57 protein-coding genes and 1 pseudogene are annotated in these 51,795 nt (G+C 57.6%); 42 read left to right on the top strand and 16 right to left on the bottom strand.

From position 1 onward, the window contains the following. Positions 1 to 162 (bottom strand): annotated as a pseudogene (locus ACTG4M_RS06700) (cyclic pyranopterin phosphate synthase); the annotation flags it as partial. A 146-nt stretch (positions 163 to 308) separates the two neighbouring features. On the opposite strand from ACTG4M_RS06700, the gene ACTG4M_RS06705 reads away from it, so the two are divergent. Continuing rightward, on the top strand, positions 309 to 728 hold the full coding sequence (locus ACTG4M_RS06705; protein ID WP_439122875.1) for a D-galactarate dehydratase: 420 nt from the start codon (positions 309 to 311) through the stop codon (positions 726 to 728). On the opposite strand, the gene ACTG4M_RS06710 is transcribed toward ACTG4M_RS06705, so the two are convergent. From ACTG4M_RS06710 to glmU, 3 genes are read right to left on the bottom strand one after another with little or no spacing between them, the layout of a single operon-like run. Continuing rightward, positions 717 to 1,400, bottom strand: a complete 684-nt coding sequence (locus ACTG4M_RS06710) for a DNA alkylation repair protein (RefSeq protein WP_439122876.1) — start codon at positions 1,398 to 1,400, stop codon at positions 717 to 719. The genes ACTG4M_RS06705 and ACTG4M_RS06710 overlap by 12 nt on opposite strands. Continuing rightward, positions 1,397 to 3,214 carry a glutamine--fructose-6-phosphate transaminase (isomerizing) gene (gene glmS, locus ACTG4M_RS06715; protein WP_439122877.1) on the bottom strand — a complete coding sequence of 606 codons (1,818 nt, stop codon included), beginning with the start codon at positions 3,212 to 3,214 and terminating at the stop codon, positions 1,397 to 1,399. Before glmS ends, ACTG4M_RS06710 begins: the two co-directional genes overlap by 4 nt. 4 nt (positions 3,215 to 3,218) lie before the next feature. Further along, the gene (gene glmU / locus ACTG4M_RS06720) at positions 3,219 to 4,568 is read right to left on the bottom strand and encodes a bifunctional UDP-N-acetylglucosamine diphosphorylase/glucosamine-1-phosphate N-acetyltransferase GlmU (RefSeq protein ID WP_439122878.1); all 1,350 of its coding nucleotides are present in this window, start codon (positions 4,566 to 4,568) and stop codon (positions 3,219 to 3,221) included. A 105-nt stretch (positions 4,569 to 4,673) separates the two neighbouring features. Between glmU and ACTG4M_RS06725 the strand changes: the two genes are divergently transcribed. Further along, entirely contained in the window at positions 4,674 to 5,336 is a 663-nt protein-coding gene (locus tag ACTG4M_RS06725; protein ID WP_439122879.1) for an HAD-IA family hydrolase, read from the top strand. Here the strand turns inward: ACTG4M_RS06725 and ACTG4M_RS06730 are convergent. Further along, on the bottom strand, positions 5,333 to 5,788 hold the full coding sequence (locus ACTG4M_RS06730) for a CreA family protein (RefSeq protein WP_439122880.1): 456 nt from the start codon (positions 5,786 to 5,788) through the stop codon (positions 5,333 to 5,335). The genes ACTG4M_RS06725 and ACTG4M_RS06730 overlap by 4 nt on opposite strands. A 9-nt stretch (positions 5,789 to 5,797) precedes the next feature. Next, a complete protein-coding gene (locus ACTG4M_RS06735; protein WP_439122881.1) occupies positions 5,798 to 6,268 on the bottom strand; it encodes a pyridoxamine 5'-phosphate oxidase family protein in 471 nt (156 codons plus the stop codon). A gap of 139 nt (positions 6,269 to 6,407) precedes the next feature. On the opposite strand from ACTG4M_RS06735, the gene ACTG4M_RS06740 reads away from it, so the two are divergent. The 38 genes from ACTG4M_RS06740 to gph all read left to right on the top strand — a co-directional run bounded on the left by ACTG4M_RS06740 (position 6,408) and on the right by gph (position 39,998). Further along, positions 6,408 to 7,571: an isovaleryl-CoA dehydrogenase gene (locus ACTG4M_RS06740; RefSeq protein ID WP_439122882.1), complete on the top strand. Its 1,164-nt coding sequence runs from the start codon at positions 6,408 to 6,410 to the stop codon at positions 7,569 to 7,571. 4 nt (positions 7,572 to 7,575) lie between these two features. Next, on the top strand, positions 7,576 to 7,881 hold the full coding sequence (locus ACTG4M_RS06745) for a hypothetical protein (RefSeq protein WP_439122883.1): 306 nt from the start codon (positions 7,576 to 7,578) through the stop codon (positions 7,879 to 7,881). Further along, positions 7,878 to 9,440 (top strand): AMP-binding protein, encoded by a 1,563-nt coding sequence (locus ACTG4M_RS06750; RefSeq protein WP_439122884.1) that lies wholly within the window; start codon positions 7,878 to 7,880, stop codon positions 9,438 to 9,440. The genes ACTG4M_RS06745 and ACTG4M_RS06750 overlap by 4 nt, the downstream gene beginning before the upstream one ends. Next, positions 9,437 to 9,925 carry a lysozyme inhibitor LprI family protein gene (locus ACTG4M_RS06755; RefSeq protein ID WP_439122885.1) on the top strand — a complete coding sequence of 163 codons (489 nt, stop codon included), beginning with the start codon at positions 9,437 to 9,439 and terminating at the stop codon, positions 9,923 to 9,925. Before ACTG4M_RS06750 ends, ACTG4M_RS06755 begins: the two co-directional genes overlap by 4 nt. Positions 9,926 to 9,927: 2 nt before the next feature. Then, positions 9,928 to 11,532: a carboxyl transferase domain-containing protein gene (locus ACTG4M_RS06760; protein WP_439122886.1), complete on the top strand. Its 1,605-nt coding sequence runs from the start codon at positions 9,928 to 9,930 to the stop codon at positions 11,530 to 11,532. A 92-nt stretch (positions 11,533 to 11,624) separates the two neighbouring features. Further along, positions 11,625 to 13,568 carry an acetyl/propionyl/methylcrotonyl-CoA carboxylase subunit alpha gene (locus ACTG4M_RS06765; RefSeq protein WP_439122887.1) on the top strand — a complete coding sequence of 648 codons (1,944 nt, stop codon included), beginning with the start codon at positions 11,625 to 11,627 and terminating at the stop codon, positions 13,566 to 13,568. Then, entirely contained in the window at positions 13,565 to 14,239 is a 675-nt protein-coding gene (locus tag ACTG4M_RS06770) for a glutathione S-transferase family protein (RefSeq protein ID WP_439122888.1), read from the top strand. The genes ACTG4M_RS06765 and ACTG4M_RS06770 overlap by 4 nt, the downstream gene beginning before the upstream one ends. 48 nt (positions 14,240 to 14,287) lie before the next feature. Then, positions 14,288 to 15,139, top strand: a complete 852-nt coding sequence (locus ACTG4M_RS06775; protein ID WP_439122927.1) for a hydroxymethylglutaryl-CoA lyase — start codon at positions 14,288 to 14,290, stop codon at positions 15,137 to 15,139. Beyond that, positions 15,136 to 15,912: a crotonase/enoyl-CoA hydratase family protein gene (locus tag ACTG4M_RS06780; protein ID WP_439122889.1), complete on the top strand. Its 777-nt coding sequence runs from the start codon at positions 15,136 to 15,138 to the stop codon at positions 15,910 to 15,912. The genes ACTG4M_RS06775 and ACTG4M_RS06780 overlap by 4 nt, the downstream gene beginning before the upstream one ends. Beyond that, positions 15,909 to 16,280 carry a hypothetical protein gene (locus ACTG4M_RS06785; protein WP_439122890.1) on the top strand — a complete coding sequence of 124 codons (372 nt, stop codon included), beginning with the start codon at positions 15,909 to 15,911 and terminating at the stop codon, positions 16,278 to 16,280. Before ACTG4M_RS06780 ends, ACTG4M_RS06785 begins: the two co-directional genes overlap by 4 nt. Before the next feature lie 286 nt (positions 16,281 to 16,566). Further along, entirely contained in the window at positions 16,567 to 16,932 is a 366-nt protein-coding gene (locus ACTG4M_RS06790) for an NADH-quinone oxidoreductase subunit A (protein ID WP_439122891.1), read from the top strand. After that, positions 16,932 to 17,456: a NuoB/complex I 20 kDa subunit family protein gene (locus ACTG4M_RS06795; protein WP_439122928.1), complete on the top strand. Its 525-nt coding sequence runs from the start codon at positions 16,932 to 16,934 to the stop codon at positions 17,454 to 17,456. Before ACTG4M_RS06790 ends, ACTG4M_RS06795 begins: the two co-directional genes overlap by 1 nt. Beyond that, positions 17,453 to 18,064 (top strand): NADH-quinone oxidoreductase subunit C, encoded by a 612-nt coding sequence (locus ACTG4M_RS06800; RefSeq protein ID WP_439122892.1) that lies wholly within the window; start codon positions 17,453 to 17,455, stop codon positions 18,062 to 18,064. The genes ACTG4M_RS06795 and ACTG4M_RS06800 overlap by 4 nt, the downstream gene beginning before the upstream one ends. Beyond that, positions 18,064 to 18,492, top strand: a complete 429-nt coding sequence (locus tag ACTG4M_RS06805; RefSeq protein ID WP_439122893.1) for a GFA family protein — start codon at positions 18,064 to 18,066, stop codon at positions 18,490 to 18,492. The genes ACTG4M_RS06800 and ACTG4M_RS06805 overlap by 1 nt, the downstream gene beginning before the upstream one ends. Further along, positions 18,492 to 19,721 carry an NADH-quinone oxidoreductase subunit D gene (locus ACTG4M_RS06810; protein ID WP_439122929.1) on the top strand — a complete coding sequence of 410 codons (1,230 nt, stop codon included), beginning with the start codon at positions 18,492 to 18,494 and terminating at the stop codon, positions 19,719 to 19,721. Before ACTG4M_RS06805 ends, ACTG4M_RS06810 begins: the two co-directional genes overlap by 1 nt. Then, positions 19,718 to 20,005 (top strand): hypothetical protein, encoded by a 288-nt coding sequence (locus ACTG4M_RS06815; protein WP_439122894.1) that lies wholly within the window; start codon positions 19,718 to 19,720, stop codon positions 20,003 to 20,005. The genes ACTG4M_RS06810 and ACTG4M_RS06815 overlap by 4 nt, the downstream gene beginning before the upstream one ends. Further along, on the top strand, positions 20,002 to 20,310 hold the full coding sequence (locus tag ACTG4M_RS06820) for a hypothetical protein (protein WP_439122895.1): 309 nt from the start codon (positions 20,002 to 20,004) through the stop codon (positions 20,308 to 20,310). The genes ACTG4M_RS06815 and ACTG4M_RS06820 overlap by 4 nt, the downstream gene beginning before the upstream one ends. Before the next feature lie 8 nt (positions 20,311 to 20,318). Beyond that, complete coding sequence (locus tag ACTG4M_RS06825; RefSeq protein ID WP_439122896.1) at positions 20,319 to 21,563, top strand: NADH-quinone oxidoreductase subunit E; 1,245 nt, start codon at positions 20,319 to 20,321, stop codon at positions 21,561 to 21,563. A gap of 34 nt (positions 21,564 to 21,597) precedes the next feature. Then, positions 21,598 to 22,455 carry an endonuclease gene (locus ACTG4M_RS06830; protein ID WP_439122897.1) on the top strand — a complete coding sequence of 286 codons (858 nt, stop codon included), beginning with the start codon at positions 21,598 to 21,600 and terminating at the stop codon, positions 22,453 to 22,455. Between the two features lie 19 nt (positions 22,456 to 22,474). Next, the gene (locus ACTG4M_RS06835) at positions 22,475 to 22,693 is read left to right on the top strand and encodes a DUF5337 domain-containing protein (protein WP_439122898.1); all 219 of its coding nucleotides are present in this window, start codon (positions 22,475 to 22,477) and stop codon (positions 22,691 to 22,693) included. A 3-nt stretch (positions 22,694 to 22,696) separates the two neighbouring features. Continuing rightward, positions 22,697 to 23,995, top strand: a complete 1,299-nt coding sequence (gene nuoF, locus ACTG4M_RS06840) for an NADH-quinone oxidoreductase subunit NuoF (protein WP_439122899.1) — start codon at positions 22,697 to 22,699, stop codon at positions 23,993 to 23,995. Positions 23,996 to 24,072: 77 nt separating this feature from the next. Continuing rightward, positions 24,073 to 24,393, top strand: coding sequence for a hypothetical protein (locus ACTG4M_RS06845; protein ID WP_439122900.1), 321 nt, complete (start codon positions 24,073 to 24,075; stop codon positions 24,391 to 24,393). A 150-nt stretch (positions 24,394 to 24,543) separates the two neighbouring features. Then, positions 24,544 to 24,876, top strand: coding sequence for a hypothetical protein (locus ACTG4M_RS06850; protein WP_439122901.1), 333 nt, complete (start codon positions 24,544 to 24,546; stop codon positions 24,874 to 24,876). An 89-nt stretch (positions 24,877 to 24,965) separates the two neighbouring features. After that, positions 24,966 to 25,361, top strand: a complete 396-nt coding sequence (locus ACTG4M_RS06855) for a DUF5333 family protein (protein WP_439122902.1) — start codon at positions 24,966 to 24,968, stop codon at positions 25,359 to 25,361. Between the two features lie 197 nt (positions 25,362 to 25,558). Further along, the gene (gene nuoG, locus ACTG4M_RS06860; protein WP_439122903.1) at positions 25,559 to 27,580 is read left to right on the top strand and encodes an NADH-quinone oxidoreductase subunit NuoG; all 2,022 of its coding nucleotides are present in this window, start codon (positions 25,559 to 25,561) and stop codon (positions 27,578 to 27,580) included. Positions 27,581 to 27,624: 44 nt separating this feature from the next. Further along, positions 27,625 to 27,987, top strand: coding sequence for a hypothetical protein (locus tag ACTG4M_RS06865; protein WP_439122930.1), 363 nt, complete (start codon positions 27,625 to 27,627; stop codon positions 27,985 to 27,987). A gap of 7 nt (positions 27,988 to 27,994) precedes the next feature. Then, positions 27,995 to 29,023: an NADH-quinone oxidoreductase subunit NuoH gene (gene nuoH, locus ACTG4M_RS06870; protein ID WP_439122904.1), complete on the top strand. Its 1,029-nt coding sequence runs from the start codon at positions 27,995 to 27,997 to the stop codon at positions 29,021 to 29,023. Positions 29,024 to 29,035: 12 nt separating this feature from the next. Further along, the gene (gene nuoI, locus ACTG4M_RS06875) at positions 29,036 to 29,530 is read left to right on the top strand and encodes an NADH-quinone oxidoreductase subunit NuoI (RefSeq protein WP_439122905.1); all 495 of its coding nucleotides are present in this window, start codon (positions 29,036 to 29,038) and stop codon (positions 29,528 to 29,530) included. Then, entirely contained in the window at positions 29,527 to 29,937 is a 411-nt protein-coding gene (locus tag ACTG4M_RS06880) for a carboxymuconolactone decarboxylase family protein (protein WP_439122906.1), read from the top strand. The genes nuoI and ACTG4M_RS06880 overlap by 4 nt, the downstream gene beginning before the upstream one ends. Further along, complete coding sequence (locus tag ACTG4M_RS06885; protein ID WP_439122907.1) at positions 29,934 to 30,536, top strand: NADH-quinone oxidoreductase subunit J; 603 nt, start codon at positions 29,934 to 29,936, stop codon at positions 30,534 to 30,536. Before ACTG4M_RS06880 ends, ACTG4M_RS06885 begins: the two co-directional genes overlap by 4 nt. A gap of 71 nt (positions 30,537 to 30,607) precedes the next feature. Further along, positions 30,608 to 30,913 carry an NADH-quinone oxidoreductase subunit NuoK gene (gene nuoK, locus ACTG4M_RS06890; protein ID WP_072777106.1) on the top strand — a complete coding sequence of 102 codons (306 nt, stop codon included), beginning with the start codon at positions 30,608 to 30,610 and terminating at the stop codon, positions 30,911 to 30,913. A gap of 5 nt (positions 30,914 to 30,918) precedes the next feature. After that, positions 30,919 to 33,030, top strand: a complete 2,112-nt coding sequence (nuoL, locus tag ACTG4M_RS06895) for an NADH-quinone oxidoreductase subunit L (RefSeq protein WP_439122908.1) — start codon at positions 30,919 to 30,921, stop codon at positions 33,028 to 33,030. Beyond that, positions 33,030 to 34,574 carry an NADH-quinone oxidoreductase subunit M gene (locus ACTG4M_RS06900; RefSeq protein WP_439122909.1) on the top strand — a complete coding sequence of 515 codons (1,545 nt, stop codon included), beginning with the start codon at positions 33,030 to 33,032 and terminating at the stop codon, positions 34,572 to 34,574. Before nuoL ends, ACTG4M_RS06900 begins: the two co-directional genes overlap by 1 nt. Before the next feature lie 12 nt (positions 34,575 to 34,586). Beyond that, positions 34,587 to 36,029: an NADH-quinone oxidoreductase subunit NuoN gene (gene nuoN / locus ACTG4M_RS06905; RefSeq protein WP_439122910.1), complete on the top strand. Its 1,443-nt coding sequence runs from the start codon at positions 34,587 to 34,589 to the stop codon at positions 36,027 to 36,029. A gap of 125 nt (positions 36,030 to 36,154) precedes the next feature. Beyond that, positions 36,155 to 36,889, top strand: a complete 735-nt coding sequence (locus ACTG4M_RS06910) for a biotin--[acetyl-CoA-carboxylase] ligase (protein ID WP_439122911.1) — start codon at positions 36,155 to 36,157, stop codon at positions 36,887 to 36,889. 11 nt (positions 36,890 to 36,900) lie between these two features. Beyond that, positions 36,901 to 37,674, top strand: a complete 774-nt coding sequence (locus ACTG4M_RS06915) for a type III pantothenate kinase (protein ID WP_439122912.1) — start codon at positions 36,901 to 36,903, stop codon at positions 37,672 to 37,674. A 3-nt stretch (positions 37,675 to 37,677) separates the two neighbouring features. Continuing rightward, positions 37,678 to 39,345, top strand: a complete 1,668-nt coding sequence (locus ACTG4M_RS06920; protein ID WP_439122913.1) for a ribonuclease J — start codon at positions 37,678 to 37,680, stop codon at positions 39,343 to 39,345. Then, the gene (gene gph / locus ACTG4M_RS06925; protein WP_439122914.1) at positions 39,342 to 39,998 is read left to right on the top strand and encodes a phosphoglycolate phosphatase; all 657 of its coding nucleotides are present in this window, start codon (positions 39,342 to 39,344) and stop codon (positions 39,996 to 39,998) included. The genes ACTG4M_RS06920 and gph overlap by 4 nt, the downstream gene beginning before the upstream one ends. A 51-nt stretch (positions 39,999 to 40,049) precedes the next feature. On the opposite strand, the gene ACTG4M_RS06930 is transcribed toward gph, so the two are convergent. The 4 genes from ACTG4M_RS06930 to ACTG4M_RS06945 form a co-directional block, all read right to left on the bottom strand. Next, positions 40,050 to 41,531: a DEAD/DEAH box helicase gene (locus tag ACTG4M_RS06930; protein ID WP_439122915.1), complete on the bottom strand. Its 1,482-nt coding sequence runs from the start codon at positions 41,529 to 41,531 to the stop codon at positions 40,050 to 40,052. A gap of 224 nt (positions 41,532 to 41,755) precedes the next feature. Continuing rightward, positions 41,756 to 43,513, bottom strand: coding sequence for a glycosyltransferase family 2 protein (locus ACTG4M_RS06935; RefSeq protein WP_439122916.1), 1,758 nt, complete (start codon positions 43,511 to 43,513; stop codon positions 41,756 to 41,758). A gap of 137 nt (positions 43,514 to 43,650) precedes the next feature. Next, positions 43,651 to 45,258: a peptide chain release factor 3 gene (locus ACTG4M_RS06940; protein ID WP_439122917.1), complete on the bottom strand. Its 1,608-nt coding sequence runs from the start codon at positions 45,256 to 45,258 to the stop codon at positions 43,651 to 43,653. A 63-nt stretch (positions 45,259 to 45,321) separates the two neighbouring features. Beyond that, positions 45,322 to 45,804 carry a hypothetical protein gene (locus ACTG4M_RS06945; protein WP_439122918.1) on the bottom strand — a complete coding sequence of 161 codons (483 nt, stop codon included), beginning with the start codon at positions 45,802 to 45,804 and terminating at the stop codon, positions 45,322 to 45,324. Positions 45,805 to 45,941: 137 nt separating this feature from the next. On the opposite strand from ACTG4M_RS06945, the gene ACTG4M_RS06950 reads away from it, so the two are divergent. Beyond that, positions 45,942 to 46,721: an SDR family oxidoreductase gene (locus ACTG4M_RS06950; RefSeq protein WP_439122919.1), complete on the top strand. Its 780-nt coding sequence runs from the start codon at positions 45,942 to 45,944 to the stop codon at positions 46,719 to 46,721. Between the two features lie 3 nt (positions 46,722 to 46,724). Continuing rightward, positions 46,725 to 47,867, top strand: a complete 1,143-nt coding sequence (locus tag ACTG4M_RS06955; RefSeq protein WP_439122920.1) for a hypothetical protein — start codon at positions 46,725 to 46,727, stop codon at positions 47,865 to 47,867. Between the two features lie 84 nt (positions 47,868 to 47,951). Here the strand turns inward: ACTG4M_RS06955 and ACTG4M_RS06960 are convergent, their stop codons facing one another. From ACTG4M_RS06960 to ACTG4M_RS06985, 6 genes are all read right to left on the bottom strand, one after another. Then, the gene (locus tag ACTG4M_RS06960; RefSeq protein ID WP_439122921.1) at positions 47,952 to 48,644 is read right to left on the bottom strand and encodes a M48 family metalloprotease; all 693 of its coding nucleotides are present in this window, start codon (positions 48,642 to 48,644) and stop codon (positions 47,952 to 47,954) included. Between the two features lie 78 nt (positions 48,645 to 48,722). Further along, positions 48,723 to 49,154, bottom strand: coding sequence for an OsmC family protein (locus tag ACTG4M_RS06965; RefSeq protein ID WP_439122922.1), 432 nt, complete (start codon positions 49,152 to 49,154; stop codon positions 48,723 to 48,725). Between the two features lie 65 nt (positions 49,155 to 49,219). Continuing rightward, positions 49,220 to 49,846 (bottom strand): DedA family protein, encoded by a 627-nt coding sequence (locus ACTG4M_RS06970; protein WP_439122923.1) that lies wholly within the window; start codon positions 49,844 to 49,846, stop codon positions 49,220 to 49,222. Then, complete coding sequence (locus ACTG4M_RS06975) at positions 49,843 to 50,202, bottom strand: hypothetical protein (protein ID WP_439122924.1); 360 nt, start codon at positions 50,200 to 50,202, stop codon at positions 49,843 to 49,845. Before ACTG4M_RS06975 ends, ACTG4M_RS06970 begins: the two co-directional genes overlap by 4 nt. Beyond that, on the bottom strand, positions 50,199 to 51,383 hold the full coding sequence (locus tag ACTG4M_RS06980; RefSeq protein ID WP_439122925.1) for a vWA domain-containing protein: 1,185 nt from the start codon (positions 51,381 to 51,383) through the stop codon (positions 50,199 to 50,201). Before ACTG4M_RS06980 ends, ACTG4M_RS06975 begins: the two co-directional genes overlap by 4 nt. A 157-nt stretch (positions 51,384 to 51,540) precedes the next feature. After that, positions 51,541 to 51,708, bottom strand: a complete 168-nt coding sequence (locus ACTG4M_RS06985; RefSeq protein WP_439122926.1) for an apolipoprotein acyltransferase — start codon at positions 51,706 to 51,708, stop codon at positions 51,541 to 51,543. Positions 51,709 to 51,795 lie beyond the last annotated feature (87 nt).

The raw sequence follows: 51,795 nt of genomic DNA on the forward strand, positions 1-51,795 counted from the left end.
TGAACACATGCGGTCAAGTTCTTCCAGCGTCAGAAGCTCTTTCTTAGGCAGGAAGGTCATGTTTTCCGACATGCAGTAGACGCAGCGGAAATCGCAGCGGTCTGTGACGGAGACGCGCAGATATGTGATTGCGCGTTGGAAAGGATCAATAAGCGGTGTCATGCCGGGGAGCCTAGCCTTTCCCTAGAGACTGGGCAAGTATGCCGATGTGATGATGTGCGGGACGAAAGTCGGAGACGATTGTGCAAAAGAAGCTTGGAATTTTGGGCATTTGCCTTTTTGCGGCGGGGTGTGGCCAGTTTGGGGCAATGCCCCAACCTATGCCGGGTGCGGAAGAGGGGCAGACGCGACCTCAATCGCGGCCCGGGGCGCTGGATACAGCCGAACGTCGGCCTCCTGAAACCGCGCGAACGGTCGACGAGTTCGACACGACAACTGCCGAGGAACGGCAGGTTGCGGCTGCGGTGCCCGCTGCTGTGAGCGCCGAAACCGCGCTCGGGACAACCATTGTGTCTTTAGGAGATCCGGTGCGTCCGGGGTTCTGGCTTGAGACACCTCTGGTATCGGCGGCGGGGACAGGGCGCGTCGTTTATCCGGAGACTGGGCAATCCGTGCAGGTTGACCTAAGCCCCAGCGACAGTGGCAGCCGTATGTCATTGCCCGCGATGCGTTTGATTGGCGTGCCATTGACTGGATTGGTCGAAGTGCAGGTCTTTTCAGGCGGGTAAATGCCGCGACGCCTCTTTGCGGGCGAAGGGTTTCAAGCCGAGGCCGTAATCGCGTAGGAACGCTCGGGTACGGTCTGGGTCGTGTTTCGACAGATCGCGCAGCCACCATGCGACCGATTTCTGGATGAACCATTCGGGATCGTTTACATAGGTTGCTGCCCAGCCAAGAACCCTGTCGCGGGCGGCGGTTTCTTGAGGTGTCGGATGATTTTGTTTCGTCCACGGTAGGGTAATGACCAAGGCCGCACGTCTGGTCCACATGTGGTCGCTGGTGATCCAGCCTTCGATGGTATCCAAGCGGGACGGGTCTGCGGTCAGGCGGCGTTGCCCTGCCATGCAAGCATGATCGGCGATGGCCCAGCTGTCGAAATCCGGCACCCAGCTTTGGATCAGGTCCCATGCAGGTGTGTCATCCGGTTTGATCCGTGCTTGCGTCAATAGTTTTGCGGCACCCACCCGTGCCTCGAAAATGTTTGTGTGCCAGAGATCGCGGGCCAAAGTTATGCGTGTGTCGAGGTCCAGTTGTTTGCGCCACGCGCGGACCAGGGCGTCGGTTTCTGGATTTGCAACGCCCAGGTACGGACGATCAGCCTTGTGATAGGCGGCCATCTGTTCGGAGCGGCCTGGTTCCGCTTTGGCTTTCAGCGCAGCGATGGCCTCATCAAGTGTCATTCCACGGTAACAGATTTGGCGAGGTTTCGGGGCTGGTCTACGTCTGTCCCTTTGGCAATGGCGGCATGATAGGCCAAAAGCTGCGCGGGTAGTGCATAGAGCAGAGGCGACAGTGTCGGGTTGACTGCGGGCAGGATGATCGTGCGCCAGACATCCGATCCAGCAGCCTCGGCCCCGGCGGCGTCAGTGATCAGGCAGACATTGCCGCCACGGGCCATAACCTCCTGCATGTTCGAGACAGTCTTTTCGAACAAGGCATCGCGGGGGGCCATGACGATAACGGGCACGTTCTTGTCGATTAGCGCAATGGGGCCGTGCTTGAGTTCGCCTGATGCATAAGCCTCGGCATGTATATAGCTGATTTCTTTGAGTTTAAGAGCGCCCTCAAGTGCAAGTGGATACATCAATCCACGTCCAAGGAACAGTACGTCGCGGGCTTCTGCAATCTTGTGTGCGGCATCTGCCATCGTCGGGTCGCGATCCAATGTGGCATTGAAAAGACCGGGCAAGGCGCGCAGATCGGTCAGCGTCTCGGCGAGGGTGTCGGCACTCATCGTGCCGCGTTGGGTCGCAGCGTGCAGTGCCAGCAACAGGAGCGTGTTTAGCTGGCAGGTGAACGCCTTAGTGGAGGCAACACCGACTTCGACACCCGCGTGGATTGGCAAGGCCACATCGCTTTCGCGGGCGATGGAGCTTTCGGCGACATTGACCACCGACAGGATGCTGTCGGCGCGACCCTTGCAGTACCGCAAGGCGGCAAGCGTGTCGGCGGTTTCGCCAGATTGTGACACGAAAAGTGCGACGGTTCCCGGTGTGACAGGCGGTTCGCGGTAGCGGAATTCGGAAGCAATATCGACTTCGACAGGAAGATGGGCCAACTGTTCGAACCAGTATTTCGCGGTCAAACAGGCATAGAACGCCGTGCCGCAGGCAACCATTGTGAGGCGTTGTACCTTGGTGAAATCAGGCAGGTCTTTGGGAAAATCGATAGTATTGCCATCAAGATAGGCGCGCAGAGCATCGGCAAGAACAGTTGGCTGCTCGGCTATTTCTTTGGCCATGAAATGCTTGTAGCCCGCCTTGTCGACCCGCGTGGCGGCGGTGTTGATCGTACGGCTTTCGCGAGCGACACGTGAACCGGTTTCATCAAAGATATCAAGCGTCTGCCGGGTGAGAACGGCGCAGTCGCCCTCTTCGAGATATGTGATGGTGTCGGTCATTGGCGAAAGCGCGATCGCGTCCGAGCCTACGAACATTTCGCCGTCACCGTGGCCAATGGCAAGCGGGCTTCCGCGACGGGCAGCCACGATCAGGTCGTCTTCGCCGTCGAACAGAAACGCCAGCGCAAACGCGCCTTCGAGCCGCGACAGGCAGGCACGGGCGGCATCCACGTGTGTCATGCCTTGGCGCATATAGTGATGGGTCAAAAGGGCGATGGTTTCCGTGTCGGTTTCGGTTTCCGGCACGATCTGATGCTTGGCCAGTTCGGCGCGCAGCTCTTTGTAGTTCTCGATAATGCCGTTGTGCACGACAGCGACGGGGCCGGATTGATGGGGGTGCGCGTTGGTGGTGTTGGGCTCACCGTGTGTGGCCCAACGAGTGTGGCCGATGCCGGATTTGCCGGGCAAGGGATCATGCACCAGCAGGTCAGAGAGGTTCACCAGCTTGCCCACAGCACGACGGCGGGCGAGCGTGCCGTCATTCACTGTAGCAATGCCAGCGCTGTCATACCCGCGATACTCAAGGCGTTTCAGTGCCTCGACCAACAGTGGGGCCGCCTCGTGTTGTCCCAGAACGCCGACAATTCCACACATTCTCTTACCCTTTTGCCATTTTGGCTTTTTTGGCGCGCAGCATGCTGAAGAGCTTGCGTGCAAAGCCTGCTTTGTTGGTCTGCTCGGTCCGGGCGATGGCCATTGCCCCGTCTGGCACGTCTTTGGTGACGGTGGTTGCTGTGGCGGTCATCGCCTCGTTGCCGACGGTGATGGGGGCGACCAGCATGGTGTTGGATCCAATGAACGTATCGCGCCCGATGGTGGTTTTGTGCTTCATCACGCCGTCATAGTTGCATGTGATGGTGCCTGCGCCGATATTGCTGCGTGCGCCGACCTCTGCATCGCCAATATAGGTCAGATGATTGACCTTAGCGCCTTCGTCTATTGTGGCATTCTTGATCTCGACAAAATTGCCGATGTGCACGTCTTCGGCCAGTTCGGCACCGGGACGCAGGCGCGCAAATGGGCCGACTGTGGCTCCGCGGCTGACATGCGCGCCTTCCAGATGGCTGAATGCGCGAATGCGTGCGCCAGATTCGACAGTCACTCCGGGGGCGAAAATGACGTTTGGTTCAATTTCAGCGTCACGACCGATGATGGTGTCAAAGGACAGATATACGGTGTCTGGCGCCTGCATCATCACGCCGTCGTCAATCAGGGCACGGCGGCGGTTTGACTGGAATGTTGCCTCGGCTCCGGCAAGTTCGGCGCGCGAATTGATGCCAAGCGTTTCCGCTTCGTCGCAGGTGACAGCTGTGGCTTTCAGCCCGCGCTCTTTGGCAATCCCGACAATATCTGTGACGTAGTATTCCCCGGCGGCATTGTCATTGCCGATAGCTGACACAAGGTTCATGAACGTTGCCGCATTGGCGCATATAACGCCGGAATTACAAAAGGTTACTGCGCGCTCTGCATCTGAGGCGTCTTTGTATTCCACGATCTGTGACAGACTTGAGCCGTCCATAATCAACCGCCCATAGCGCGCGGGATCCGCGGCCTCAAAGCCAAGCACCACAACATCATGTGTTGCGCGCGCGGCAATCATCGCTTCTAGAGTTTCGGTGGTGATGAAGGGCGTATCTCCATAAAGCATGATGAGGTCGCCGTCGAACCCGTCAATCGCGTCCTGCGCCTGCTTTACCGCGTGGCCGGTGCCAAGCTGTTCTTTCTGACGCACAGTGATTGCATCGGGGTCAAAGTCGCGTGCTGCCGCTTCGACCAGATCAGCCCCATGCCCGGTAACAACAATGGTGCGCTCAGGCTCCAGGGCTGAGGCCGAGAGCATCGCATGGTGCAGCAGGGGGGCACCACCGATCTTATGCAGGACTTTAGGAAGGTCCGAGTCCATGCGGGTGCCTTTGCCCGCAGCGAGTATGACCAAGGCTATGCTCATCAGGTTTCTCTTTGTATTTTGCCTTTGGTCCTTTTATCGGTCTGGTTCATTGCTGCAAGGCGGCTAATTTCACACAAGGTTGCGACTTGTGACAGGAGAGACCCGGTGCGGACAGTGATTTTCGACCTAGACGGTACTTTGGCCGACACCAGTGGCGATCTGATCGCGGCGGCTAACCATTGCTTTGACCTTATGGGGTTTGACGCCCGGCTGGACCCGGCGACCGACGCCGGAACCGCATTGCGCGGCGGCCGGGCAATGTTGACGCTTGGGCTGGAACGCTCTGGGCAGTATTCCGCCGAATTGGTGGATCAATGGTATCCAGAACTGTTGAGGGCGTACGGCGACGCGCTTGATGTCCATACTGTGATGTATCCTGGCGCAATGGACGCGGTCGAGGTGTTGAAGTCCAACGGGATGGCAGTGGGAATTTGCACGAACAAACCGGAAGGTCTGGCCGAAACGCTGATGACACGGTTGGGCGTGCGCGATGCGTTCGGGTCGTTGGTCGGGGCGGATACTCTGCCCACTCGCAAGCCTGACGCTGCCCCTTACGTCGCTGCAGTAGAGCGGGCAGGTGGTGTCGTAGCCCAAAGTTGCCTGATTGGAGATACAAAAACCGACCGCGACACAGCACGTGCCGTCGGCGTGGCCTGTGTGCTGGTCGGCTTCGGTCCATCGGGCGGTGACATGGCCGCGCTTGAGCCGGACGCAATTATCCAGCACTTTGACGAGTTGCCAGAGATTGCCGCGCGCCTGCTGGCTTAGTCTGAACCGTAAAGCGGGACTGTCGACATCGACACCTTGGCAGACCCATCGGTCAGTTCGGCTGCATGGGCGATGTATACGAGTGTCTGGTTTTTCTCGTCGAATATTCGCTTCACCCGCAGTGATTTCAACACAATTGACCGCGATGCACGGAACACGTCTTCGCCGTCTTCATCGCGGTCAATCTCGCCGATGGTTATCGGACCGGTCTGCCGACAGGAGATTGATGCGTTGGATGGGTCTTCGAACCAGTTGCCCTTGCTAAGCCGGTCGAACAGACCCCTTTCGAAATAGGCTATGTGGCAGGTCACGCCTGCCACATCAGGGTCTGCAATTGCTTCGATAATGATGTCGTTGCCGACCCAATCAACTCCGACTTCGCCGATTTGTTCGGCCTTCACAGGAGATACTGACAACAGACCAAGCAGGCCGACGAGTCCCAAAAGTTTCATGTGGTTTCCTTAAAAATGGATCATGCCGTATTCGCCGGCATCGGGCTTGGCATCGGTGATGTTCGCTTTGATCGTTTCGAACAGGTATTTGGTGGTGCCATCGGTCGCCCAAATCTCAGCTTCGGTCGGAGTGTATTTCATCAACCGAACCGAGTCATCCTCGCGCCCGTTGGCGAACCACGCTGCAGCCATAGGTGACCACAGGTCATCCAACTTGTCTTTGTCATCGGACACGGACAATGCGCCCTTTATCGTCCCGTACATGTGTCCAGCCGAATCGCAGAGGTAGATCTTGGACGCAGCGGCCGATTTGGCGGCGTTGAAGGTGTCGTGATCGGCAGATGTGATGAACCAGATTGCGTTGTCGTCTTGGCGCGCAAGCGGTGACATCGGAACCGGGTCGCCATCGCCTGCACCAAGCAGTACGACATGGATTTTGCTCATATTGTTCCAGAATTTTTCGGTCAGTGTCGCGGTCATCGGTGTGTCCTTTCGCTTTCGAATGCGGTTCAGGCATCCAACGTCCGATGCCTGCGTCAGTTCCTTAAGCTTGACCTGACGTGGAGGTTTCCTCTAGGATTTGAACAAGTGTTCAATAAATCCGCTTGGGGAGAGGCGAATGTTCAACGCGACCATGCAGTTCGATCTTGGAGAAGACGTAAATTCCCTGCGCGAGATGGTGCATCGCTGGGCGCAGGAGCGGGTCAAGCCGATGGCGGCTGAGATCGACAGCTCAAACACTTTCCCACCAGCGCTTTGGACCGAGATGGGCGAACTGGGCTTGCTGGGTATCACCGTAGATGAAGAGTATGGCGGGGCCGGCATGAGTTATCTGGCGCATACCGTGGCGGTGGAAGAAGTCGCGCGCGCGTCAGCGTCAGTGTCGCTATCGTATGGCGCGCATTCCAACCTTTGCGTGAACCAGATCAAGCTGAACGGCACCACCGACCAAAAGGCGAAATATTTGCCTGGGCTTATTTCAGGTGAGCATGTTGGCGCCCTTGCCATGTCAGAGCCGGGATCAGGGTCTGATGTCGTGTCGATGAAGCTGCGCGCGGAAAAGCGCAACGATCACTATAAACTGAATGGCAACAAGTATTGGATCACCAACGGGCCGGACGCCGATACATTGGTCGTCTATGCCAAGACAGATCCTGAGGCCGGGTCCAAAGGGATCACGGCCTTTCTGATCGAAAAGACCATGACGGGTTTCAGCACATCGCCGCATTTTGACAAGCTTGGCATGCGTGGGTCGAACACGGCAGAGCTGATCTTTGACGATGTCGTAGTGCCATTCGAGAACGTGCTTGGCGAAGAGGGGCGCGGTGTGCGGGTTCTTATGTCCGGTCTGGACTACGAACGGGTCGTGCTGGCAGGTATTGGCCTTGGGATCATGGCGGCCTGTCTGGATGAGATCATGCCGTATATGGCCGAGCGTAAACAGTTCGGCCAACCGATTGGCAGCTTCCAGCTGATGCAGGGCAAGATGGCCGATATGTATACCGCGATGAATTCCGCCCGCGCTTATGTCTACGAGGTCGCCAAGGCCTGTGATCGGGGCGATGTGACCCGTCAGGACGCCGCCGCCTGCTGTCTGTATGCCAGCGAACAGGCGATGGTTCAGGCGCATCAGGCGGTGCAGGCGATGGGGGGCGCGGGTTTCCTGGCAGACGCGCCGGTCGCGCGTATCTTCCGCGACGCCAAGCTGATGGAGATTGGGGCAGGTACCTCCGAAATTCGACGCATGCTTGTCGGTCGCGAAATGATGGCGGCGATGGGCTAGGGCTGTGCCGGGCTGGATCTGGTGGGTGCCCTTGGGGCTTGCCACGCTGATGGGCGCGCTTCTGGCATTCCGCTATGGCTGGATTGCGGCCACGATAACGGAGACCGATGTGATCAATGCAATGGCCAATCGTTACGTGACGCAGGATGGCGGAGCGGATGCAAAAGCCGGCGATTGCGTCGGGCTGGCCGGACAGGTCGATGGCGCATGGATTACAGTAAAATGTGGTGGCATCTTATATCACGTCACGCGCTTTGGCCGTGTTTTGTCGGTGGGTGACAAGGCTCAATCGGAAAGGTTGTCGATATGACCGCACGCCCCCTGCTGCGACCCGCGCCCTATGATGTGCTTTGCAAAAAGTTCGATTGGGATTTGCCCACATCGCTCAATATGGCGCATCAGGTCTGTGATGGCTGGGCGGCGACGGAGCCCGATCGTTTGGCATTGATCGAGGTGACCGAAGATCGTGTGCGTCCCGTCACCTATGGTGACCTTTGGTATCGGTCACGGCAGGTCGAAGTGGCGCTGATTGAACGGGGTGTCATGAAAGGCGACCGGGTCGGTGTTTTGCTGTCTCAGTCGCCGCTATGTGCTGCCGCACATATTGCAGCTTGGCGGTTAGGAGCAATTTCGGTCCCACTTTTCAAACTGTTCAAAGAGGACGCCTTACGCACCCGGATCAAAGACGCAGACTTGGGCGTTGTCGTCACAGACCTCGAAGGCGTGGTGCATCTGACTGGGCTTGGGGTGGCGACTGTCACCCGTAGTGATCTGGGCGCGTCCTCAGGAACCCGGGCGATGGTTGAAACCGGGCCGGATGACGCGGCGGTACTGATCTATACCAGCGGCACCACAGGTGCGCCGATGGGCGCGTTGCACGGGCATCGGGTGCTCACAGGGCATCTGCCGGGTGTCGAGATGAGCCATGACTTTCTGGGTCACGATGGCGATGTGATCTGGACCCCTGCCGACTGGGCATGGATCGGCGGGCTGTTCGATGTGCTGATGTCAGGCTTGGCCCTTGGTGTGCCAGTGGTCGCTGCGCGGATGCCGAAATTCTCGGTCGAAGAATGCCGCCGGATTTGCCGGGAAGGTACTGTGCGCAATGTATTTTTCCCGCCAACAGCATTGCGGATGCTCAAAGCTGAGGGTGCAAAGATCGACGGGTTGCGATCGGTTGCTAGCGGTGGCGAACCGCTTGGGACTGAAATGCTGGCTTGGGGGCGTGACGCGTTTGGGGTGACAATCAATGAATTCTACGGGCAGACCGAATGCAACATGATAGTGTCGTCGTGTGCGGCGTCATTTGACCCTGTGCCAGGAGCGATGGGACGTGCTGTGCCGGGGCATCCGGTGGCAGTGATCGGGCCGGACGGGCTGCCTTGCGAGGGTGAAGGCGATATCGCCGTGCGGCGCGGGTCGGCTTCGATGATGTTGGAATATTGGCGCAAGCCCGAGGCCACGGCGGAAAAGTTCCGTGGCGATTGGATGTTGACCGGCGATCGCGGGATCAAAAAAGGTGATATGATCACCTTTCTGGGCCGCGAGGATGATGTGATCACCTCGTCCGGCTACCGCATTGGCCCGGCCGAGATTGAGGATTGTCTGCTGACCCATCCTGACGTTGCAACCTGTGGCGTGGTCGGTAAGCCGGACGAACTGCGGACCGAAATCGTTAAGGCTTATGTGGTGCTGAAGAAGGGGGCTAACGTTTTGGAGGCTGATCTTCAGGATTGGGTGAAAGATCGACTTGCAAGTTATTCCTATCCCAGGGAAATCGAGTTTCTTAGCGAACTTCCAATGACCGTGACTGGGAAGGTGATCCGCAAGGAATTGAAGGCGCGGGCCAGCAAGGAGGGCCAGCCATGAGACTAGGTTTGATGATCGCTGCGGTCGCATGCGCTCCACAGATTGGTGCTGCGCAAGACCTGACGATAGATCCGCAAATTGTCCGCGATTGCTTTGAAAACACAGAGATCGGTGCTCTCTATCCGATGTGCCTGGGCCAAGCCGCAGGTCAGTGCCAGGACATGCCGGGCGGATCGACAACCATTGGGATTGCGGAATGTATTCAAGCGGAAACCGCCATGTGGGACGTGATCCTGAACGAGGAATACAAGTGGACCCAAATGGCCAATGAGACCGCTGATGAAGAGGGCCGGTCGCAGGTTATGGACCGCTCTGATGCGTTGCGCGACGCACAACGGGCTTGGATTGCCTTTCGGGATGCCGATTGCACGGCGCGGTATGCGATGTGGCAGGACGGCACGATCCGCAGCATTGTCGGCGCAAATTGCCATCTCACCATGACAGCTGGGCGCGCGATTGATCTGCGCGACATGCGGGGACAATAAGAATGAAACTCCAATCACAGGCGATTGCGTCGTCCGAGCAGTTCAAAACCAACATCGCCGCGCATGAAGACGCTTTGCGCGTGGTGCGCGAGGCCGCCGAACTGGCCGCTGCTGGCGGTGGAGAGCGGTCACGCGACCGTCATGTATCACGGGGAAAGATGCTGCCTCGGGACCGGGTGGCAAACCTGCTCGACCCAGGATCACCGTTTCTGGAGGTGGGTGCGACGGCGGCGCATTGGTTTTATGACGGTGCTGCGCCCTGTGCTGGGGTCATCGCCGGAGTGGGCCGGGTGATGGGCCGTCAGGTCATGGTAGTCTGCAACGATGCCACCGTGAAGGGCGGCACCTATTACCCTATGACGGTTAAGAAACACTTGCGCGCGCAAGAGATTGCCGAAGAAAACCATCTGCCCTGCATCTATCTGGTCGACAGCGGCGGCGCGAACCTTCCCCAGCAGGATGAGGTGTTCCCCGACCGCGACCATTTTGGCCGCATCTTCTACAATCAGGCACGGATGTCGGCCAAGGGCATCGCGCAGATCGCGGTGGTTATGGGGTCGTGTACGGCGGGTGGCGCCTATGTCCCTGCGATGTCGGATGTAACCATCATCGTCAAGGAACAGGGAACGATCTTCCTCGCCGGTCCGCCTTTGGTCAAAGCTGCAACAGGTGAGGTTGTGACTGCTGAGGATCTCGGCGGCGGTGATGTGCACACGCGGCTGTCCGGAGTGGCGGATTATCTGGCAGAGAACGATAGCCACGCACTTGCCTTGGCACGGCGAGCCGTTGGGTCTTTAGGCGGTGCGTGCGGCGCACCCATCTTTCGCCAATCGCCCGAAGCTCCGGCGTATGATCCAGACGAAATATTCGGCGTTGTTCCTGGCGACTTGCGCACGCCCTATGACATCCGCGAGGTGATCGCACGGGTTGTTGACGGGTCATATTTCGACGAATTCAAGCCTCGCTTTGGGGAGACCCTTGTGACTGGTTTCGCCCATGTCGATGGGTGGCCTGTGGGGATCGTTGCCAACAATGGCGTGCTGTTTTCCGAGGCTGCCCAGAAGGGTGCGCATTTTGTAGAGCTGTGTTCTCAGCGCAAGATTCCTCTGGTGTTCCTGCAGAACATCACGGGCTTCATGGTGGGCCGGAAATACGAGAACGAGGGCATTGCGCGCCATGGGGCCAAGATGGTCACGGCCGTGGCCTGCGCGAGCGTGCCCAAGATCACCATGCTGGTGGGAGGCTCTTTTGGCGCGGGCAATTACGGCATGGCTGGACGCGCCTATCAGCCGCGCTTTTTGTGGACATGGCCGAATTCGCGCATCTCGGTGATGGGCGGCGAACAGGCGGCGGGCGTTTTGGCGACCGTGAAGCGCGACGCGATGGAGAAGCGCGGCGAGTCGTGGTCGATCGAGGACGAAGCGGCGTTCAAAAAGCCGACCGTCGATATGTTCGAGGAACAGGCGCACCCGCTTTATGCCTCGGCGCGGCTTTGGGACGATGGGATTGTTGATCCGCGCAGAACGCGGGCCGTGTTGTCATTGTCGCTTGAGGCTGCACTGAATGCGCCGATTGAGGATACACGGTTTGGCGTGTTTCGCATGTAATTGGGGCCAGCCCCCAAACGCAGGTTGACTTGGGGGCCAGCCCCCAAACCCCCGGAGTTTACGGGCAAGATGAAGAGAAGCGGTGGTGCGAGATGTTTGACACGATCCTGATAGCCAACCGGGGCGAAATTGCTTGCCGGGTCATCGACACTTGCCGTCGTTTGGGCGTGCGCACCGTGGCGGTGCATTCGGATGTGGACGCGCAGGCGCGACATGTTGAGATGGCGGATGTGGCTGTGTCGCTGGGCGGGGCCGCGCCCGCGGAAAGCTATTTGCGGGGCGATGCAATTATTGCGGCGGCGCAGGCTACGGGCGCCCAGGCGATCCATCCGGGCTATGGGTTTTTGTCAGAGAACCCCGATTTCGTGGATGCGGTCGAGGCGGCGGGGCTTGTGTTCATCGGTCCTTCCGGCGAGGCGATCCGGGCGATGGGGCTCAAAGACGCGGCCAAGGCGTTGATGGCGGAGGCGGGGGTTCCCGTGGTGCCGGGGTATCAAGGTGTGGATCAATCGCCGGAGTTATTGGCGCGGGAGGCCGAAGCGATTGGCTATCCGGTGCTTATCAAGGCCGTAGCAGGTGGCGGCGGCAAGGGCATGCGTTTGGTCGAAACGCCGAAGGAGTTTGCCGATGCGTTGTCCTCGGCCCAATCCGAAGCCCAAACGGCCTTTGGCAACAGCCACGTGCTAATCGAGAAATTTATCACCAGCCCCCGCCATATCGAGGTGCAGGTCTTTGGGGATGGCAGCCGCGCAGTGCATCTGTTTGAGCGGGATTGCTCTTTGCAGCGCCGCCACCAGAAGGTGATCGAGGAAGCGCCCGCGCCGGGCATGACGTCTGAGATGCGCAATGCGATGGGTCAAGCCGCTGTGCGAGCCGCTGAGACCATCGGTTACAAGGGGGCAGGGACGGTCGAGTTCATCGTCGATGGCTCTGACGGTCTGCGCCCTGATGGGTTCTGGTTCATGGAGATGAACACGCGGTTGCAGGTGGAACACCCGGTGACTGAAGCGATCACTGACGTTGATTTGGTCGAGTGGCAATTGCGCGTTGCCTCAGGTGAGTCACTGCCTTGTGCGCAGGAGGACCTTGGCATCACCGGGCATAGTTTTGAAGCCCGGCTTTATGCCGAGGATGTGTCTGCCGGGTTTTTGCCTGCAACCGGCCAGCTGGCGCATTTGGCGTTTCCGGCAGATGCGCGGACGGACACTGGCGTGCGGACAGGTGACGTGATTTCCCCGCATTACGATCCGATGATTGCCAAGATGATCGTACACGGGTCCTCGCGCGCTGTGGCACTGCGCAAGCTGCGAGCGGCTTTGTCGGCGACCGAAGTGGCGGGTACCGTGACGAACCTTGCCTTTCTGGGCGCGCTGGCGCGGCATCCCGGGTTTTCGAACGGTGAGGTCGATACCGGATTGATCGGGCGCGATCTTGAGCCATTGACGGCGGTGCCGCCGCCTGCACCTGCCGCGATCGCTCGGGCGGTTTTGGCGCTGCTCGGTCTGGACCGCGCGCCGACGCTGCTGGATGGATTTGCGCTTTGGCAGCCGCTGGCGCAAGATATAACGGTTGCGGTTGGCGACGACGCGGTGCCCTGTTGCATCAAGGTCTTGGCGCCCGGCAAGATTGATCTGTCGGTGGGGAGCGCGTTGGTTTCTGCCCGGTTCGGAGCCAATGGGTGGCGTTTTGATGGGCAACCCGCTTGTGCGGTGCACGTCACGGGGAATTCCGCTACCGTCTTTGGCGAGGCGACTTGTGTGGTGACAAGGATTGACCCGCTTGATGTGGAGGCAGGGGCAGGGGCATCAAGCGACTTGGTAGAGGCCCCGATGCCAGGACTTGTACGACAGGTCTATGTGGCTGCAGGCGATACCGTAGCGAAGGGAGACCGTCTTGCCGTTCTAGAGGCCATGAAGATGGAGCATTCCTTGCTTGCGGCACGCGACGGCGTAGTGGCCGAAGTCATGGCGGCTGCCGGGGCGCAAGTCGAGGCTGGGGCTGCGCTGATCCGGCTTGAAGAAGAGGAGGCATCATGATCCGATTGCATCACTGCCCACAGACACGGTCCATGCGGACTCTATGGCTTTTGCATGAATTAGAAGTTGAATTTGAAGTTGTGCTGCACGCCTTTGATCGTAGCCTGCGCGACCCGGAATACCTGAGTCTGTCGCCCGCTGGCCGCGTTCCAGCGCTTGAGATCGACGGGGAGCGGATGTTCGAGACCGGGGCCATTACGGAATTTCTATGTGAACGGTTCCCTGCGGCCAATATGGGCCGGGGTCCGGATGATCCGGACCGGATGGCATGGTTGGTATGGGTGCATTTTGCTGAAACCATCAGCCAGCATGCTGCGGCGCTGACGCAGCAGCATATTATGCTGTATGAAGACGCAATGCGGTCGCCCATCGTAATGAAGCTTGAAGCTGCGCGATTGACAAAATGCTATGATGCGCTTGAGGCGCGGCTGTCAACGCCGGTTGAAAATCGGGACTACCTGCTGACCAGCGGGTTTTCGGCGGCGGATGTGTCGGTTGGGCAGGCAGTCTACATGGCGCGGCACTTTGCCAAGCTCGACGCTCATCCGGCGGTATCCGATTGGTACGAACGGATCACCGATCGGCCTGAATTTCGCAAGTCCTTGCCTGCCGAAGTCGGAGCGCGGTTATATACACAGGACTTTTATCCGGCTTGGGTGATGGGTGGCTGATGCTCGGCCGTGCATATTTTCAAAAAGAAGAAGCAGGAGCGTGGCGTTTTGGCTGAGCGTGTCGAGATTTTCGAAGTGGGGCCGCGCGATGGGTTGCAGAACGAGGCGCGGCAGATCCCGCTGACCGAGAAGGTGGCGCTGGTCGATTGCCTGTCACGCGCCGGGTTCCGACGGATCGAATGTGCGAGTTTTGTCAGTCCGAGATGGGTGCCGCAGATGGCGGATTCGGCGGCGGTTCTGGCGGGGATCACCCGCGTCGCCGGTGTTTCGTATGCGGCGCTGACGCCCAACATGCGCGGTTTCGAAGATGCGGTTGCTGCAGGGGCTGACGAGGTTGCGATTTTTGGCTCGGCCTCCGAAGGTTTTTCCAAGGCCAATATCAACGCGACGATCGCTGAAAGTCTCGACCGGTTTCGACCGGTGGCAGCCGCAGCACTGGATCGTGGCGTACCGGTCAGGGGATATGTTTCTTGCGTGGTCGAATGCCCGTATGACGGTCAGGTGGCCCCGGCGGCGGTGGCGCGGGTTGTGGCCGCTTTGCGCGACATGGGCTGTTACGAGGTGTCCTTGGGGGATACGATTGGCCGGGCGACCCCGGATGGCATCGTCGACATGCTGACGGCGGTTTTGGGCGAGATGCCTGCGGACCGGCTGGCCGGGCATTACCACGACACGGGCGGTCTGGCCTGCGACAATGTGGAGGCATCTCTGGGCCTTGGCTTGCGGGTGTTCGATGCTGCGGTCGGTGGTTTGGGCGGATGCCCCTATGCACCCGGAGCGGCGGGCAACGTGGCGACCGAAGCGGTGGCCGTGCGGGTTGCGGAACTTGGGTATGATCATGGGTTGGACATGGATGTGGTGGCCCAGGCCGCAGAGATGGCACGGAGGATGCGGGGATGAGCTTGATCTGGGTGGAAACCGATACGCAGGGTGTGACGACCCTCACGCTGGCACGGGCTGAGAAGCATAACGCGTTATCGGCGGATATGATGACAGAGCTGGAACGCGCCGCGCGCGCATTGGCACAAGACCGGTCCGTTCGTGTTGTGGTGCTCGCCGCTGAGGGCAAGACCTTTTGCGCAGGTGGTGATTTGGCGTGGATGCGCGAACAGTTTGACATGAATGCCGAGACGCGGCGGATTGAAAGCCGCCGGATCGCGACTGTTCTGGGTGCCTTGTACGACTTGCCGCAGCCGTTGATCGGACGGGTGCAGGGCAATGCCTTAGGGGGCGGAGTGGGTCTTGTATCGGTTTGTGATGTCGCGATTGGGGTGACTGGGGCAAAGCTTGGCCTGACAGAAACGCGTTTGGGGTTGCTGCCTGCGAATATCGGGCCTTATGTGCTGGCCCGGATGGGCGCGACGCGCGCCTCTGAGGTTTTCATGTCGGCGCGGGTGTTCGATGCGGAAGAGGCCGTCCGGTTAAACTTGTTGAGCCGTTCGGTGGCGCCAGACGAGCTGGACGCTGCTGTCGCGGCTGAGGTTCTGCCATACCTGTCCTGTGCGCCGGGAGCCGTGGCCGAAGCCAAAGCGCTGATGCGTGACCTTGCGGGGCGTGTGACGCCAGCACAGGTCGATATGGCCATCGATGCATTGGCGGCACGCTGGCAGTCGGATGAGGCTCGAGAAGGGGTTGGGGCATTCTTTGAAAAACGCACACCGAGTTGGCAATGACGGTCCAGATTGCACATCTTTACGCGACAGCAACAGTAGCTATTGCGTTTTTTCAGATCGCTCTGATCGCCGGAGCACCTTTGGGGCGATATACACAGGGCGGCCAACACGACGGCGCACTGCCTCTGAGTGGACGCATCATTGCAGCAGTTTCGATCCCGGTGGTTCTGTTTCAGGGGATCGCTATTCTGTCTGCTGCGGGATTTCCGGGCCTTGGTTGGCCAGCATGGACGGGTTGGGCCGCGTTTGGCGTGCAGGTGGTGAGCACAGTTCTCAACTGGATCACGCCATCAAAGCCCGAACGCGCGCTTTGGGGGCCGGTGATGTTGGTCATGTCTGCAATGGCGCTGGTGGTGCTTACGGCATGACCCGCCGGATCGGGCGGCTATGGGTCACCACTTTTGCGCAAAGGTTTGGCAGGTGCCGCGACGCAACGGCGCGGTTTGCGAAGACCATATGATCCGGCGGATTGCCGCATGCCTTTAAAATCAGGCACAAAAAAGCGACAGGTTGCGTGTTTTCATAGAGATATTCACTGCCCAGAAGATGTTGCCCTGCGGTTGACCCTTCCGGGTGACGGGAGTACATCAGCGCCAAGTCAACCTCGCCACTTGACGACGCGTCTAAGTGCGCGATGGGAAAAGGAGCCTCGTCTTGGAAGACATGCTGCGGGAATACCTGCCAATCCTCGTATTTTTGGCCATAGCCATCGGATTGGGCCTTGTCCTGATCCTTGCCGCTGTCGTGATTGCGGTGCGCAATCCGGATCCCGAAAAGGTGTCGGCGTACGAATGTGGGTTCAACGCGTTCGACGACGCGCGGATGAAGTTTGATGTACGGTTTTACCTCGTGTCGATTTTGTTCATCATTTTTGATCTCGAAATTGCATTCCTGTTCCCTTGGGCGGTGGCATTTCAGGACATCAGCATGACAGGCTTTTGGTCGATGATGGTGTTCCTCGCCGTTTTGACCATCGGCTTTGCTTATGAATGGAAAAAAGGAGCGCTGGAATGGGAGTGATGGCTGGCGCGAATACCGCAGGGGCGGACAAGGAAGTCACCACGCAGGCGCTGAATGCGGAACTAGCGGATAAGGGATTCCTGCTGACCTCGACCGAAGACATCATCAACTGGGCGCGCACCGGGTCGCTGCACTGGATGACGTTTGGCCTGGCCTGCTGTGCGGTTGAGATGATGCACACCTCGATGCCGCGTTATGATCTTGAGCGTTTTGGGACAGCACCGCGCGCATCCCCGCGCCAATCGGACCTGATGATCGTGGCGGGCACGCTGACCAACAAGATGGCCCCGGCGCTGCGCAAGGTTTACGACCAGATGCCGGAGCCGCGCTATGTGATTTCGATGGGGTCTTGCGCCAATGGCGGCGGCTATTATCACTATAGCTATTCCGTGGTGCGTGGCTGTGACCGGATCGTGCCGGTCGATGTCTATGTGCCGGGCTGCCCTCCGACAGCAGAAGCGTTGCTGTATGGGATCATGGCTCTGCAACGCAAGATTCGCCGGACTGGGACGATTGTACGATGAGTGAAGCCCTCAACGAACTTGGCCAGCATATTGAGTTGAAGCGCCCCGACTGCGTGATCGCATGGGACGTCACGCACAATGAGCTGAATGTGGATGTGGCACCGTCGAATATCGCGGGCTTTGTCGAGTTTCTGAAGACGGACAATACCTGCAAGTTTTCGTCGTTGGTGGACATTACCGCAGTTGATTATCCAGATCGGCCCAAGCGGTTCGACGTCGTGTACCATTTCCTGTCGATGTACCAGAACCACCGCATTCGCCTGCGCGTCAGTATTCGTGAAGACGAGATGGTCCCTTCGGTGACGGATGTGCACCCAAGTGCCAATTGGTTCGAACGCGAAGTCTTCGATATGTTCGGAATCCTGTTTTCGGGACATCCGGACTTGCGCCGCATTCTCACCGATTATGGTTTCCGCGGATATCCGTTGCGCAAGGATTTCCCGACCACGGGATATACCGAAGTGCGCTATGACGAAGAGAAAAAGCGCGTAGTGTACGAGCCGGTGAGCCTTGTTCAGGAATATCGGCAGTTCGATTTCATGTCCCCGTGGGAAGGCGCGCAATACGTGCTTCCGGGTGACGAGAAACAGGACGAAAAGGCGGGCTGATGCAGACAATGTCTGGTTCTTGTCTGTGTACGGCGTGTACTTTCACCGCGTCACCCGTGGAAATGGAAGCTGGGGCCTGTCACTGCGGGATTTGTCGCAAGTGGTCTGGTGGGATCAACATGGCGGTTCACTGCAAGGACGTTGTGTGGAACGATGATGCGCCTTTGCTGCGTTACGCCTCCAGCGATTGGGCGGAACGGCTGTCGTGCAGGACGTGTGGTAGCAATCTGTCGTATCATTCGCTTGATGCGCCGCAGTCTGAACATGTGATCTCTCTGGGGGCTTTTCACGAGCCAGAGAAATTTCCGGTGATGTCCGAGATATTCATTGACGAAAAACCGGAGACCTTTGCCTTGGCAGGGATCCAGAAGTCTATGACCGGGGCCGAGGTCTTCGCGATGTACGCCCCCGAAGGAGAAGCGACATGATGGACGGCTCCAAGTTCGACGATGGAAGCATCGATGCGGTTTCTGGCGAACAGAGCATCCGCAACTTTAACATCAACTTCGGTCCGCAACACCCTGCAGCGCATGGTGTTTTGAGGCTTGTGCTTGAGCTGGATGGCGAAATCGTAGAGCGCTGCGACCCGCATATCGGCCTGCTGCACCGTGGCACCGAGAAGCTGATGGAAAGCCGCACCTATCTGCAAAACCTGCCATATTTCGACCGGCTTGATTACGTGGCCCCGATGAACCAAGAACATGCTTGGTGTCTGGCGATTGAGCGTTTGACCGGCGTTGAAGTGCCGCGCCGGGCCTCTTTGATCCGTGTTCTGTATTCCGAGATCGGGCGCATCCTGTCGCATCTTCTGAACGTCACAACGCAGGCGATGGACGTTGGTGCGCTGACCCCGCCGCTGTGGGGGTTTGAAGAGCGCGAAAAGCTGATGATCTTTTACGAAAGGGCTTGCGGCGCACGTTTACACGCAGCCTACTTCCGCCCGGGCGGTGTTCATCAGGACCTGTCGTCAGATCTTATCGATGATATCGCGGAATGGTGCGAAACCTTCCCGGCGGTGCTGAACGATATCGATGGCCTGCTGACCGAAAACCGCATCTTTAAACAGCGGAACGCTGATATCGGTGTTGTCAGCGAAGAAGAAATTCAAGACTGGGGCTTTTCAGGCGTCATGGTGCGTGGATCGGGCCTTGCCTGGGATTTGCGCCGTGCACAGCCCTATGAATGCTATGACGAGTTCGACTTTCAGATCCCCGTGGGCAAGAATGGCGACTGCTATGATCGTTACCTCGTTCGACTGGCAGAAATGCGCGAAAGCGTGAAAATCATGAAGCAGGCCATCGAAAAGCTGCGTGCGCCTGAGGGACAGGGCGATATTCTGGCCCGTGGCAAAGTCACGCCGCCGAAACGGTCCGAGATGAAGACCTCGATGGAAGCTCTGATCCACCATTTCAAGCTCTATACCGAAGGGTTCCACGTGCCCGAGGGCGAGGTTTATGCCGCCGTCGAGGCGCCTAAAGGCGAATTCGGGGTTTATCTTGTCGCCGATGGTTCAAACAAACCATACCGCGCCAAGCTGCGTGCGCCGGGATACCTGCACCTGCAGGCGATGGACCATGTTGCCAGCGGACACCAACTGGCCGATGTGGCGGCCATCATCGGGACGATGGATGTTGTGTTTGGAGAGATTGACAGATGACCAGCCGTTTCCTTACCGCCTTTGCCGGTCTTGGCCTGCTGAGTGCTTGCGCTTTGCCACCCGAGGGTGTGACACCCGTCGACCTCGCGGCATTTGACGAGGCGGTTGCCTCGATTGGCTGTGATTTGGTGGATGAAGGCGATTATCTGCCGGTTGAGTTGCAGACTGGTCTGACGCGTCAACAGGTTTTGGAAACCGCGCAGTTCCGTCTTGCCTCTGAACAGGCCGTGTCGTTGTCGAATGGCGGTATTCGCCTGATCACCGGGGCCTGCGCGCCGGAATGATCCATTCCGCTGTCATAGCTGCCGCGGCGTTTGCCGGGTCTGCTGCGATGGCGTTTGCGCCGGGACAGTCGGATTACGTGTTCTCGTCTGATTTGCTGGTGCAAGGCTTTGAGCCTTTCGGAACCGGTGCCTCAGGCAATGTGTTGTACGGGATGACAAACGGCTCCGACATCTACCTGTGTTTTCTTTTCGACACACCCGAAGATCAGGCCACCCGCCAAACGGCGCTTTTGGACGAACTGGCCGGACAGGCCAAGGACCGCTCCGTACCGAACATTCCCGTTGTCTGCGTGATGACGCAATAGGATCCGATATGTTACGACGCCTTCATTCCGAACAACCTGCAAGTTTTGCCTTCACCCCGGATAATCAAGCCTGGGCCGATGCGCAGATCACCAAATATCCCGAGGGTCGTCAGGCCAGCGCGATCATTCCGCTGTTGTGGCGCGCCCAAGAGCAAGAGGGCTGGCTGACGCGCCCCGCGATCGAAGCAGTCGCGGATATGTTGGGAATGGCGTACATGCGAGCGCTCGAAGTGGCCTCGTTCTACTTTATGTTCCAGCTGCAACCTGTTGGCAGCGTTGCTAATATCCAAATCTGTGGAACCACGTCCTGCATGATTTGTGGGGCTGAGGATCTGGTAGCTGTCTGCAAAGACAAAATCGCATCCAAGCCGCACACTTTGTCTGCGGATGGCAAGCTGAGCTGGGAAGAGGTCGAGTGCCTTGGCGCCTGTGCAAACGCACCGATGGCGCAGATCGGCAAAGATTACTACGAAGACCTGACATCTGAGCGATTTGCTGAAATCTTGGATGAGTTGGTGGCTGGCAAGGTGCCAGTACCGGGCCCACAGAATGGCCGTTACGCGGCCGAGCCGAAGTCTGGACTGACCAGCCTCACTGATCATGAATCCGGGCGTCACCAGTACAATGCGTCGGTGCAATTGGCGACTGATATCGGTGACACGGTCAAGCGGATCGACGGGACCGAAGTGCCTTTGATCACGCCGTGGCAGGGAAAAGCGGCCAACGCGGGGTCTGCACCCAAACCTGGCCCTGACGCGATGATGCCACCGGCTGGTCCAGACGGTCCGCAGGGGGGGCGGGCAAAAGGCGATGCGCCGGCGCCGCGCGACGTGGGCGATGCATCGGACAAACGGTCTGAGGCACCTGGTCAAGCCCCGAATGTCGAAGCGAAAGCCAAGCCACCGGTCGATGCGCCAGCGGCGGGCTCCAACACTCCGGCTGCGTCTGGGAGCGATGCTGCACCGGGTCTGAAGCCCGCAACGCTCGACGCGCCGAAAGATGGCAAAGGTGACGATCTTAAGCAGATCAAAGGCATTGGTCCCAAATTGGCTGCGCTCTGCAACCGCTTGGGGTTTTACCACTTCGACCAAATCGCAAGCTGGACCGATGAAGAAGTGGCCTGGGTGGATCAGAACCTTGAAGGGTTCAAAGGCCGCGTTTCCCGCGATAATTGGGTCGAACAGGCCAAGACACTTGCCTCAGGCGGCGAGACAGAGTTTTCTGCACGTGTAAATAAAGGCGATGTTTACTAGTAGTGACATCTGAACACGGACAGGGAGAGTACGAATGCAACAACAGAATTCCGGCATAGGTTGCCAGCTGGGGTCATGGGCTTTGGCCGCAGGGGCGGGACTGCTTGTCTTTATCCTTCTGCTTGTTATCGGAGGCTGGGGCCTCATTGGAGCCATTTTCATGGCGGGGCTGGCATTTGTTGTTCTTGGCCTCGTGTTTAGTTGGATCTTCTGCCGTGACTTGCCCGCGGCGCGTGGGCCCGGCAACGTGGACGCATCTGGTAAAGCGGCGACACCAGCAACGGCTCCGACAGCCGCAGCGCCTGCTGCAAGCCCGGCCAAGGCTGCGTCTACAACGCCCGGCGCCACTGCAGCGCCTGCCGCAGCTGAAGCAAAGTCAGAAGTCGAAGCGGCCAGCGCCCAAGCTGATGCAGAGGCCGGTGCGCAGGTGAAACCGTCCGCGCGTCTGGCGGGTCAGGAAGACCTTGCTTCCCGCAAAGGCGACTGGAAATACGAAGGTGACGGCGACAAGCCTGCGGCAAAACCTGCCAAGAAAGCGGCACCCGCTGCAGCTACTGCGACGCCTGACTATGACGGTGATGGCAAAGCAGAAGGAACAGCAGAGGGGACAAAGCCCGTTACGCTGACCGAAGCCCGCGAAGGTGGAGCTGATAACCTCAAGGAAATCACAGGGGTTGGGCCAAAGCTTGAAAAGCTTCTCAACTCAATGGGTTTCTATCACTTCGACCAGATTGCCAATTGGACCGCTGACGAAGAGGCATGGGTGAACGCCAATCTCGAAGGGTTCAAGGGCCGCGTGTCACGCGACAACTGGATCGAACAAGCAAAAATCCTCACTTCTGGCGGGGAAACAGAATTCTCCAAGCGCGTTGACGATGGTGACGTGTACTGACGGGGGCTAAGACCACACCATGAGCCGGGATTCAGACGAGGCGCGAAAAGGACGGCGCATTGCGCTTTTCATCGCCGCAGTTGGCCTCTTCTGGATCCTGGTGACTGCTATCGGATCTCAATATGGCTGGAGCCAACGGGTCCGGGCGCTGTTCGACCTCGTCGTACTTGCGGGGTTTGGGGCAGGACTTTGGATGACATACCAACTCTGGCGTGCGCGCCAGGCTGACAAGGATTGAGCAATGCTGAGCGATCAGGACCGGATCTTTACCAATATCTACGGGATGCACGACCGGACCCTCAAGGGTGCGCAGGCGCGCGGCCATTGGGATGGCACGGCCAAGCTGATTGAGAAAGGGCGCGACTGGATCATCGACGAGATGAAAGCCTCTGGTCTGCGTGGCCGGGGCGGCGCAGGATTTCCTACGGGTCTTAAGTGGTCTTTCATGCCCAAGGAAAGCGATGGACGTCCCAGCTATCTGGTTGTGAACGCTGACGAATCCGAGCCGGGTACGTGCAAAGACCGCGAGATCATGCGCCATGATCCGCACACGTTGATCGAAGGCTGCCTGATTGCGTCTTTCGCGATGCAGGCGCATGCGTGCTACATCTACATTCGCGGTGAGTACATCCGCGAAAAAGAAGCGCTTCAGAATGCGATCGACGAAGCGTACGATGCCGGTTTGGTGGGCAAAAACGCGTCGGGCTCTGGCTGGGATTTTGACATCTACCTGCATCACGGTGCCGGTGCCTATATCTGCGGAGAAGAAACCGCGCTGCTGGAAAGCCTCGAAGGTAAGAAAGGCATGCCGCGCATGAAGCCGCCGTTCCCAGCGGGGGCAGGTCTTTACGGTTGTCCGACAACCGTGAACAACGTGGAGTCGATTGCTGTTGTGCCAACGATCTTGCGTCGTGGGGGTGAATGGTTCTCAAGCTTTGGCCGTCAGAACAACGCGGGTACCAAGTTGTTTGCGATTTCAGGCCATGTGAACAACCCGTGCGTCGTTGAAGAGGCGATGTCGATCTCGTTTGAAGAGCTGATCGAAAAGCATTGCGGCGGTATTCGTGGCGGTTGGGACAATCTCAAGGCGGTGATCCCCGGCGGTTCGTCCGTGCCCTGTGTGCGTGGCGAGAACATGAAAGACGCCATCATGGATTTCGACTACCTGCGCGGCGAACTTGGTTCCGGCCTTGGCACTGCAGCGGTGATCGTGATGGACCAATCCACTGACATCATCAAAGCAATCTGGCGCTTGTCGGCGTTCTACAAGCACGAAAGCTGTGGCCAGTGTACGCCCTGCCGCGAAGGCACCGGTTGGATGATGCGCGTCATGGATCGTCTGGTGCGCGGCGAGGCAGAGGTCGAAGAAATCGACATGCTGTTCGATGTAACCAAGCAGGTCGAAGGCCACACCATTTGTGCGCTTGGCGACGCGGCGGCCTGGCCGATCCAGGGTTTGATCAAGAACTTCCGCGATGAGATCGAAGACAGAATCAAGGCGCAGAAAACCGGTCGTGTCAGTGCGGTTGCGGCGGAATGATAAAAAGAAGCGTCGTGATTGCGGCGCTTTTTTCCTCTGCTTTGGAAGCAGACGAACTCCCAGAGATGCCATCTGCCTTGAAAGATCTGAAGTGGACGGCAGATTTTGCAGCGCTTATCGCATTGAGATGTGAAGGTTTCTCACTTTTACCAAGCGGTGAAACAGCGAACGTTCCTCATGTGCAAGCTTATCTGCGAAACTTAGAGCAGAGCGGTGTCGATCTTGAAAAATGGGGACGTCAATACCAAGAACCAGAGGCTCTAGGCGGCGAAATTGCGGTTATGCTGTTGGAGAAAGGTGGGGTTGAGCTCAACCCGGATTGGCATCTTTGTGAGATTGCTGAAGAAGTCATGTCGTCTGAAATGCTATTGAAACACTTCCTGACCCGAAATTTCTAGCTGTTATCGGTTGCCTGCAAAACCACGTCTCAGAGCCGAGGGGCCAGCGTTTAAGAAAGCCTTGTAGACGCGCCTTTTTCCACCTCGGGGCTTGCATGCGCGCCGCGTCTAAGCGCATGGTGCGGCCAAGTTTTTCCAAGGGGTGATATCATGAAAACAGGTTGGGTCTTGGTGCCTGTGTTGTGCGCTTTGACGGCATGCGGCCGGGGAGATCTGGACACTGTGACCTTTGAAGGTGCGCGGTTTGACGGTGATCTGCGTTCTGAACGGAGCGACCGCGCAGGGTTTGTCGCAACGGGCGGTCCTGCATCCGTCAGCCTCGAGGGATCCAAGCAGGCAGCGATGTACCAAGCCGTACAACATTGCATTGCCTATCTTGGCAGCTCGGATGTCGCGTGGACCAATGGCCCGGATGTGGATGATTCTGACTTGATCATAACCGACAATGAAGTGGTTCTCTCTGGGCGGTGTGTTGAGCCATAAATTGCTGGAATCTCCGAAGATTTAACCTCTGATATTGAATAGCCAACAGTGATGCCCCCATATTACAGGCGCATTAACCCGGGTGAATTATGCGTATTTTGACGGCAACACTGATATTGGCTCTAACCGTTGGCACATCGGCCATGGCCAAGCCGCCATTGCGCGACGTGGCTGAAATTGACGACGCGATCATGGCTATCGCGATTGCCGATGCGATCCGCAAATCCTGTGACAACATCAATGCGCGCCTGATCCGCGCCTATTCTGAATTGAATCGTCTAAAGTCATTGGCCCGAGAGCGGGGCTATACCGAGGATGAGGTCGAAGATTATGTAACCTCCAAGGCTGAGAAGGCGCGGATGAAAGACAAGGCGGAACGGTTCCTTGCGGAAAACGGTGTTCGACCTGATGACCGTCCTGCGTTGTGCCGGTTTGGACAGACGCAGATTCAATCGCAGACGCAGATCGGTCAATTGCTCAGATAAGCCCAAGAATCAGTCACTTGTTGGGTGCGCTGTGCAGTCGCAGCAATTTGAGCCCCGCGTCGATATTTCCCGTGATCTTTTTGCCTGAAGATCTGGCCTAATCGAATAACCCGCGTTAGAAGGCGAGCGACGTCAGCCGATCGCCGGATTGCCACGGCATCGACTGCGCCAGCCAAATGGGAACAAAGGGCTCGGGCATGTCTGACTTGCGCAAGATCATCATTGATGGGAACGAAGTTGAAGTAGAAGGCGCGATGACGCTGATCCAGGCTTGTGAGCAAGCCGGGATTGAAGTGCCGCGGTTCTGCTATCACGAACGTTTGTCCATCGCGGGCAACTGCCGGATGTGTCTTGTCGAGGTCGTCGGCGGCCCGCCCAAACCTGCCGCAAGCTGTGCGATGCAGGTCAAGGATCTGCGCCCCGGGCCGGAAGGTCAGCCTCCGGTGGTAAAGACCAACTCGCCCATGGTGAAAAAGGCCCGCGAAGGGGTGATGGAGTTCTTGCTCATCAACCATCCGCTGGATTGCCCGATCTGCGATCAGGGTGGCGAATGCGACCTGCAGGATCAGGCGATGGCGTATGGTGTCGATTTCAGCCGTTTCCGCGAACCCAAGCGCGCGGTTGAGGATCTGGATCTTGGCCCGCTCGTTGAGACGCACATGACACGTTGCATTTCCTGCACCCGTTGTGTGCGCTTTACGACCGAGGTCGCGGGAATTAGCCAGATGGGCCAGACGGGTCGGGGTGAGGACAGCGAAATCACCGCGTATCTAGGCGAAACACTCGACAGTAACATGCAGGGCAACATCATCGACTTGTGCCCAGTGGGCGCTCTGGTGTCGAGGCCCTATGCCTTTACCGCCCGTCCGTGGGAACTGAACAAGACCGAATCTGTCGATGTGATGGATGCGCTTGGTTCAAACATCAGGGTGGATACGAAGGGTCGCGAAGTGATGCGGTTTCTGCCGCGCAACCATGACGGCGTGAACGAAGAATGGATTTCCGACAAAACCCGCTTTGTCTGGGACGGGCTGCGCCGCCAGCGTCTGGATAAGCCATATATCCGCGAAAACGGCAAATTGCGCCCGGCATCCTGGCCTGAGGCGCTGACCAAAGCGGCCGAGGCGATGAAGGGCAAGAAGGTTGCCGGTCTGGTGGGCGATCTCGCTCCGACCGAAGCTGCTTATGCGCTGAAGGCACTGATCGAAGGGCAGGGTGGGAACATCGAATGCCGCACCGATGGGGCCAAGCTGCCTGCGGGCAACCGGTCGGGCTATGTCGGCACGGCGGCAATTGAAGATATCGAAACGGCCGACAAAATCCTGCTGATCGGCACTAACCCGCGTGACGAAGCACCGGTGCTTAATGCCCGTATCCGTAAAGCGTGGGCATCTGGCGCAGATGTCATTCTGGTCGGCGAAGCCGTGGATCTGACTTATGATTACGAGCATATGGGCACGGGCCGCGCGGCGCTTGCACATGTCGCTGGTTTGGACATGTCGGACTTGCAGGACAAGAATTGCGTTGTGATCGTCGGGCAGGGTGCACTACGCGAAGCAGACGGTGCTGCTGTCTTGGCGACGGTTCAGGCGATTTGCGAAAAATCGGGCAACCAGAAGCTCATGGTACTCCATACCGCCGCGGGTCGCGTGGGTGCGATGGATGTTGCGTGCACCACGGATGGCGGCCTGAACAAGGCCATCGAGGGCGCAGAGGTTATCTACAACCTCGGCTCGGACGAGGTCGACATCGCGGACGGTCCGTTTGTGATCTACCAAGGCAGCCATGGTGATCGCGGTGCGCACCGTGCGGATATCATCCTGCCGGGGGCTGCCTATACCGAAGAACAAGGGCTCTTTGTGAACACCGAAGGTCGTCCGCAACTGGCGCTCCGTGCCAGCTTTGCGCCGGGCGAGGCCAAGGAAAACTGGGCGATCCTGCGGGCGTTGTCGGCTGAACTGGGCGCGACATTGCCGTTCGACAGCCTTGCGCAACTTCGTCAAGCGTTGGTCAAAGACGTGCCGCATCTTGCGATGATCGACCAGGTGCCTGAAAACGAATGGCAGGCAGAGCCGACAGACAAACTGGGCAATGCGGATTTCCGCAATGCCATTCAGGATTTCTATCTGACCAATCCGATTGCACGGTCCAGCACTTTGATGGCTGAGCTGTCTGCGGGGGCCAAAGCCCGCAGGGGCACCAAGATCGCGGCGGAGTGAGTAGGGTGCGCCATTTGGCGGTCATAACACCTGTTGCGCTTGCGATGGTTGGTGGGTTGTCCGGCTGCGACGCCGCTCAGCCAACAATGCAACGCTTTGCGCCGGACTACGAAGGCGTTCAGACCACCTTGCTGGTTGGTGATTTGGTCAAATTCGATGTGACGATGCGTGGTGCACGCGGTGCTTCGGACGTCGCGGATTACGCGGAATGCGCAGCGGCGCAATACGCGGTGATCCGGGGTTACGGATTTGCGCGGCATTTGCGCACAAATGTATACGAAGAGGCTGGCCTCTGGCGAGGAGATGCGGTTTACACCATCTCGCCGGCGCTGCCCCGTGGGGTGCGGACCCTCGACGCTGAAGTCGTGACCGCGTCTTGCGTTGAAAACGGAATACCGATGGTTTGAGGACGTGATGGCTGACTTCTTTACCACCCCTTTAGGGATCGGCGTGATCATCGTGGCACAGTGCCTAGCGGTACTGGGCTTTGTGATGGTGAGCCTTCTGTTCCTCGTCTATGGCGACCGGAAAATCTGGGCGGCTGTCCAGATGCGTCGCGGGCCCAACGTTGTAGGGGCTTACGGGCTGCTGCAAACCGTGGCGGACGCGCTGAAATATGTCGTCAAAGAGGTCGTTGTGCCGGCAGGCGCCGACAAGCCGGTGTTCATGCTGGCACCAATGACAAGCTTTGTACTTGCCATGATTGCCTGGGCGGTGATTCCGTTCAACGACAGCTGGGTGCTTTCGGACATCAACGTGGCGATCCTGTTCGTCTTTGCCGTGTCCTCGCTGGAAGTGTACGGCGTGATCATGGGCGGATGGGCGTCTAACTCCAAGTACCCGTTCCTCGGATCGTTACGCTCGGCGGCACAGATGATCTCGTACGAGGTGTCATTGGGTTTGATCATCATCGGCATCATCATTTCAACCGGGTCGATGAATTTCGGCGACATTGTGCGTGCGCAAGACGGGGATTTCGGGTTCTTTTCGTGGTATTGGTTGCCGCACTTCCCGATGGTGTTTCTGTTCCTGATCAGTGCTTTGGCCGAGACCAACCGCCCGCCGTTCGATCTTCCTGAAGCGGAATCCGAACTGGTTGCTGGCTATCAGGTTGAATACTCGTCCACGCCGTTCCTGCTGTTCATGGCGGGTGAATACATCGCGATCTTCCTGATGTGTGCGTTGATGAGCCTGCTGTTCTTCGGTGGTTGGCTGTCGCCGATCCCGGGCCTGCCGGACGGTGCGTTGTGGATGGTGGGCAAGATGGCATTCTTCTTCTTCATCTTCGCGATGGTGAAAGCGATCACGCCGCGCTACCGCTACGACCAGCTGATGCGCATTGGTTGGAAAGTGTTCTTGCCGTTCTCATTGGTTTGGGTCGTCTTCGTGGCCTTTGCTGCAAAATTCGACTGGTTCTGGGGCGCATTCGCGCGCTGGGTATAAGGAGAGTTCAAGATGGCGAATATCGATTACGGACGCGCTGCCAAGTACTTCCTTTTGCAGGATTTCTATCAAGGCATGAAGCTGGGCCTGAAGTATTTCTTTGGCCCCAAGGCGACGCTGAATTACCCGCATGAAAAGGGGCCGCTGAGCCCACGTTTCCGGGGTGAACACGCGCTGCGCCGCTATCCGAACGGCGAAGAACGCTGCATCGCCTGCAAGCTGTGCGAGGCGATCTGCCCGGCCCAGGCGATTACAATCGATGCGGAACCGCGCGATGACGGTTCGCGTCGTACCACGCGCTATGACATCGACATGACGAAATGCATCTATTGTGGCTTCTGCCAAGAGGCGTGCCCGGTGGATGCGATTGTCGAGGGGCCGAACTTCGAGTTTTCGACCGAGACCCGCGAAGAGCTGTACTACGACAAGGCCAAGCTTTTGGACAACGGTGACCGCTGGGAAGCCGAGATTGCGCGCAACCTTGAACTGGACGCACCGTACCGATGAGCGATGGAAAAACCCCTTTTGAGCTGATGATGGCGCAAGCGCAGGAGATGGCGAAAGCGTTCAATCCTGCCATGTCTTCATTTGACCCCAAGGGGTTTGAAAAGCTTTGGCCAACCATGCCCAAGGACGCCATGGAGATGTGGTTTGGTAAGGGCATCAGCAAGGACGGTCTGGACGCCAAAACACGTTTGCTGCTGACGCTAGCGGGGCTGACGATGCAAGGCGCGCAGGCCGACACGCAGGTGCGTATGACGGTACGCCACGCGCTGGCCGCCGGTGCCACCAATGACGAGATTGCCGAGACCATCGCTCAGATGTCGATGTTCGCTGGTATACCCGCCATGACTCGCGCCATGGAACTCGCGCGCGATGTCATGGAAGACGACAAAAAGGATGACGAGACATGAGTGTCTTTGCCTTCTACCTCTTCGCGCTGTGCACAATTGCCGGTGGCCTGTTCACAGTAATCAGCCGTAACCCGGTTCACTCGGTGCTGTGGCTGATCCTCGCGTTTCTGTCCTCGGCAGGGTTGTTTGTGCTCCTTGGCGCCGAATTTGTGGCGATGCTTTTGGTCATCGTCTACGTGGGTGCAGTGGCGGTTCTGTTCCTCTTCGTCGTTATGATGCTCGATGTGGACTTCTCGGAACTCAAGGCGGAAATGGCGCGCTACATGCCGCTCGCGTTGCTGATCGGTGTGGTGATCCTGATGCAATTCGCGCTGGCCTTTGGTGCGTGGGAGTCTAATGCGGCGGCAGAAGGCTTGCGTGCACAGGTGACGCCCGTCGATCGGCATAACACCGAGGCGTTGGGCCTGATCCTCTATGACCAGTATTTCCTGCTGTTCCAACTGGCGGGTCTGATCCTGCTTGTCGCCATGATCGGCGCGATTGTGCTGACCCTGCGCCACCGCTCGGACGTGAAACGCCAGAACGTGCTGGCGCAGATGTACCGCGATCCGGCCAAGGCGATGGAACTGAAAGACGTAAAGCCCGGACAGGGCCTCTAAGGACACGCGGCCCCGATCCGATTGGGGCGCTTTGACAAAGAAAACGACGGGGCACACCCCGGAGGGACGTGATGATAGGACTTGAACATTACCTGACAGTGGCAGCGGTGCTGTTCGTGATCGGGATTTTCGGGCTGTTCCTGAACCGCAAGAACGTGATCATCCTGCTGATGAGCATTGAATTGATGCTCTTGGCGGTGAACATCAACCTTGTCGCGTTCTCGAGCTTCCTTGGCGATCTGGTGGGGCAGGTGTTCACCTTGTTCGTGCTCACGGTCGCTGCGGCCGAAGCGGCCATCGGGCTTGCCATCCTCGTCTGTTTCTTCCGCAACCGTGGGTCCATCGCGGTTGAAGACGTCAACGTGATGAAGGGCTGACGATCATGGAAACGCTTATTCTGTTTTCCCCGCTTGTCGGCGCGATCCTGTGTGGGTTCGGCTGGAAGTTCATCGGCGAAACTGCCGCGCAATGGGTGGCCACGGGCCTGTTGTTCTTCGCCTGCGTACTCTCATGGGTTGTCTTTTTTACCCATGACGGCGTCACCGAAACCATCAACATCCTGCGTTGGATCGAATCTGGCACTCTGAGCACCGAATGGGCGATCCGGCTGGACCGTCTGACGGCGACCATGCTGATCGTCGTCACCACGGTATCAGCGCTCGTGCACCTTTATAGCTTTGGCTACATGGATCACGACCCGCAGTGGAAAGAAGGCGAAAGCTACAAGCCACGCTTTTTTGCCTACCTGTCGTTCTTTACCTTCGCCATGCTTATGCTGGTGACATCGGACAACCTTGTTCAGATGTTCTTTGGCTGGGAAGGCGTGGGCGTCGCATCTTACCTGCTGATCGGCTTTTACTACCGCAAGCCCACAGCTAACGCCGCCGCGATTAAGGCGTTCGTTGTCAACCGGGTTGGCGACTTTGGTTTTGCGCTTGGTATCTTTGCGCTGTTCTTCCTCGTGGACAGCATCCGCTTTGATGACATCTTTGCTGCCGCGCCGACGCTTGCGGAAACGCAACTGACGTTCCTTTGGACCGAATGGAACGCGGCAAACCTGATTGCCTTCCTGCTGTTTGTTGGCGCGATGGGCAAATCAGCTCAACTGTTCCTGCACACATGGTTGCCGGACGCGATGGAAGGCCCGACGCCTGTTTCGGCGTTGATCCACGCCGCGACCATGGTGACGGCAGGTGTTTACCTTGTTTGCCGGATGTCACCGTTGATGGAATTCGCTCCTGAAGCGATGATCTTTGTGACGTTCCTTGGCGCGTCGACAGCCTTTGTCGCGGCGACCATTGGCTTGGTGCAGACCGACATCAAGCGCGTGATCGCGTATTCAACTATGTCCCAGCTGGGCTACATGTTCGTCGCTGCAGGTGTTGGTGCCTACAGTGTGGCAATGTTCCACCTGTTCACACATGCCTTCTTTAAGGCGATGTTGTTCCTTGGCGCAGGGTCAGTCATCCATGCCATGCACCACGAGCAGGACATGCGGAACTATGGCGGTCTGCGGAAGAAGATTCCGTACACGTTTGGCGCAATGATGATCGGCACGCTGGCCATCACCGGTGTGGGTATTCCGCTCACGGGGTGGATCGGCTTTGCCGGGTTCGCTTCCAAGGATGCGGTAATCGAAAGCGCCTATGCGGCGGGTCCAATGGGCTATGCCTTCTGGATGCTGGTGGTCGCGGCACTGTTCACAAGCTTCTACAGCTGGCGTCTGATGTTTTTGACCTTCTACGGTAAGCCTCGCGGCGACAAACATACGCATGAACACGCGCATGAAAGCCCGATGATCATGCTGATCCCGCTAGGCGTTCTGAGCCTTGGGTCGATCTTTGCCGGTGCCATCTGGTACAACAGCTTCTTTGGTCACACTGACACTGTCGCCAAGTTCTTTGGCGTGCCTTACGCTGAAGCCGGTGAGCATTCTGCCGAGGGTGAAGGCCACGGCGAAACCGCTGCGCATGGTGAAGACGCGGCCCACGGCGAAGAGGCCAAGGATGGTGAGCATCACTATGTCTTTGCCGGTCAGCCGGGCGAGGGTGCGATCTATGTCGCTCCGGACAACACTGTCATCAACGATGCGCATGAAGTGCCGAAATGGGTCAAAGTCAGCCCGTTCATTGCAATGCTGCTCGGTTTTGTGACGGCCTATTGGTTCTACATTGTAAATCCATCGCTGCCCAAACGTTTGGCCGAAAACCAGCGACCGCTGTACCTGTTCCTGTTGAACAAATGGTACTTTGACGAGATCTACGATTTCCTTTTCGTAAAGCCTGCCAGCATGGTCGGACGTGTCTTATGGAAACGTGGTGATGGCAATGTCATCGACGGGTCGATCAACGGGATCGCGATGGGCTTTATTCCGATGCTGACACGCTTGGCTGGTAAAGCGCAGTCTGGATACATCTTTACCTATGCCTTCTTCATGGTGATTGGCATCGCAGCCCTTGTCACCTGGATGACGCTTAGCGGAGGAGCAAACTGATGGATAACCTTCTTTCCATTGTCACGTTCCTACCAGCGTTGGCTGCAGTGATTTTGTTGGTGTTCCTGCGCGGTGACGATGATGCGGCCAATCGCAACGCCAAGTGGCTTGCGCTGATCGCCACGTCCGCGACATTTGTGATCTCTCTCTTCATCCTGTTCCAGTTCGACCCGCAAAACACCGGGTTTCAGATGGTCGAGAAGGGAGACTGGCTGCTTGGCCTTCAGTACAAGATGGGTGTCGATGGCATTTCGGTGCTGTTCGTCATGCTCACCACTTTCATGATGCCGCTGGTGATCGCAGCCTCTTGGGAAGTGACGCACCGGGTCAAGGAATACATGATCGCCTTCCTAATCCTTGAAACGCTTATGTTGGGCGTGTTCATGGCGCTGGATCTGGTGTTGTTCTACCTCTTCTTCGAAGCAGGCCTGATCCCGATGTTCCTGATCATCGGTATCTGGGGCGGTAAGAACCGCATCTATGCGTCGTTCAAATTCTTCCTCTACACTTTCCTTGGCTCGGTGCTGATGCTGGTTGCGATGGTTGCGATGTTTGCGGATGCGGGCACCACGGATATCGAACAGCTGCTGGTGCACCAGTTCGGCTCCGAGACATTCTCGATCCTTGGTGTGCAGATCGTTGGCGGACTGCAGACGCTGATGTTCATTGCGTTCTTTGCCAGCTTCGCGGTCAAAATGCCGATGTGGCCGGTCCACACATGGCTGCCGGATGCGCACGTGCAAGCGCCAACCGCTGGGTCGGTGGTTCTGGCTGCGATCCTGCTCAAAATGGGCGGCTACGGTTTTCTACGGTTCAGCCTGCCGATGTTCCCGGTGGGTGCGGATGTGCTGACACCACTGGTTCTTTGGATGTCGGCCATTGCGATTGTTTACACTTCGCTTGTGGCGCTGGTGCAGGAAGATATGAAAAAGCTGATTGCTTATTCTTCGGTGGCCCACATGGGCTATGTGACGATGGGTATCTTTGCGGCCAATCAGCAGGGTGTGGACGGTGCAATTTTTCAGATGATCAGCCACGGCTTCATCTCGGGTGCGCTGTTTCTGTGTGTTGGCGTAATCTATGACCGGATGCACACCCGCGAGATCGACGCCTATGGCGGTCTGGTCAATCGGATGCCGGCCTATGCACTGATCTTCATGCTATTCACCATGGCCAATGTCGGCCTGCCAGGCACATCGGGCTTTGTCGGTGAGTTCCTGACACTGATGGGCATTTTCCAAGTCAATACATGGATCGCTGCGGTGGCCACATCTGGTGTGATCCTTTCAGCAGCCTATGCGCTTTGGCTCTACCGTCGGGTGGTCATGGGCGACCTGATTAAGGAAAGCTTGAAGACCATCAAGGACATGACAGGCCGCGAGCGGGCGATCTTCGCGCCGCTGGTTGTGGCGACAATCCTCTTTGGCGTTTACCCGGCCCCGATCCTTGATACGATCGGACCGTCGGTTGAAGCGCTGGTTTCCAACTATCAAGTCGCGGTTGCGGAGGCGGATCTCGCCACGCAGGTCGCGCATAGCGAATAAGGGGGCTGGGCTATGCTCTCGGCTGATCTGGGTATCATCCTGCCGGAAATCGTGTTGGCCGTGTATGCGATGCTGGCGCTTCTGGGCGCGGTCTACACTGTCAAAGACGGTGCGGCGTCGCTCCTGGTTTGGGCAACAAGCGGTCTGTTCCTTGCCATTGCTGTTTGGATTGGATTGAACGGTTCGGGCACCAACGTCGCGTTCAATGGGATGTTCATTGACGATGGATTTGCACGTTTTGCCAAGGTGGTGATCTTGGTCTCGGCAGCTGCCGTTCTGCTGATGTCCGAAGCTTATATGACCCGTCGCGGTCTGCTGCGGTTCGAATATCCGCTGCTGATCGCTCTGGCGGTTGTCGGCATGATGATGATGGTGTCGGCAGGCGATCTAATGTCGCTTTATATGGGGCTCGAGCTGCAATCGTTGGCGCTTTATGTCGTGGCATCCTTGCGCCGCGACAGCCTTAAGTCCACCGAGGCGGGCCTCAAATATTTCGTGCTGGGCGCATTGTCGTCTGGTCTGCTGCTCTACGGTGCGTCGCTGGTCTACGGCTATTCCGGCACCACGCTGTTTTCCGGTATCATCCAGACAGCCAGCGAAGGTGACGTGTCGCTGGGGCTGTTGTTCGGTCTGGTCTTCCTGATCTCTGGTCTGGCCTTCAAGGTGTCAGCCGTGCCATTTCACATGTGGACGCCGGATGTCTACGAAGGTTCGCCGACGCCGGTTACAGCGTTCTTCGCAACCGCGCCCAAAGTTGCGGCGATGGCTTTGTTTGCCCGCGTTCTGCATGATGCTTTTGGCGCCGCAGTTGGCGACTGGAGTCAGGTGATCGCGCTGTTGTCGCTGCTGTCGATGTTCCTTGGTGCGATCGCGGCCATTGGTCAGACCGACATCAAACGTCTGATGGCGTTCTCGTCGATTGCGCATATGGGCTACGCGCTGATGGGTCTTGCTGCCGGAACGGCGTTCGGAGTTCAGGCGATGCTGATCTATATGGCGATCTATGTGACAATGAACGTCGGAACCTTTGCGTTTATCCTGTCGATGAGCCGCGATGGGCAGCCGGTGTCGAACATTGCGTCGTTGAACATGTACTCCAAGCGAGAACCGGGCAAGGCCTTGGCGATGCTGGTCTTGCTGTTTTCACTGGCTGGTGTTCCACCGCTGGTGGGCTTTTTCGGCAAGCTCTACGTGCTGCGTGCCGCGTATGAAGCCGGGCTGGCGTGGTTGGCGATTGCAGGCGTGGTCGCGTCCGTGATCGGCGCGTTCTATTACCTGCGCATCGTGTTCTATATGTATTTTGGCGAAGAGCGGGACGACGCGCTGGACAGCGGCAAATCCCCGGTCCTTTGGGGCATGCTGATGGCAAGCGCCGTGATCATGGTGGTTGGTGTTGTAAATCTCTTCGGGATCGAAGGTGCGGCGGCAGCGGCGGCGGCGACCCTTGTCAATTAAGCGTTTTCCATCATTGGAACAGTGTGACGCGCCAATGGCGCGTCACTTTGTTTTGGGCACCCCGCTGCGCGGGGCGCGATGCCTCCGGCGGGAGTTTGGCAGGCAAGATGAAGGAGCAGGTGGTCTTGTCTGAGTGGCCCTTGGGATATGAGCGCCGGGTGCTTGCCGAGGTCGACAGCACCATGCTCGAAGCGGCGCGGCAGGCCAGTAGGTTGACGGGTCCGACTTGGATTTGTGCGTTGGAACAGACTGCCGCGCGCGGGCGGCGCGGGCGGGCTTGGGTCAACCCAAAAGGCAATTTCGCAGCAACCTTGGTGATCCCGACATCAGACGCACCGGATCAGCGTGCCCTGCGCAGTTTTGTGGCGGCTCTTGCGTTGTTTGATGCGCTGGTTGCTGTGTCGGGCCGGGTTGACGGTCTTGCACTGAAATGGCCGAACGATGTGCTTTTGACCGGCGGCAAGGTGGCGGGCATCCTGCTTGAGAGCCTTGGTGCGCATCTGGCGATTGGCATTGGTGTGAATCTTGTCGAAGCCCCAGACATGTCTGCGGTAGAGGAGCGTGCAGTACCACCGGTGTCAGTCTTGTCCGCGATGGGGGTTGAGGTGGGGCAAGAGGTGTTCTTGGACATGCTCGCAACTGCCTTTGCGCGCCATGATGCGCAGTTCATAACCTATGGGTTCGCTCCGATTCGCGAGGCATGGTTGTCGCGGGCGGCCCGTTTGGGTGAGGCGATCACAGCTCGCATGGGCGAGCGTGAGGTCATCGGCACTTTCGAGACCGTGGACGCCGAGGGCCGGATCGTCTTAAACACTAGGACAGGTCGTCAGGCGATCGCGGCGGCGGATATTTTCTTTTGAGGAGCAGGGCGATGCTTCTGTGTATTGATTGCGGCAATACCAATACCGTGTTCTCGATCTGGGACGGGACGCGGTTTTTGTGCACCTTGCGCACCTCGACCCATCACGGGCGCACTGCGGATGCTTATTTCACTTGGTTCTCGACGTTGATCAAGCATTACGACATCGAGGCGGACATCTCGGATGTGATCATCTCGTCGACGGTGCCGCGCGTGGTCTGGAACCTACGCGTCTTTGCCGACCGGTTTTTCGGTGTTCGGCCTATTGTGGTGGGCAAGCCGGAATGCCTGTTGCCACATGCGCCGCGGGTTGATGCTGGCACCGGGGTAGGGCCAGACCGTCTGGCCAATGCTGCGGGTGCCTTTGATCGGCACGGCGGCGATGTGGTGGTCGTCGATTTTGGGACCGCGACAAACTTTGACGTGGTTGCCGAAGATGGCGCCTACGTTGGTGGTGTGATTGCACCCGGCGTAAACCTGTCGCTCGAAGCGCTGCATCAGGGAGCTGCGGCGCTACCGCATGTGGATATCTCGCAACCTGAGCGCGTGATCGGTACCAACACCGTGGCTTGTATCCAATCTGGTGTGTTCTGGGGGTATGTGGGGTTGATTCAGGGCATCACCACGCGGATCAAGGCGGAATACGGCAAACCAATGAAGGTCATCGGCACGGGGGGGCTCGCGCCCTTGTTCGCGCAGGGTGAACTGCTATTTGACACGATTGAAGATGATCTGACCATGCATGGTCTTACGGTCATCCATTCTCACAACAAAGAAAACGGATAAATCATGAGCGGTGAACGGATCATCTACCTGCCCCTTGGCGGGGCCGGCGAAATTGGCATGAATGCCTATGTCTATGGCTACGGTAAGCCGGGTGAGGAGCGCCTGATCCTTGTCGATTTGGGGGTGACTTTCCCCGACATGGACGGCACGCCCGGGGTCGATCTGATCCTGCCTGATATTACTTGGCTGAGAGAACGGCGCAACCGGCTTGAGGCAATCTTTATCACCCACGCGCATGAAGACCATGTCGGCGCAGTTGGGCATTTCTGGGATGATCTTGGTGCGCCGATTTATGCGCGAGCCTTCACGGCACACATTGCACGACTCAAGATGGAAGACGCGGGCCAGTCGCCTGAAACCGTGCGCACCGTATCGCCATGGCCCGAAGTTGTTGAGGCTGGGCCGTTCAAGGTTGGGTTCCTGCCGATTTCGCACTCGATCCCCGAAAGCTCGGGACTTGTGATCGACACGCCGCAGGGCCGCTTGGTGCATTCTGGCGATTTCAAGATCGACGAAACGCCCGTGGTAGGTGAAGCCTTTGACCGCCAATTGTGGGAAGATATCGGCAAAGCGGGCGTGAAGGCATTGATCTGCGATTCAACAAACGTGTTCTCTTTGCACGAAGGCAGGTCAGAAGCGACGGTCGGTCCCGAAATCGAAACGCTTGTGCGTGATGCGACAGGCATGGTTGTGGCGACGACATTTGCGTCCAACGTGGCAAGGGTCAAGACTTTGGCAGAAGCGGCACAGCGCGCCGGTCGGTCGGTGTGCCTGTTGGGGCGTGCGATGCGACGGATGATTGAAGCGTCGATCAAAACGGGTGTTTTGGCCGATTTCCCGACCGTGGTAAGCCCAGAAGAGGCAACGCAAATCCCGCGCGAGAACCTGATGCTGATTGTAACCGGCAGCCAAGGTGAACGCCGCGCGGCATCGGCGCAATTGGCACGGGGTAAGTTTCAGGGATTGACTATGGCCGAGGGCGATTTGTTCTTGTTCTCGTCGAAGACCATTCCCGGCAATGAACGTGGTGTGATCAACATCATAAACGCATTTTCCGAACAAGGGGTGGACGTGGTCGATGACAGTTCGGGCAAGTACCATGTGTCGGGCCACGCAAACCGACCCGATTTGGAAATCATGCACACGGTTGTCAATCCGCAGTTGGTCGTTCCGATGCACGGCGAACATCGTCATCTGCGTGAGCATGTCAAAGTCGCAGGTGCAGCAGGTCGTAAAGGTGTGTTGGCTGTGAACGGCATGATGCTCGACCTGAGCGGCAATGAACCAAGCGTCGCTGAATATGTCGACACAGGGCGGACCTATCTGGACGGGTCGGTCAAGATTGGGGCTTTGGACGGGATTGTGCGAGACCGGATCCGCATGGCGCTTAATGGTCATGTGATCGTCACTGTCATTCTGGATGAGGATGACGAGCTTTTGGGCGAGCCGTGGTGTGAAGTCATGGGGCTGTCAGAAATGGGCAGGAGCAATGCACCGTTGGTTGATGCGCTTGAGGAAGACCTGTCGCAGTTCATCGGACGGGCTGGGGCCAAGACGATTACCGATGATGACAAGCTTGAAGAAGGCTTGCGTCGGGTTGCGCGTCAGACCACTCAAAACGAGATCGGCAAAAAGCCAGAAGTGACTATAGTGATCAGCAGGCTCGCATGACCCGCGCAGTTGTGTTCGATTTAGATGGAACGCTGATCGACAGCCTTCCCGACATTGCGGCAGCAGCGAATGCGCTGCTGTCGGATCACGGGCTTGCGTCTTTGCCGCAAGCGCAAATTGGCAGTTTTGTCGGGATGGGCGAACGTGTGTTTCTGGACCGTTTGATTGCGGCCACAACGCTGGACGGTGCGCAGTACGATACGCTCATGGCGGAATTCATAACACATTACAAAGCCAGCACCGGATTGACGACGGTGTTTCCGGGGGCTTTGGAGGCAGTCAAGGCGCTTAAAGCTGATGGTTTCAAGCTGGGGATCTGCACGAATAAACCGGGTGGGCCGCTTGCCACTGTGTTGGATGCACTTGATTTGGCAAAATGGTTCGATGTCATCGTCGCTGGTGACACGCTTGCTGTACGTAAGCCAGACCCTGCGCCTTTGCATTTGGCGTTCGAAACGATGGGCGCAACAAACGGTGTTTATGTCGGAGACAGTGACGTTGACGCCGAAACCGCACAGCGGGCAGGGGTGCCGTTTGCATTTTTCACCGAAGGCATTCGAACCAAACCGATCGACCAGATCCCACATGACCGCACGTTTGGCGAATTCAGGGATTTACCTGGCATCTGTCAGGAGATTCTACGGCCGATCTAGGCTGGCTATGTGTCGACGCGTTTCGTTTAACGGAAACGAGTCCCGCATGCTTCAGCCAGCGCGTCTTTCGTCAAAGCTTTTGGCGATAAACGACGGCATGTGATCGCCCATACCTACTACGTTGTTATCCCGTCCGCCGCGATCATTGCGACGATTGCGATTGTTCCGGGATTTGTCGTGGTCTGGCTTTTGCGCCGTGGTATCTTGAACCGGCTGAGAGCTGGCCTCTTTGGGCGCTTCAACCGATGCCGCCTCTTGTGCTTCCACCTGTTGGCCTGTTGCCTTATCGGACGACTTGGACCGACCGCGTCCTCCCCGTGACCGGCGCGGTTTGCTCTCTTTATTGTCGTCCGATGCTTCGGCAGGAGCCTCTACTTCGGTCTGAGCCAAAGGATTGTCGATCCGCGGGATGGCTTTTTGAAGCAGCCGTTCAATCGCATCGAAGTTCTTTTCGTCCTTCGGCGCACAGATCATCATCGCCTTGCCTTCGCGACCGGCGCGGCCCGTGCGCCCGATGCGGTGCACGTAATCTTCGGCGTGGCTTGGCACATCAAAGTTGAAAACGTGGCTCACTGCAGGCACATCAAGTCCGCGCGCGGCAACGTCAGAGGCCACCAGAAAACGCAATGTGCCTTCGCGAAACCCATCCAGCGTTTTTGTGCGCTGCGATTGATCCAAATCCCCGTGGATCGGCGCTGCATCCAAACCGTATTTCTTGAGCGACTTGGCGACAATATCCACATCCGACTTGCGGTTGCAGAAGATGATCGCGTTCGAGCAGGCATCGCCTTCTCCATCGATCATTTTGCGCAGCAAGGCGCGCTTTTCTGTGCCTTCGCGGTCGCGACGTGATGCCTTGAACATCACGACGCCCTGTTCAATGGTCTCGGATGCCGAAGACTGACGGGCCACTTCGATCCGGGCCGGAGCGGACAGGAATGTGTTTGTAATCCGTTCAATCTCAGAAGCCATTGTTGCCGAGAAAAACAACGTCTGGCGCGTGAACGGGGTGAGCGAGAAGATGCGTTCGATGTCAGGGATGAAACCCATATCAAGCATCCGGTCGGCCTCATCGACAACCATCACCTGCACACCGGTCAAAAGGAGCTTACCGCGTTCGAAATGGTCCAGAAGACGACCCGGCGTGGCGATCAGAACATCCACACCTTTGTCGATCAGTGCGTCTTGTTCCTTAAAACTGACACCACCAATCAACAGCGCTTTGGTCAGTTTGACGTGCTTGGCGTAGGTGTCGAAGTTTTCGGCGACCTGTGCGGCCAGTTCGCGCGTCGGACACAGCACCAGGCTGCGCGGCATACGAGCGCGGGCGCGACCACGGGCCAGCAAGGTAATCATCGGGAGCGTAAAGCTTGCCGTTTTGCCGGTGCCGGTCTGTGCGATGCCAAGAACGTCGCGACCTTCAAGAGCGGGTGGAATAGCGCCAGCCTGGATGGGCGTGGGGGTATCGTAGCCGGCTTCTTCGACAGCTTTCAGGACTTTCGGGTTGAGGTTCAACTCAGAAAATTTTGTCATGTGTATCCGTTGTTCACGGACTGACTGCGCCCGTGCGTCTGTTGCGATCCGGTCCGTTTGACCCTGTGGTACTCCACAGTCACGATCTGCCCGCGTATGTACTCGTGGAACGCGGGCGGGTCAATGAGTGTGGCTTTGTCTGCGCTGAAGTGCCTTAGTGCGTGCTGTATTGGTGGCCAAGTCGCAACAATCTTACCGTATGCGATAGGATTGTTTCTAGTGCTTCAACGGTCCACGCGAATGCCAAAAACCTTTTCGACTGACGCATCAGGATCGAACTTTGGGGTCAGAAGCAGACCATGCTTTTTCAACCGGCCGCGAAGCTCTGTGCTGTCGCGGCACATCTCTTCAAAGAACTGCTGCAACCCGGCTTCGCCTTCCTCGTCGCGCAGATATTGCAGCAGATGGCCGATGTTTTTTAACGCGTCTTCGGATTTGACCCGGTAGGATCCTTTGGTCTGCCGGAAATCAAGTTTGGTGATAAAGCTGTCCCAATCGGGCGCATGCAGGTGGCCGACATAGGCCCCTTCGATCGGTGCTGTGTTAAGCACATCCTCGCCTTTGACCCGCAAGCGATGAATGGCAAGGCGAATGTCGCCCAGACCGGTGCGGGCAAAGACCTTTCCGGCCAGATGACTCAGAAACCCGCCTCTGACGTAGCTGCCGAAGGTTGGGTAAATATCGGTGATTGCGCTGGTCGCGACGCCTTCGGCGGTGGTGCGCAGCTTGAAGTGTTTGGGGATGTTGCCACTGACTGGCGCTGCCAAAGCCTCTGCGGGGTACAGCCGTGCTCCGGCCATGGTATCTGGTACGGATTTCAGCGCAGTGGTCATTTTCTTGCTGCTCAGGATGAACTCGTCAGTGTCGATATGGCCAAGCCAATCAAGATGTGACTGAGCCTCGCGCAGCGCACGGGTGGCATTGAACGTCTGGCGCAGCTGGTGTGCTTCTGGGCGGTTCTTGCCCATCTTCTTCCAATAGGCAGCATCGCACTGGGTCACGGTGACGTTTGGGTGCGACTGCATCAATCCGGTTACCTCTGGGTCCGGCGCGTCGAGGTAAAGATAGATGTGTGATGCACCGATATCGAGGTGGTGCGCCACGAACCGTGCCACATCAATAAGTGGCGCATTGGTTGTGCAAACCAAGCCCCAGCGGGGTGTTTTGGATGGCGCTTTGTTCACTGCGACGGTCACGCCGCTGCCGACCTCGGTTGCCGCCGAAGCCTGTTCCATGCGGCGCAATTTGCGGGCGCGCAGGCGCTGCATGCGCCGAAACACGGTGCGCGGATCGTCAATCAGGCGTTGCAGCATGTCATGCGCCAAGGGCCGGATCACCGGATCAGTGTCGGCTTCTTCCCAAAGGCGTCCAATCATGTTGACGTCCAGCCCCCCATCGGCGAGCGAAAAGGCATTCATCTCCAGCGGCAGGGGCCCGGTGGCACGACCGTCCAAGGTAAAGGGCCGGTCTGCGTCTCGGCCCGAAAACAGGCGTTCACTTTCATAGAACTTCATGGCGCCGAATAGGGTCGATAGGGCAAGACCTGCGCTGCGTTGAGCAGGTGTTTTGCCATGGTCGCCAAATGTGGTCAGGCTCGACACCTTCCAGCGTAGATCCATGTCGCGGAGCAGCTGATTGGACTGCTCGGTCCAAAGCCGCAAAAAAAGATCAGCAGTGTGCGCAGGCTGGCTGCGTTTCCGAAGATGCGCGATAAGAAGACCGTTCAGGTGCAGAAGACCGTTCTGCCCCTGCAATTCTCGGGCGATTTCCCAGATCTTGCGAGAATTGTCCGAAACAGACCGAGTACGCTCGTCGGGAACGGCAATACGGGTCTTGGCGATCTGGTCGAGGTCGCAATCCAGCGGTGGCAGCGCTTCGCCCTTGGCAAACCCAAGTGGCGCACGGCGTGCGTTCATCTGTTTCAGGATACCTGCCAGTCCACCGGGATAGGCCGGGTTTGGCGCCTTTTTTTTACTGCTCATGCCACCAGAGTGCCGTTTCGGCGCTGCACAATCAACGAAAAAGGGCATTTCGAAATGCTATACAACGAGCATCTTCAAAGACGAATGGGGCCGAGACTTACAAATCTCAGACCCACGACCGTTCGCCCATGCTTGGATCAGACCATCATTTCCTTGGTCGCTGAAAGGGTCACATCGGGATAGTCGCGCGCGATGCGGTCGATGTCCCATTGAAGTCGCGTGAGGTAGACGACATCGCCGTCGTTATCCTCTGCCATATGCTGTTTGTTGGCGTTCACCAGCTTGTCCACTTCTGCCTTTTCGCCATGTACCCAACGAGCCGAAGTGAATTGCGACGCCTCAAAGCGCACTGGCAGACCGTATTCCAGTTCGATCCGGCTGCCCAATACTTCAAATTGCAGTGCGCCGACGACACCCACGATAAAGCCCGATCCGATCATCGGCTTGAACACTTTGGCAGCACCTTCTTCGGCGAATTGCATCAACGCCTTTTCCAGATGCTTGGCCTTCATGGGATCGCCTGCACGCACGGTTTGCAGCAGTTCCGGCGCAAAGGAAGGGATGCCAGTCACTTTGAGCGCCTCACCTTCGGTCAGCGTGTCACCGATGCGCAACTGCCCGTGGTTGGGAATACCAATGATGTCACCTGCCCAAGCCTCTTCTGCCAGTTCCCGGTCTGACGCCAGAAACAGTACCGGGTTCGTGATCGACATCGGTTTTTTGGACCGCACATGGGTCATCTTCATGCCACGGCTAAAGTGCCCCGAGGCCAAACGCACGAACGCCACGCGGTCGCGATGTTTGGGATCCATGTTCGCCTGAACTTTGAAGACAAAGCCGGAAACCTTTGTTTCTTCTGGTAGAATTTGTCTTGGCGTTGCTTTTTGTGGCTGTGGTTCCGGCCCATAGGTTCCAATGCCATCCATCAGTTCCTTGACGCCGAATGAATTGATCGCAGAGCCGAACCAAATCGGTGTCATATGTCCTTCAAGCACCGCTTGCGGGTTCAGTTTGGGCAACAATTCGCGGGCCATTTCGACTTCTTCGCGCAGTTTTTCAAGCAGATGCTCGGGAATGTTCTCGTCAAGTTTAGGATCGTCGAGACCTTCGATTGCGATGCTTTCAGCCACCTTGTTGCGGTCGGCGCGGTCCATCAATTCTAACCGGTCGCGCAGCAGATCATAACAGCCCAGAAAATCGCGCCCGACACCGATGGGCCAGCTGGCTGGTGTGACGTCGATGGCAAGGTTTTCTTGAATCTCGTCAATGATATCAAAGGTATCGCGGCTCTCACGGTCCATCTTGTTGCAGAAGGTCAAGATCGGAAGATCGCGTAGGCGGCACACTTCGAAAAGCTTTTGTGTCTGACTTTCCACACCCTTTGCGCCGTCGATCACCATAACTGCTGCATCCACTGCTGTGAGGGTGCGATAGGTGTCTTCGGAAAAGTCCGAGTGGCCGGGTGTGTCAACAAGATTGAAGCGGAAGTTCCTGAAATCGAAAGACATTGCCGATGCCGAGACCGAAATACCCCGATCTTGTTCCATCTTCATGAAGTCTGACCGTGTGCGCCGCGCTTCGCCTTTGGCGCGGACCTGACCGGCCATTTGGATCGCGCCACCATAAAGCAGGAATTTTTCCGTCAGCGTCGTCTTGCCCGCGTCGGGGTGCGAGATGATGGCAAAGGTACGCCGCCGAGCGATTTCGGCGGGCAATTCAGGGCGATTTGAAACGGTGTCCAGCATGGCCGCGCGTATAGGCGGCGCGTGCCAGCTTGTCTATAAGCCGCATGAACTGTGAAAGCGGTATTAGCCGATCAGACGCAAACGCGAATCGACGGAATGGGCTTCTGCGGCGGGCGCCTGGGTAGGCGCTGCGGTTGGAACAATTGCGGGAACAAACACGTTGTTGCGCTGTTCGATGTCGATCAGGACATATTCCACGCCAGTCTGAAATTCGGTTTCGGACACAAAGAACAGCTGACCTTCAAGGACAGTCGCAAACACATCAAGTCTGCGTCCGGTCGTTGTCATAAAGATCAGCTCTGCAATGACGTGGAGTTTTTGCTGGGGCAGGTTTGCTGCGCGGTCGATCGTGAAACCGTCAGGATTTGGTGCATCAGGCCGCACTCTGGTCCATGTCGCATGTCGTTTGGGTCGAAACGTGTCGCCGAGGATCAAATCGTGGATGTGGCAGATAGGTTCTCCACGGCACACGCCGAATTCCGCGCGGACGCCCTCAGCAGGGCACGCTCTGAATTCACTCGTTTGAAGGTTCGACGCAGCAGTCATAGACGGTTACTCACTTAAAAACCCACGCCGAAGGAGTTCTCTCCGACATGGCTTTAAGATCGACTTGAAATGTGGCACCTCTATGGGCAGGCCGTGGCTTTTCACGGACAATTTTGACCAAATTTGGGAGTGTTCGAATGGATCTGGGGATCAGCGGAAAGAAGGCGCTCGTCTGTGCGTCGAGCAAGGGGTTGGGCCGTGGCTGTGCTGAAGCATTGGCAGAGGCCGGCGTTAACCTTGTGATGAACGCACGTGGCGCCGAGGCGCTTGAAGCAACGGCTGAAGAGATCCGCAAGACCTACGGCGTTGATGTTGTCACTGTGGCTGCTGATATCGTCAGCGAAGAGGGGCGAGCCATGGTTCTTGAGGCCGCGGGCGATGTGGACATCCTTGTCACCAACGCTGGTGGGCCGCCTCCGGGCATCTGGTCTGACTGGGACCGCGATGACTTTATTAAAGCGCTTGATTCCAACATGCTCACTCCGATTGCACTGATGACGGCTCTTATGCCAGGCATGAAAGACCGTGGTTGGGGCCGGGTGGTGAATATCACGTCGCAATCCGTCAAGGCACCGATCCCGGCGCTTGGGCTTTCGAACGCGGCCCGCACCGGCCTGACCGGCTATGTCGCCGGAACTGCGCGGCAGGTGGCTGAATTCGGTGTGATCGTGAACAACTTGCTTCCGGGCATCCACGCGACCGACCGCGCCGATCAACTGGACGGCGGCGTATCCAAGGCGCAGGGCATCTCTGTTGAGGACGCGCGCAAGAACCGTCAGGCCACGATTCCGGCTCGCCGCTATGGCACGCGTCAGGAATTCGGCGCCACCTGCGCATTCCTGTGTTCACAGCATTCCGGCTTTATCGTGGGCCAGAATGTTCTGATCGACGGTGGCGGCACCAACGCCACGATCTAAGCAATGGCGCGCGGACCAGACGGGAAGGGGCAGGCGCAAGGGTTTTCCTTGAAAGACCAACTGTTCAATGCCCAGACCATCGGTGATCTGGCGGGGGAATACGCCGTCCTTCCAGGGTTCGATGCCGCGCGTTTCACATCAGAGGCCCTCGCGGGCATGGCGTCGCGGGGGTTGCTTGAACGGCTCGACTGGTTGGCGGATTGCGTTGAGGCGCAACTGCCCAAACGGTTCCCCGCGATGGCCGAGGCATTGGAGGCGGCGATGCCTCCGGCGCTGAGTCCGGATAAATCGGATGAAGATTTTGGCCGGTTTATCCACGCTGTGCCCGGTATTTTGGCCGTGCGTCACGGGTTGGAGGATCACCCTGATCGGGCGCTTGATCTACTAGAGACCGCCACACAGCGGTTCTCCATGGAGTTCTATATTCGTCCCTTCCTGAACCGCTGGCCGGATAAGACCCTTGCACGTCTGGACCGGTGGGTGGATCACGAACACTACCATGTACGGCGGCTGGTGAGCGAAGGTACGCGCCCACGTCTGCCTTGGGCGGCCAATATTGACCTTGATCCGCGTGTGCCTGTCCGGTTTCTGGATGCGCTGCATGCGGACCCGACACGCTATGTGACACGGTCCGTTGCCAACCACATGAACGATCTTACACGGCATGCTCCTGACCTTGTTGTCGATCGGCTCAGGATGTGGGCCTCGGAGAAACGACAAGCCCCGAAAGAGTTGGATTGGATGACGCGTCACGCGCTGCGGACAGCGATCAAACGCGGTGACCCGGGAGCGTTGGGCTTGTTGGGTTATGTTCAGGATCGTGAACTGTCTGCTTCGGTTGAGTTAACGCCAAACCCCGTGGCCATCGGTGATGCGCTACAGATTGCGGTGTCTCTTGTCGCGAAAGAGGATCTGTCGGTGCTCGTTGACTACCGGATCGCGTTTCACCGTCCAAACGGACGGACCGGCGAAAAGGTGTTTAAGCTGAAATCAGCAAAATTGAAGAGAGGCATACCTGTAACTTTGACGAAATCACATAAGCTTAAGGGTGGTGCGTCCACATTTACCCTTCACCCGGGACCGCATCGCGTGACAGTTCAGATAAATGGTCAGGACCGTGCGATGGCAAAGGTCACTTTGATATGAATGCGGTTTGTCGTGTCGCTGGCATCGGCCAGCCATTGCGCATATGCCACAGCTTGGTGGTGCATATTTGGAAAAAGAAGACGCTCAGGTCGTCACATTGGTCCAGCGCGATTCCAACTTCTCCAACGCGGCAATCCGTTCGGCCGTTTTAGGGTGTGACATCAGCCAAGCGGGAACGACGCCAGAGCGGGACTGCGTGAGCGAATCCAGCTTGGTGAAGAGTGACTTTTGCGCTGTAATCCCAATACCTGCTTTATGAAGAAGCGCGGCTGCGTAGGCGTCCGCCTCGTACTCATCTCCGCGCGACAGGCGTGCGGCGAGAAGCGTGGCGATAGAGTTGGCGATGAAAACACCGATGCCAGGCAAGAACCTCGACAGAACCATCGCTAGGGCGGTGCGTAGGGCGTTTTGGCCCGAAAAATCGATCATCCGACGTCGCGTATGGCCCAAAGCGACATGGCCCAACTCGTGTGCGATCACACTTGCCAGCTCTTCTCCAGTCACTTCGCCATTCTGGTATTTGCGGTAAAATCCGCGCGTGATGAAGATCCGCCCATCAGGTGCTGCCAGTCCGTTAACCGGGTCGATTTCATAGATATGAACGCGGATGCGATCCAATTCGAGTGCCGCAGCCAAACGGTCGGTCAATGCTTTCAGTTTTGGATCCGCAAGTTCAGTAGACTGAGCATCAAGTTCGCGTTTGGTGCGCCAGACCGAGAAATGGTACATTGCCAGCGCGTACAAAATCGCAAGAAGGATCGGGGTGAGTTTCAACATACTCTAGATATGGGTTGTTGGGGCCATCACGACAAGCGCGGCGCGTCTGCAACGCCGCGCTTTGTGGTCACCGATGGTTCAATTTGTGAGTTTGGCATCCATCGTGATCTGCGCCCCGGCCAGAACCTTGGACACCGGGCAGTTTTCTTTGGCTGTTGTTGCGGCCTTTTGGAAATCACCTTCGCTCAGTCCCGGGATTTTGGCTGTGAGATCAAGATGAATTTTGGTAATTGCAAAGCCGCCATCTTTTTCCTCAAGACTGACGGTCGCCTTAGTGTCGATATCATCGGCCACGGCATCAAAGTCGCCAAGGATCATTGAAAGCGCCATCGAAAAACACCCCGCATGGGCTGCACCGATTAGTTCCTCGGGGTTTGTTCCGGCCTTCTCTTCGAACCTCGTGTTAAAGCCATAAGGTTGCGTGGACAGAGCGCCCGACTCTGTTGAGATCTGGCCTGTGCCGCCTTTGAGGCCACCTGTCCAATGTGCTGTTGCTGTCTTGGTGATCATGATCTTTCTCCTGATGTCATTGCATTACAAGGGTCAACGACAGACAGGACGCGCCGGTTCCGGGGTCAGTGTGGACCATGGTCCAAACTTTTGTTTGGTGCACGTTTGTGGTTCAGCGCCTTCAGCAATGCCCACCCGAAAGCTGCGGCGATGAGCGCAGCAACAAGAAAGCCTGAGATGCTTGAGGCCAAATCGGACACGAGGGTCAGCTGCCCGGCAAAACTGTAGCCTAAGGCGATATAGCCGCAGACCCAGATCGCTTCTCCGGCGGCGTCCCACAGCGCAAAGCGCATCCAGGTCAGGCCGGTGGCTCCTGCAACCATATTGACCCAAGGGCCCAACGGGGCAAAAAGCCAGGTGCTGAAAAACACGCCGATTTCACCCTTCTTTCGAAGGGTGTCGGTTGCTTGAGTGTAAAGCCGTTGCCGCGATGGGCGCCGGCGCGCGAACCTTTCAAGATATGGACCAAAACGGCGACCAAATGCGAACCCTGTTTGATCGCCCAGAACCGCACCCAGCCATGCGCCCGCGAGGGCTGTGCCGCCGTCAAGGTCACCAGAGGCGACGAAAGCGCCGCCAGCCAACATCAACAAGGACGACGGGATTGGGATCAAAAGGCATGACAGGTAACACGAAGCCGCCAGAATCCAGACGCCATAATCCGCGACAAGGCCGAACAGTGCGTCAGTCAAGGTTTGACCTTCACATCATTGGCCTGAAAGGCTGCAATGGCTGTTTCGATCTGTCCAATGATCTCATTTGTGGGGACGCCACGCTCTTCTGCAAGAGCTTTGATGGTGACGCGGCGCGCTTCCGGCGGTATCGCCAGCGTTTCTCGAAGCAGGGTGGGGGGCAAGGCCCAAGAATGCGAAACATAGCCTGGGGTCATCCACCCTGCGATCGGCTCTTCTCGATGGGCTGGATCGGCCCAGTACACATAGAACATGATTGACCTGAAGCCGAAGAACAGCATGACGGCCACGGCAAGAACAAACCCGGCCAGAAGCACTTTGTGGTCTTTCCAAAGTGCTCGTACGGCCGAAGTCATTTCGCCAGCGCCTTGATGCCACGGCTGATGCCGTCAAGCGTCATCGGTACCATCGCATCCTCAAAGATCTCACGGATCATCTGGATGGACTGGGTATATTGCCAGTGCCGCTCTTGTGTCGGATTGATCCACAGATGGTTCGGCCATTGCCGCCGCGCACGTTCGAGCCAGACCTGACCAGGTTCAGCGTTCCAATGCTCGTTGGCACCACCGGCATAGGCGATCTCGTAGGGCGACATACTGGCATCACCGACAAAGATACATTTGTAATCAGGCCCGTAGGTATTGAGCACGTCCATCGTTGACGTCTGCGCATCCCAACGGCGGCGATTGTCTTTCCAAACGCCTTCGTAGAGGCAATTGTGAAAGTAAAAGTGTTCCAGATGTTTGAACTCTGCTCGCGCCGCAGAGAACAACTCTTCCACCACTTTTACATGCGGGTCCATCGACCCGCCAATGTCCAGAAACAGGATCACTTTGACCGCGTTGCGCTTTTCGGGCCGTGTTTGCACATCAAGATAGCCATGTTCGGCCGTGGCCCGGATCGTACCATCCAGATCAAGCTCTTCGCTGGCCCCATCCCGCGCCCAGCGACGCAGACGTTTCAAAGCGACCTTTATGTTGCGGGTTCCAAGCTCGACGCTGTCATCCAGATTGCGAAACTCGCGCTTGTCCCAGACCTTGACCGCGCGCTGATGACGGGACTCGTTCTGCCCGATGCGCACGCCTTCTGGGTTGTAGCCATAAGCGCCAAACGGCGAGGTGCCAGCAGTGCCGACCCATTTGCTGCCGCCCTGATGTCGACCTTGCTGTTCCTTGAGCCGTTCCTTGAGCGTTTCCACCAGCTTGTCAAAGCCGCCAAGCGCCTCGATCTCAGCCTTTTCTTCGTCGCTCAGATGCTTTTCCGCCATCTTGCGCAGCCAGTCTTCGGGCAGGTCCAGCGCGTCAAGTACGCCTTCGGCGCTGAGGCTTTCCAATCCTTTGAAAGCTTCGGCAAAAGCCCGGTCAAACCGGTCGATATGGCGTTCGTCTTTGACCATTGCGGTGCGCGCAAGATAGTAGAACGCCTCTGGATCGTAGGTCGCAAGACCTGCGCGCATGGCTTCAAGAAAGCTCAGGTATTCGCGCAAGGAAACAGGCACGCCGGTTGATCGCAGGGTGTCGAAAAAGGGAACAAACATACCCCTGATCTAACAAGCGGTGGCCATCGTGACCAGCCGTCCTGGGGTCTCTGGTTTCAAAATACCTCGGGGGAGTCCGCCTTGGCGGACAGGGGCGGAGCCCCCAAGTGTTTCCGTCAAAAGAAACACGCGATGCGTTCACGCACCGTATCCCCGCTCAGAATACCAGCTTTTCGATGGCAATTGTCAGGATCAGACCGACAAGCGAGAACGCAATCGCATAGACCGCCCCGTACTGCCACATATCGGCCCGGTTGCCTTTACGCTTTTTGGCGGTCAAGGCCCCGATGATAGACCCGAGAAGAGCGCCTGCAAGAACGATCATAGTCTGTTTCTGGCCCTATTAAGTGGGTTCAACGCACCGATCTCGCGCAGTTTTGCCCGCACTGACCAATCCGAGCCGAAGCCGTAT

The organism is Marivita sp., assembly GCF_965656765.1.
Classification (GTDB): domain Bacteria; phylum Pseudomonadota; class Alphaproteobacteria; order Rhodobacterales; family Rhodobacteraceae; genus Marivita.

What these genes read in the sequence shown, in the direction of transcription:
- ACTG4M_RS06900 (WP_439122909.1), top strand. Translation starts at nt 33,030, where the DNA reads ATGGATAACCTTCTTTCCATTGTCACGTTCCTACCAGCGTTGGCTGCA.
- ACTG4M_RS06780 (WP_439122889.1), top strand. Translation starts at nt 15,136, where the DNA reads ATGAGCTTGATCTGGGTGGAAACCGATACGCAGGGTGTGACGACCCTC.
- ACTG4M_RS06740 (WP_439122882.1), top strand. Translation starts at nt 6,408, where the DNA reads ATGTTCAACGCGACCATGCAGTTCGATCTTGGAGAAGACGTAAATTCC.
- ACTG4M_RS06940 (WP_439122917.1), bottom strand. Translation starts at nt 45,258, where the DNA reads ATGCTGGACACCGTTTCAAATCGCCCTGAATTGCCCGCCGAAATCGCT.
- ACTG4M_RS06710 (WP_439122876.1), bottom strand. Translation starts at nt 1,400, where the DNA reads ATGACACTTGATGAGGCCATCGCTGCGCTGAAAGCCAAAGCGGAACCA.
- ACTG4M_RS06830 (WP_439122897.1), top strand. Translation starts at nt 21,598, where the DNA reads ATGCAACAACAGAATTCCGGCATAGGTTGCCAGCTGGGGTCATGGGCT.
- ACTG4M_RS06825 (WP_439122896.1), top strand. Translation starts at nt 20,319, where the DNA reads ATGTTACGACGCCTTCATTCCGAACAACCTGCAAGTTTTGCCTTCACC.
- ACTG4M_RS06805 (WP_439122893.1), top strand. Translation starts at nt 18,064, where the DNA reads ATGCAGACAATGTCTGGTTCTTGTCTGTGTACGGCGTGTACTTTCACC.
- ACTG4M_RS06730 (WP_439122880.1), bottom strand. Translation starts at nt 5,788, where the DNA reads ATGAAACTTTTGGGACTCGTCGGCCTGCTTGGTCTGTTGTCAGTATCT.
- ACTG4M_RS06885 (WP_439122907.1), top strand. Translation starts at nt 29,934, where the DNA reads ATGAGTGTCTTTGCCTTCTACCTCTTCGCGCTGTGCACAATTGCCGGT.
- ACTG4M_RS06755 (WP_439122885.1), top strand. Translation starts at nt 9,437, where the DNA reads ATGAGACTAGGTTTGATGATCGCTGCGGTCGCATGCGCTCCACAGATT.
- ACTG4M_RS06855 (WP_439122902.1), top strand. Translation starts at nt 24,966, where the DNA reads ATGCGTATTTTGACGGCAACACTGATATTGGCTCTAACCGTTGGCACA.
- nuoN (WP_439122910.1), top strand. Translation starts at nt 34,587, where the DNA reads ATGCTCTCGGCTGATCTGGGTATCATCCTGCCGGAAATCGTGTTGGCC.
- ACTG4M_RS06980 (WP_439122925.1), bottom strand. Translation starts at nt 51,383, where the DNA reads ATGTTTGTTCCCTTTTTCGACACCCTGCGATCAACCGGCGTGCCTGTT.
- ACTG4M_RS06800 (WP_439122892.1), top strand. Translation starts at nt 17,453, where the DNA reads ATGAGTGAAGCCCTCAACGAACTTGGCCAGCATATTGAGTTGAAGCGC.
- ACTG4M_RS06975 (WP_439122924.1), bottom strand. Translation starts at nt 50,202, where the DNA reads ATGACTTCGGCCGTACGAGCACTTTGGAAAGACCACAAAGTGCTTCTG.
- ACTG4M_RS06785 (WP_439122890.1), top strand. Translation starts at nt 15,909, where the DNA reads ATGACGGTCCAGATTGCACATCTTTACGCGACAGCAACAGTAGCTATT.
- nuoI (WP_439122905.1), top strand. Translation starts at nt 29,036, where the DNA reads ATGGCGAATATCGATTACGGACGCGCTGCCAAGTACTTCCTTTTGCAG.
- ACTG4M_RS06985 (WP_439122926.1), bottom strand. Translation starts at nt 51,708, where the DNA reads ATGATCGTTCTTGCAGGCGCTCTTCTCGGGTCTATCATCGGGGCCTTG.
- ACTG4M_RS06765 (WP_439122887.1), top strand. Translation starts at nt 11,625, where the DNA reads ATGTTTGACACGATCCTGATAGCCAACCGGGGCGAAATTGCTTGCCGG.
- nuoK (WP_072777106.1), top strand. Translation starts at nt 30,608, where the DNA reads ATGATAGGACTTGAACATTACCTGACAGTGGCAGCGGTGCTGTTCGTG.
- ACTG4M_RS06850 (WP_439122901.1), top strand. Translation starts at nt 24,544, where the DNA reads ATGAAAACAGGTTGGGTCTTGGTGCCTGTGTTGTGCGCTTTGACGGCA.
- ACTG4M_RS06705 (WP_439122875.1), top strand. Translation starts at nt 309, where the DNA reads ATGCCCCAACCTATGCCGGGTGCGGAAGAGGGGCAGACGCGACCTCAA.
- nuoL (WP_439122908.1), top strand. Translation starts at nt 30,919, where the DNA reads ATGGAAACGCTTATTCTGTTTTCCCCGCTTGTCGGCGCGATCCTGTGT.
- ACTG4M_RS06955 (WP_439122920.1), top strand. Translation starts at nt 46,725, where the DNA reads ATGGCGCGCGGACCAGACGGGAAGGGGCAGGCGCAAGGGTTTTCCTTG.
- ACTG4M_RS06930 (WP_439122915.1), bottom strand. Translation starts at nt 41,531, where the DNA reads ATGACAAAATTTTCTGAGTTGAACCTCAACCCGAAAGTCCTGAAAGCT.
- ACTG4M_RS06750 (WP_439122884.1), top strand. Translation starts at nt 7,878, where the DNA reads ATGACCGCACGCCCCCTGCTGCGACCCGCGCCCTATGATGTGCTTTGC.
- nuoF (WP_439122899.1), top strand. Translation starts at nt 22,697, where the DNA reads ATGCTGAGCGATCAGGACCGGATCTTTACCAATATCTACGGGATGCAC.
- ACTG4M_RS06880 (WP_439122906.1), top strand. Translation starts at nt 29,527, where the DNA reads ATGAGCGATGGAAAAACCCCTTTTGAGCTGATGATGGCGCAAGCGCAG.
- ACTG4M_RS06945 (WP_439122918.1), bottom strand. Translation starts at nt 45,804, where the DNA reads ATGACTGCTGCGTCGAACCTTCAAACGAGTGAATTCAGAGCGTGCCCT.
- ACTG4M_RS06950 (WP_439122919.1), top strand. Translation starts at nt 45,942, where the DNA reads ATGGATCTGGGGATCAGCGGAAAGAAGGCGCTCGTCTGTGCGTCGAGC.
- ACTG4M_RS06735 (WP_439122881.1), bottom strand. Translation starts at nt 6,268, where the DNA reads ATGACCGCGACACTGACCGAAAAATTCTGGAACAATATGAGCAAAATC.
- glmS (WP_439122877.1), bottom strand. Translation starts at nt 3,214, where the DNA reads ATGTGTGGAATTGTCGGCGTTCTGGGACAACACGAGGCGGCCCCACTG.
- nuoG (WP_439122903.1), top strand. Translation starts at nt 25,559, where the DNA reads ATGTCTGACTTGCGCAAGATCATCATTGATGGGAACGAAGTTGAAGTA.
- gph (WP_439122914.1), top strand. Translation starts at nt 39,342, where the DNA reads ATGACCCGCGCAGTTGTGTTCGATTTAGATGGAACGCTGATCGACAGC.
- ACTG4M_RS06810 (WP_439122929.1), top strand. Translation starts at nt 18,492, where the DNA reads ATGGACGGCTCCAAGTTCGACGATGGAAGCATCGATGCGGTTTCTGGC.
- ACTG4M_RS06760 (WP_439122886.1), top strand. Translation starts at nt 9,928, where the DNA reads ATGAAACTCCAATCACAGGCGATTGCGTCGTCCGAGCAGTTCAAAACC.
- glmU (WP_439122878.1), bottom strand. Translation starts at nt 4,568, where the DNA reads ATGAGCATAGCCTTGGTCATACTCGCTGCGGGCAAAGGCACCCGCATG.
- ACTG4M_RS06920 (WP_439122913.1), top strand. Translation starts at nt 37,678, where the DNA reads ATGAGCGGTGAACGGATCATCTACCTGCCCCTTGGCGGGGCCGGCGAA.
- ACTG4M_RS06820 (WP_439122895.1), top strand. Translation starts at nt 20,002, where the DNA reads ATGATCCATTCCGCTGTCATAGCTGCCGCGGCGTTTGCCGGGTCTGCT.
- ACTG4M_RS06965 (WP_439122922.1), bottom strand. Translation starts at nt 49,154, where the DNA reads ATGATCACCAAGACAGCAACAGCACATTGGACAGGTGGCCTCAAAGGC.
- ACTG4M_RS06815 (WP_439122894.1), top strand. Translation starts at nt 19,718, where the DNA reads ATGACCAGCCGTTTCCTTACCGCCTTTGCCGGTCTTGGCCTGCTGAGT.
- ACTG4M_RS06935 (WP_439122916.1), bottom strand. Translation starts at nt 43,513, where the DNA reads ATGAGCAGTAAAAAAAAGGCGCCAAACCCGGCCTATCCCGGTGGACTG.
- nuoH (WP_439122904.1), top strand. Translation starts at nt 27,995, where the DNA reads ATGGCTGACTTCTTTACCACCCCTTTAGGGATCGGCGTGATCATCGTG.
- ACTG4M_RS06960 (WP_439122921.1), bottom strand. Translation starts at nt 48,644, where the DNA reads ATGTTGAAACTCACCCCGATCCTTCTTGCGATTTTGTACGCGCTGGCA.
- ACTG4M_RS06795 (WP_439122928.1), top strand. Translation starts at nt 16,932, where the DNA reads ATGGCTGGCGCGAATACCGCAGGGGCGGACAAGGAAGTCACCACGCAG.
- ACTG4M_RS06770 (WP_439122888.1), top strand. Translation starts at nt 13,565, where the DNA reads ATGATCCGATTGCATCACTGCCCACAGACACGGTCCATGCGGACTCTA.
- ACTG4M_RS06835 (WP_439122898.1), top strand. Translation starts at nt 22,475, where the DNA reads ATGAGCCGGGATTCAGACGAGGCGCGAAAAGGACGGCGCATTGCGCTT.
- ACTG4M_RS06915 (WP_439122912.1), top strand. Translation starts at nt 36,901, where the DNA reads ATGCTTCTGTGTATTGATTGCGGCAATACCAATACCGTGTTCTCGATC.
- ACTG4M_RS06865 (WP_439122930.1), top strand. Translation starts at nt 27,625, where the DNA reads ATGGTTGGTGGGTTGTCCGGCTGCGACGCCGCTCAGCCAACAATGCAA.